The organism is Luethyella okanaganae (genome assembly GCF_042660285.1).
In the GTDB taxonomy this organism is placed as follows: Bacteria; Actinomycetota; Actinomycetes; order Actinomycetales; family Microbacteriaceae; genus Luethyella; species Luethyella okanaganae.
This window is the reverse complement of sequence record NZ_JBHSTP010000001.1, coordinates 986,668-1,043,493: the sequence shown is the minus strand read 5'-3', so window position 1 is coordinate 1,043,493 and position 56,826 is coordinate 986,668. Positions and strand designations below refer to the sequence as shown.

General features: G+C 65.6%; 54 protein-coding genes and 4 tRNA genes (1 of these 58 only partly in view). 19 read left to right on the top strand and 39 right to left on the bottom strand.

Features of this window, described 5'->3' with window-relative positions; translation table 11 throughout:
• The 15 genes from ACFQB0_RS04910 to ACFQB0_RS04840 all read right to left on the bottom strand — a co-directional run.
• Window positions 1-50 carry the beginning of an HNH endonuclease signature motif containing protein gene (locus tag ACFQB0_RS04910; RefSeq protein ID WP_386728286.1) on the bottom strand. 1,216 nt of this gene lie to the left of the window's left edge, so only the first 50 of its 1,266 coding nucleotides appear in the window; the start codon lies at window positions 48-50; its stop codon lies beyond the left edge, outside the window.
• Window positions 51-167: 117 nt separating this feature from the next.
• Window positions 168-587 (bottom strand): transcription antitermination factor NusB, encoded by a 420-nt coding sequence (gene nusB / locus ACFQB0_RS04905; protein WP_386728283.1) that lies wholly within the window; start codon window positions 585-587, stop codon window positions 168-170.
• 68 nt (window positions 588-655) lie between these two features.
• Window positions 656-1,219 (bottom strand): elongation factor P, encoded by a 564-nt coding sequence (gene efp / locus ACFQB0_RS04900; RefSeq protein ID WP_386728280.1) that lies wholly within the window; start codon window positions 1,217-1,219, stop codon window positions 656-658.
• A 111-nt stretch (window positions 1,220-1,330) separates the two neighbouring features.
• Complete coding sequence (locus ACFQB0_RS04895; RefSeq protein WP_386728277.1) at window positions 1,331-1,771, bottom strand: type II 3-dehydroquinate dehydratase; 441 nt, start codon at window positions 1,769-1,771, stop codon at window positions 1,331-1,333.
• 11 nt (window positions 1,772-1,782) lie between these two features.
• On the bottom strand, window positions 1,783-2,862 hold the full coding sequence (gene aroB, locus ACFQB0_RS04890; RefSeq protein ID WP_386728274.1) for a 3-dehydroquinate synthase: 1,080 nt from the start codon (window positions 2,860-2,862) through the stop codon (window positions 1,783-1,785).
• Complete coding sequence (locus ACFQB0_RS04885; RefSeq protein WP_386728271.1) at window positions 2,859-3,395, bottom strand: shikimate kinase; 537 nt, start codon at window positions 3,393-3,395, stop codon at window positions 2,859-2,861. The genes aroB and ACFQB0_RS04885 overlap by 4 nt, the downstream gene beginning before the upstream one ends.
• Entirely contained in the window at window positions 3,382-4,590 is a 1,209-nt protein-coding gene (aroC, locus tag ACFQB0_RS04880; protein WP_386728269.1) for a chorismate synthase, read from the bottom strand. The genes ACFQB0_RS04885 and aroC overlap by 14 nt, the downstream gene beginning before the upstream one ends.
• A 2-nt stretch (window positions 4,591-4,592) precedes the next feature.
• Window positions 4,593-5,492, bottom strand: a complete 900-nt coding sequence (locus tag ACFQB0_RS04875; protein ID WP_386728266.1) for a shikimate dehydrogenase — start codon at window positions 5,490-5,492, stop codon at window positions 4,593-4,595.
• Window positions 5,485-6,843: an endolytic transglycosylase MltG gene (gene mltG, locus ACFQB0_RS04870; RefSeq protein ID WP_386728263.1), complete on the bottom strand. Its 1,359-nt coding sequence runs from the start codon at window positions 6,841-6,843 to the stop codon at window positions 5,485-5,487. The genes ACFQB0_RS04875 and mltG overlap by 8 nt, the downstream gene beginning before the upstream one ends.
• Before the next feature lie 2 nt (window positions 6,844-6,845).
• On the bottom strand, window positions 6,846-7,319 hold the full coding sequence (gene ruvX, locus ACFQB0_RS04865; protein WP_386728259.1) for a Holliday junction resolvase RuvX: 474 nt from the start codon (window positions 7,317-7,319) through the stop codon (window positions 6,846-6,848).
• An 11-nt stretch (window positions 7,320-7,330) separates the two neighbouring features.
• Window positions 7,331-9,994 carry an alanine--tRNA ligase gene (gene alaS, locus ACFQB0_RS04860; RefSeq protein ID WP_386728257.1) on the bottom strand — a complete coding sequence of 888 codons (2,664 nt, stop codon included), beginning with the start codon at window positions 9,992-9,994 and terminating at the stop codon, window positions 7,331-7,333.
• Window positions 9,995-10,041: 47 nt separating this feature from the next.
• Entirely contained in the window at window positions 10,042-10,263 is a 222-nt protein-coding gene (locus ACFQB0_RS04855) for a hypothetical protein (RefSeq protein WP_386728254.1), read from the bottom strand.
• 87 nt (window positions 10,264-10,350) lie between these two features.
• Entirely contained in the window at window positions 10,351-10,728 is a 378-nt protein-coding gene (locus ACFQB0_RS04850; RefSeq protein ID WP_386728252.1) for a DUF948 domain-containing protein, read from the bottom strand.
• 112 nt (window positions 10,729-10,840) lie between these two features.
• The gene (gene rpsD, locus ACFQB0_RS04845; RefSeq protein ID WP_386728250.1) at window positions 10,841-11,470 is read right to left on the bottom strand and encodes a 30S ribosomal protein S4; all 630 of its coding nucleotides are present in this window, start codon (window positions 11,468-11,470) and stop codon (window positions 10,841-10,843) included.
• A 206-nt stretch (window positions 11,471-11,676) separates the two neighbouring features.
• The gene (locus ACFQB0_RS04840; protein ID WP_386728247.1) at window positions 11,677-13,005 is read right to left on the bottom strand and encodes a replication-associated recombination protein A; all 1,329 of its coding nucleotides are present in this window, start codon (window positions 13,003-13,005) and stop codon (window positions 11,677-11,679) included.
• 126 nt (window positions 13,006-13,131) lie between these two features.
• Here ACFQB0_RS04840 and ACFQB0_RS04835 point away from each other — a divergent pair, with 126 nt between their 5' ends.
• Together ACFQB0_RS04835 and ACFQB0_RS04830 are read left to right on the top strand one after the other, a co-directional pair.
• A complete protein-coding gene (locus ACFQB0_RS04835) occupies window positions 13,132-13,920 on the top strand; it encodes a peptidylprolyl isomerase (RefSeq protein WP_386728244.1) in 789 nt (262 codons plus the stop codon).
• Between the two features lie 113 nt (window positions 13,921-14,033).
• On the top strand, window positions 14,034-15,266 hold the full coding sequence (locus ACFQB0_RS04830; RefSeq protein WP_386728241.1) for a DUF349 domain-containing protein: 1,233 nt from the start codon (window positions 14,034-14,036) through the stop codon (window positions 15,264-15,266).
• 675 nt (window positions 15,267-15,941) lie between these two features.
• On the opposite strand, the gene ACFQB0_RS04825 is transcribed toward ACFQB0_RS04830, so the two are convergent.
• The 14 genes from ACFQB0_RS04825 to thrS form a co-directional block, all read right to left on the bottom strand.
• Window positions 15,942-18,194 carry a RelA/SpoT family protein gene (locus ACFQB0_RS04825; protein ID WP_386728239.1) on the bottom strand — a complete coding sequence of 751 codons (2,253 nt, stop codon included), beginning with the start codon at window positions 18,192-18,194 and terminating at the stop codon, window positions 15,942-15,944.
• A 22-nt stretch (window positions 18,195-18,216) separates the two neighbouring features.
• On the bottom strand, window positions 18,217-18,570 hold the full coding sequence (locus ACFQB0_RS04820; RefSeq protein ID WP_386728236.1) for a rhodanese-like domain-containing protein: 354 nt from the start codon (window positions 18,568-18,570) through the stop codon (window positions 18,217-18,219).
• A complete protein-coding gene (gene secF / locus ACFQB0_RS04815) occupies window positions 18,567-19,586 on the bottom strand; it encodes a protein translocase subunit SecF (protein ID WP_386728234.1) in 1,020 nt (339 codons plus the stop codon). The genes ACFQB0_RS04820 and secF overlap by 4 nt, the downstream gene beginning before the upstream one ends.
• Entirely contained in the window at window positions 19,586-21,325 is a 1,740-nt protein-coding gene (gene secD, locus ACFQB0_RS04810) for a protein translocase subunit SecD (protein ID WP_386728231.1), read from the bottom strand. The genes secF and secD overlap by 1 nt, the downstream gene beginning before the upstream one ends.
• Before the next feature lie 66 nt (window positions 21,326-21,391).
• Window positions 21,392-21,811, bottom strand: coding sequence for a preprotein translocase subunit YajC (gene yajC, locus ACFQB0_RS04805; protein WP_386728229.1), 420 nt, complete (start codon window positions 21,809-21,811; stop codon window positions 21,392-21,394).
• 76 nt (window positions 21,812-21,887) lie between these two features.
• Complete coding sequence (ruvB, locus tag ACFQB0_RS04800; RefSeq protein WP_386728226.1) at window positions 21,888-22,952, bottom strand: Holliday junction branch migration DNA helicase RuvB; 1,065 nt, start codon at window positions 22,950-22,952, stop codon at window positions 21,888-21,890.
• Window positions 22,949-23,575 (bottom strand): Holliday junction branch migration protein RuvA, encoded by a 627-nt coding sequence (ruvA, locus tag ACFQB0_RS04795; RefSeq protein WP_386728224.1) that lies wholly within the window; start codon window positions 23,573-23,575, stop codon window positions 22,949-22,951. Before ruvA ends, ruvB begins: the two co-directional genes overlap by 4 nt.
• On the bottom strand, window positions 23,572-24,174 hold the full coding sequence (ruvC, locus tag ACFQB0_RS04790; protein WP_386729654.1) for a crossover junction endodeoxyribonuclease RuvC: 603 nt from the start codon (window positions 24,172-24,174) through the stop codon (window positions 23,572-23,574). The genes ruvA and ruvC overlap by 4 nt, the downstream gene beginning before the upstream one ends.
• Window positions 24,175-24,186: 12 nt before the next feature.
• The gene (locus ACFQB0_RS04785) at window positions 24,187-24,945 is read right to left on the bottom strand and encodes a YebC/PmpR family DNA-binding transcriptional regulator (RefSeq protein ID WP_386728221.1); all 759 of its coding nucleotides are present in this window, start codon (window positions 24,943-24,945) and stop codon (window positions 24,187-24,189) included.
• A 91-nt stretch (window positions 24,946-25,036) separates the two neighbouring features.
• Complete coding sequence (locus ACFQB0_RS04780) at window positions 25,037-25,576, bottom strand: DUF1697 domain-containing protein (protein WP_386728218.1); 540 nt, start codon at window positions 25,574-25,576, stop codon at window positions 25,037-25,039.
• Window positions 25,577-25,621: 45 nt separating this feature from the next.
• The gene (pdxT, locus tag ACFQB0_RS04775) at window positions 25,622-26,239 is read right to left on the bottom strand and encodes a pyridoxal 5'-phosphate synthase glutaminase subunit PdxT (RefSeq protein ID WP_386728216.1); all 618 of its coding nucleotides are present in this window, start codon (window positions 26,237-26,239) and stop codon (window positions 25,622-25,624) included.
• Between the two features lie 13 nt (window positions 26,240-26,252).
• A complete protein-coding gene (pdxS, locus tag ACFQB0_RS04770; RefSeq protein ID WP_386728213.1) occupies window positions 26,253-27,155 on the bottom strand; it encodes a pyridoxal 5'-phosphate synthase lyase subunit PdxS in 903 nt (300 codons plus the stop codon).
• Between the two features lie 48 nt (window positions 27,156-27,203).
• Window positions 27,204-27,776 carry an HIT family protein gene (locus ACFQB0_RS04765; protein ID WP_386728210.1) on the bottom strand — a complete coding sequence of 191 codons (573 nt, stop codon included), beginning with the start codon at window positions 27,774-27,776 and terminating at the stop codon, window positions 27,204-27,206.
• A gap of 1 nt (window position 27,777) precedes the next feature.
• Window positions 27,778-29,721: a threonine--tRNA ligase gene (thrS, locus tag ACFQB0_RS04760; protein WP_386728208.1), complete on the bottom strand. Its 1,944-nt coding sequence runs from the start codon at window positions 29,719-29,721 to the stop codon at window positions 27,778-27,780.
• A 138-nt stretch (window positions 29,722-29,859) separates the two neighbouring features.
• Here thrS and ACFQB0_RS04755 point away from each other — a divergent pair, with 138 nt between their 5' ends.
• A complete protein-coding gene (locus tag ACFQB0_RS04755; RefSeq protein ID WP_386728206.1) occupies window positions 29,860-30,279 on the top strand; it encodes a hypothetical protein in 420 nt (139 codons plus the stop codon).
• Between the two features lie 156 nt (window positions 30,280-30,435).
• On the opposite strand, the gene ACFQB0_RS04750 is transcribed toward ACFQB0_RS04755, so the two are convergent.
• The 3 genes from ACFQB0_RS04750 to ACFQB0_RS04740 form a co-directional block, all read right to left on the bottom strand.
• Window positions 30,436-30,507, bottom strand: a tRNA-Val gene (locus ACFQB0_RS04750).
• A 24-nt stretch (window positions 30,508-30,531) separates the two neighbouring features.
• A tRNA-Cys gene (locus ACFQB0_RS04745) sits at window positions 30,532-30,605 on the bottom strand.
• A gap of 54 nt (window positions 30,606-30,659) precedes the next feature.
• Window positions 30,660-30,731: transfer RNA gene (locus ACFQB0_RS04740), tRNA-Gly, on the bottom strand.
• A 206-nt stretch (window positions 30,732-30,937) separates the two neighbouring features.
• On the opposite strand from ACFQB0_RS04740, the gene ACFQB0_RS04735 reads away from it, so the two are divergent.
• The 4 genes from ACFQB0_RS04735 to ACFQB0_RS04720 all read left to right on the top strand — a co-directional run bounded on the left by ACFQB0_RS04735 (window position 30,938) and on the right by ACFQB0_RS04720 (window position 32,955).
• Window positions 30,938-31,010 (top strand) — tRNA-Val (locus ACFQB0_RS04735).
• 139 nt (window positions 31,011-31,149) lie between these two features.
• The gene (locus tag ACFQB0_RS04730) at window positions 31,150-31,476 is read left to right on the top strand and encodes a DUF4190 domain-containing protein (protein WP_386728204.1); all 327 of its coding nucleotides are present in this window, start codon (window positions 31,150-31,152) and stop codon (window positions 31,474-31,476) included.
• Window positions 31,477-31,657: 181 nt separating this feature from the next.
• Entirely contained in the window at window positions 31,658-32,695 is a 1,038-nt protein-coding gene (locus ACFQB0_RS04725) for a DUF2599 domain-containing protein (RefSeq protein ID WP_386728201.1), read from the top strand.
• Window positions 32,692-32,955 carry a hypothetical protein gene (locus ACFQB0_RS04720; RefSeq protein ID WP_386728199.1) on the top strand — a complete coding sequence of 88 codons (264 nt, stop codon included), beginning with the start codon at window positions 32,692-32,694 and terminating at the stop codon, window positions 32,953-32,955. The genes ACFQB0_RS04725 and ACFQB0_RS04720 overlap by 4 nt, the downstream gene beginning before the upstream one ends.
• A gap of 117 nt (window positions 32,956-33,072) precedes the next feature.
• Here the strand turns inward: ACFQB0_RS04720 and ACFQB0_RS04715 are convergent, their stop codons facing one another.
• The 3 genes from ACFQB0_RS04715 to ACFQB0_RS04705 all read right to left on the bottom strand — a co-directional run bounded on the left by ACFQB0_RS04715 (window position 33,073) and on the right by ACFQB0_RS04705 (window position 38,092).
• Window positions 33,073-33,474: a hypothetical protein gene (locus ACFQB0_RS04715; RefSeq protein WP_386728197.1), complete on the bottom strand. Its 402-nt coding sequence runs from the start codon at window positions 33,472-33,474 to the stop codon at window positions 33,073-33,075.
• Window positions 33,475-33,906: 432 nt separating this feature from the next.
• Window positions 33,907-35,895: a hypothetical protein gene (locus ACFQB0_RS04710; protein WP_386728195.1), complete on the bottom strand. Its 1,989-nt coding sequence runs from the start codon at window positions 35,893-35,895 to the stop codon at window positions 33,907-33,909.
• A 118-nt stretch (window positions 35,896-36,013) separates the two neighbouring features.
• Window positions 36,014-38,092, bottom strand: coding sequence for a hypothetical protein (locus ACFQB0_RS04705; protein ID WP_386728192.1), 2,079 nt, complete (start codon window positions 38,090-38,092; stop codon window positions 36,014-36,016).
• Between the two features lie 514 nt (window positions 38,093-38,606).
• On the opposite strand from ACFQB0_RS04705, the gene ACFQB0_RS04700 reads away from it, so the two are divergent.
• Together ACFQB0_RS04700 and ACFQB0_RS04695 are read left to right on the top strand one after the other, a co-directional pair.
• The gene (locus ACFQB0_RS04700) at window positions 38,607-39,710 is read left to right on the top strand and encodes an ROK family protein (protein WP_386728189.1); all 1,104 of its coding nucleotides are present in this window, start codon (window positions 38,607-38,609) and stop codon (window positions 39,708-39,710) included.
• Window positions 39,711-39,812: 102 nt separating this feature from the next.
• Complete coding sequence (locus tag ACFQB0_RS04695) at window positions 39,813-41,084, top strand: alpha-L-fucosidase (protein ID WP_386728187.1); 1,272 nt, start codon at window positions 39,813-39,815, stop codon at window positions 41,082-41,084.
• A gap of 158 nt (window positions 41,085-41,242) precedes the next feature.
• On the opposite strand, the gene ACFQB0_RS04690 is transcribed toward ACFQB0_RS04695, so the two are convergent.
• Window positions 41,243-41,602, bottom strand: a complete 360-nt coding sequence (locus ACFQB0_RS04690; protein ID WP_386728185.1) for a luciferase domain-containing protein — start codon at window positions 41,600-41,602, stop codon at window positions 41,243-41,245.
• 272 nt (window positions 41,603-41,874) lie between these two features.
• Between ACFQB0_RS04690 and ACFQB0_RS04685 the strand changes: the two genes are divergently transcribed.
• Window positions 41,875-42,249: a winged helix-turn-helix transcriptional regulator gene (locus ACFQB0_RS04685; protein WP_386728182.1), complete on the top strand. Its 375-nt coding sequence runs from the start codon at window positions 41,875-41,877 to the stop codon at window positions 42,247-42,249.
• Window positions 42,250-42,588: 339 nt separating this feature from the next.
• Here ACFQB0_RS04685 and ACFQB0_RS04680 read toward each other — a convergent pair whose 3' ends face one another.
• The 3 genes from ACFQB0_RS04680 to ACFQB0_RS04670 form a co-directional block, all read right to left on the bottom strand.
• Window positions 42,589-43,602 (bottom strand): ATP-binding cassette domain-containing protein, encoded by a 1,014-nt coding sequence (locus ACFQB0_RS04680; RefSeq protein WP_386728179.1) that lies wholly within the window; start codon window positions 43,600-43,602, stop codon window positions 42,589-42,591.
• Window positions 43,506-44,555, bottom strand: a complete 1,050-nt coding sequence (locus tag ACFQB0_RS04675; protein ID WP_386728176.1) for an ABC transporter permease — start codon at window positions 44,553-44,555, stop codon at window positions 43,506-43,508. Before ACFQB0_RS04675 ends, ACFQB0_RS04680 begins: the two co-directional genes overlap by 97 nt.
• A 63-nt stretch (window positions 44,556-44,618) precedes the next feature.
• Window positions 44,619-45,614 (bottom strand): substrate-binding domain-containing protein, encoded by a 996-nt coding sequence (locus tag ACFQB0_RS04670; RefSeq protein WP_386728174.1) that lies wholly within the window; start codon window positions 45,612-45,614, stop codon window positions 44,619-44,621.
• Between the two features lie 304 nt (window positions 45,615-45,918).
• On the opposite strand from ACFQB0_RS04670, the gene ACFQB0_RS04665 reads away from it, so the two are divergent.
• The 9 genes from ACFQB0_RS04665 (at window position 45,919) to ACFQB0_RS04625 (ending at window position 56,815) form a co-directional block, all read left to right on the top strand.
• The gene (locus ACFQB0_RS04665; protein ID WP_386728172.1) at window positions 45,919-46,932 is read left to right on the top strand and encodes a LacI family DNA-binding transcriptional regulator; all 1,014 of its coding nucleotides are present in this window, start codon (window positions 45,919-45,921) and stop codon (window positions 46,930-46,932) included.
• A gap of 327 nt (window positions 46,933-47,259) precedes the next feature.
• The gene (locus ACFQB0_RS04660) at window positions 47,260-48,456 is read left to right on the top strand and encodes a Gfo/Idh/MocA family protein (protein WP_386728170.1); all 1,197 of its coding nucleotides are present in this window, start codon (window positions 47,260-47,262) and stop codon (window positions 48,454-48,456) included.
• Between the two features lie 51 nt (window positions 48,457-48,507).
• Window positions 48,508-49,395 (top strand): sugar phosphate isomerase/epimerase family protein, encoded by an 888-nt coding sequence (locus ACFQB0_RS04655; protein WP_386728168.1) that lies wholly within the window; start codon window positions 48,508-48,510, stop codon window positions 49,393-49,395.
• Entirely contained in the window at window positions 49,392-50,471 is a 1,080-nt protein-coding gene (locus ACFQB0_RS04650) for a Gfo/Idh/MocA family protein (RefSeq protein WP_386728165.1), read from the top strand. The genes ACFQB0_RS04655 and ACFQB0_RS04650 overlap by 4 nt, the downstream gene beginning before the upstream one ends.
• A gap of 59 nt (window positions 50,472-50,530) precedes the next feature.
• On the top strand, window positions 50,531-51,541 hold the full coding sequence (gene iolG, locus ACFQB0_RS04645; RefSeq protein WP_386728163.1) for an inositol 2-dehydrogenase: 1,011 nt from the start codon (window positions 50,531-50,533) through the stop codon (window positions 51,539-51,541).
• Entirely contained in the window at window positions 51,538-52,419 is an 882-nt protein-coding gene (locus tag ACFQB0_RS04640; RefSeq protein ID WP_386728161.1) for a sugar phosphate isomerase/epimerase family protein, read from the top strand. Before iolG ends, ACFQB0_RS04640 begins: the two co-directional genes overlap by 4 nt.
• A gap of 73 nt (window positions 52,420-52,492) precedes the next feature.
• Entirely contained in the window at window positions 52,493-53,335 is an 843-nt protein-coding gene (gene iolB, locus ACFQB0_RS04635) for a 5-deoxy-glucuronate isomerase (protein ID WP_386728158.1), read from the top strand.
• 31 nt (window positions 53,336-53,366) lie between these two features.
• A complete protein-coding gene (iolD, locus tag ACFQB0_RS04630; RefSeq protein WP_386728155.1) occupies window positions 53,367-55,247 on the top strand; it encodes a 3D-(3,5/4)-trihydroxycyclohexane-1,2-dione acylhydrolase (decyclizing) in 1,881 nt (626 codons plus the stop codon).
• Between the two features lie 98 nt (window positions 55,248-55,345).
• A complete protein-coding gene (locus tag ACFQB0_RS04625) occupies window positions 55,346-56,815 on the top strand; it encodes an NAD-dependent succinate-semialdehyde dehydrogenase (RefSeq protein WP_386728152.1) in 1,470 nt (489 codons plus the stop codon).
• Window positions 56,816-56,826: the final 11 nt, after the last annotated feature.

Genomic DNA, 56,826 nt, shown 5'->3' with positions numbered 1-56,826 from the left:
TCTGCACGCACCAACGCGGATCGGGGGTCGAGTGGGCGGATCTCCTCCATGCAGCTAGTCAAGCAGGGACCACCGACATCCCACGCGCCAGCCCATGCCCTCGTGTTTGGCCCGCTGTCATCGATGCGACCGTCCCGGTCGTGTAGGTCGCACAAGGCGTCCAGCGGTCACGCGCCGGGTTTGACCTGCGAGATCTTGGCCAGCAGTCCGTTGATGAAACCAGCGGAGTCGTCGGTCGATAGCACGGTCGCGGCCTCGACGGCCTCTGAGATGGCGACGCCATCCGGTACTTCGTCGTTGTGCAGGATCTCCCAGATGCCGATGCGCAGCAAGGCGCGGTCGACGGCGGGCATGCGGTGCAAGGTCCATCCCTGCGCGTAGGTCTCGATGAGCTCGTCGATCTCCGTCTGGTGGTCGACGACGCCATCGACGATTTCACGCGCGTAGAGCCACGAGGACTCACGCTGCGGCTCGTTGACGGCGCGCTCCGCCTCGGCCGCAAGCGACTCGGCGATGGTGATCCGACGGACATCCGCAGAGTACAGAACGTCGAGCGCGCGTTTGCGGGCCTTGGTGCGAGCGCTCAAAGGCCTGCTCTTCTCGGTCGGCTGATCGGCGCCCTGGGCGTCATGAGTCCTGATTTCACGAGCACGGGCTAGTCGTTGACTCGGCCCAGGTAGTCGCCCGTGCGCGTGTCGACCTTGACCTTGGTGCCGGCTTCCAGGAACAGCGGAACCTGGATCTCGTAACCGGTCTCGACCGTCGCGGGCTTCGTGCCGCCGGTCGAGCGGTCGCCCTGCAGACCGGGCTCTGTGTAGGTGATCTCGAGGACGACGGACGCCGGAAGCTCGACGTAGAGCGGGTTGCCGTTGTTGAGCGCGACCGTGACGGCCTGGTTCTCGAGCAGGAAGTTCGCCGCGTCGCCGACGATCGCCGCGGGGATGCTCACCTGGTCGTAGTCGGTGGCATCCATGAACACGAAGGAGTCGCCGTCGGCGTAGAGGTAGGTGAAGTCGCGGCGATCGACGTTCTCGGTCTCGATCTTGGCACCGGCGTTGTAGGTCTTGTCGACGACCTTGCCCGTCATGACGTTCTTCATCTTGGTCCGCACGAAGGCACCGCCCTTGCCCGGCTTGACATGCTGGAACTCGATCACGGTCCAGAGCTGTCCATCGATCTTGAGCACGACGCCGTTCTTGATGTCTGCGGTAGAAGCCATAGAGATGTGATCCGTTCGGTTGATGCGGTGCGAGTTGAGAACGCCGCCCGGCCATTCACGCTGCTTCTGCGCAGGCTCGAGCATATTGTGCGCGCTCAGGAAGTTTAGCGGTCAGGCCGCTGATCGCAGAATGTGGTCGACGGCCAAACGGTAGGAGTCGAAGCCGAGACCGGCGATGACACCCGTCGCCACCCCGCTGATGACGCTCGTGTGCCGGAACGTCTCACGGGCGTGCGGATTGGAGATGTGCACCTCGATGAGCTGCAGCCCGGCCTTGGTGACGAGAGCCGCCGCATCCCGCAGAGCGTAGCTGTAGTGTGTGAACGCGGCCGGGTTGAGCACCACAGAAGTGCGCGAGTCGACGGCCCCGTGCAGCCAGCGCACGAGCTCGGCCTCGTCGTCGGTCTGCCGCAGTTCTATCGCGACGTTGTCCGGCACGGATGCGGCGAGCATCGCGCGAAGATCGTCGAGGCTCGCGGAACCGTACACATCGGGCTCACGGGAGCCGAGCCGGCCGAGATTGGGGCCGTTCAGCACGAGAACAGTCGTCATAGGCATCGAGCCTAGCTTCCGATCTCCTGGTAGGCGGCGAACAGCAGCGACGTCTCCGGCCCGGCGAGGACGCTCGGGCGAGCGAGATCGTCCAGCACGATGAAGCGCAGCATGCTCCCGCGGGTCTTCTTGTCGCGCTGCATGGTGGCGAGGAGCGTGTTCCAACGTCCGACGGGGTAGCTCACCGGGAGGGAGAGCGACTCGAGGATGCGCCGGTGCCTGTCGACGATCTCGTCGGAGAGCGAACCCGTGAGGCGTCCGAGCTCCGCCGCGAACACCATGCCCACCGAGATCGCGGCGCCGTGGCGCCATTGATAGCGTTCCGTATGCTCGATCGCATGGCCCAGAGTGTGGCCGTAATTGAGGATCTCCCGCAGGCCCTGTTCGGTGAAGTCCTCGCCGACGACCCGCGCTTTCATGTCGATCGCCAACTCGACGACGCGGCGGAACTGCTGCTGCGTCGGATCGGTCGCCGCGTCGACATCCGCTTCGACGATGTCGAGGATCTCAGGGTAGTAGATGAAGCCTGCCTTCACGATCTCTGCGAAGCCCGCGAGGATCTCATTGCGGGGAAGCGTGTCGAGCGTGTCGAGGTCGCACAGCACCGCTGCCGGAGCATAGAACGCACCGACAAGGTTCTTGCCCTCGTTCGTGTTGATGCCGGTCTTGCCTCCGACGGCAGCATCGACCATCCCGAGCACGGAGGTCGGTGCCTGGATCAGCTTCACCCCGCGCAACCAGGTGGCCGCGACGAATCCCGCGAGGTCGGTGACCGCTCCGCCGCCGAAGCCGATCACGGCATCGCTGCGGGTGAAGTCGGCCTGGCCCATGATCTGCCAGCAGAACGCCGCGACCTCCACCCGTTTTCCGGTCTCGGCGTCGGGAACCTCTGCGAGCAGCACCTCATAGCGTCCGAGCAAGCTCTCGCGCATGGCTACGGCCTTCGCTCCGAGGGTGGCGGTGTGCACGATGAGCACCTTGGCGACTCCGGCGCCGAGATGTTCTGCGATGCTGTCGAGGAGGCCCCGCCCGACGAGGACGTCGTAGCCGGGCTCACCCACAACGCTGATGATCGTCGTGGCCTCGCTCACGATCTCCCCCTCACCCAGGCCACGATGTCGTCGGCGATGGCCGCGATCGGTCGCGACGAGGTGTCGAATCTGACATCGGCGAGCGACTCGTAGACCGGCATTCGCTCATCGAGGATGCGCTGCCACCGTTCCGTTGCCTCGGACCGCGATTCGGCGTCGAGCAACGGACGGCCAGAGCCGCTGAGACGGCGTTGAACGGCCTCGGCTGACACCGTCAGCAGGACGACGGACGCCTCGGCCAGATCGGCCTGCGTCCCCACGTGCAGTACCGCTCCCCCTCCAAGCGAGACGACGGCCTCCTCCGCGAGCGCCTCGACGACGGCCTCGCGCTCGAGCACCCGAAAGTAGTCCTCACCCTCCCGATCGAAGATCTCAGAGATCGGCCCGTTCTGCACGGCGATGCGTTTGTCGGTGTCGATGAACGGCAGTTCGAGCACCCGCGCCACCCGACGACCGATCTTCGTCTTGCCAGCGGCCATCGGGCCGATGATGACGAGCGGGAAGAGAGGCTCTGCCGCGTCAGCCGACGGCATGACCCGAACGACCGGTCTTGAGACTCCCTGGGATGTTCTCGAGGTACGACACGAGATTGCGCCTCGTCTCGGTCACGGAATCCCCGCCGAACTTCTCGAGCACCGCGTTGGCGAGGGTGAGCGCGACCATCGCCTCGGCGACGACGCCTGCGGCCGGAACGGCGCAGACATCCGAACGTTGATGGTGCGCGGGGGCGGCCTCGCTCGTCGCGACGTCCACGGTGCGCAGCGCGTGCGGGATCGTGGCGATGGGCTTCATTCCTGCTCGCACGCGCAGGACCGTGCCCGTGCTCATGCCGCCTTCTGTTCCGCCGGCTCTGTCGCTCGAGCGGGTGATCTCGTCGTCGGCCATGAAGAGCTCGTCGTGCGCTTCGGAACCGCGGCGGGTGGTCGTGAGAAAGCCGTCGCCGACCTCAACGCCCTTGATGGCCTGGATGCCCATGAGCGCTCCGGCGAGCTGGGAGTCGAGCCGACGATCCCAGTGCACATGCGAACCCAGGCCCGGCGGAAGCCCATAGGCCAGCACCTCGACGACACCGCCGAGCGTGTCGCCGTCCTTGTGGGCCGCGTCCACCTCTGCGACCATGAGGGCACTCGTCGCCTCGTCGAAGCACCGCAGGGGGTCGGCGTCCAGTCGCTCGACATCGTCCGGCAACGGAAGCGGGCTGCCTTCCGGAACGCGAACAGGGCCGATCGAGAGAGTATGACTGACAAGGCGGATGCCCAGTTCGGCCAGGAACGCCCGGGCGACGGCGCCGAGCGCTACTCTGGCGGCGGTCTCACGAGCGCTGGCTCGCTCGAGCACAGGTCGCGCCTCGTCAAAGCCGTACTTCTGCATGCCGACGAGGTCGGCGTGACCGGGGCGGGGGCGGGTGAGCGGAGCGCCGCGACCGCGCGACAGCGCCGTGGAGTCGACCGGGTCAGGGTTCATCACGTCGACCCACTTGGGCCATTCGGTGTTGCCGATGCGCAGGGCGACCGGGCTGCCGAGAGTGAGGCCATGCCGCACGCCACCGGAGATATCGAGCTCGTCCTGCTCGAACTTCATCCGCGCCCCACGACCGTAGCCGAGCTTGCGGCGAGCGAGATCGGCACGGATGCCGTCACGGGTGACCGGGGTTCCGGCGGGGAGACCCTCGAGCACGGCGATGAGTTCCGGACCGTGGGATTCTCCGGCAGTGAGCCAACGAAGCATGCTCACCATCCTTCCACAGCCTCGGCGGTCAGCGATTCGCGCATGGCGGCAAGCACGGCCACCTCGTTCGGCAACGCTTGGAAGGAGTCGCCCGACACGAAGATCCGCACCTGCAACAGGGCCTGATGCAGCAGCATCCCCAACCCGGACACCACAACACCCCCGGCATCCTGCCAGTCGCGGGCGAGCTCACTTGGCCAGGGCTCGTAGGCGACATCGAGCAGCACCGACGCGGCGCGCAGCTCGGCAGGGAAGACGACGCCCGTTTCCGTTCCGCCCGGCAGTGTGCTGATCACGAGCTGGGGAGCGAGGGGCGGCTCGCCCGCCGCCGCGAGGCTCCCGATGCTCACGATGAGCCCGAGCTCATGGCCGAGTCCCACCAGGGTGCCGGCCTTGCTCGGCGCGCGCATCGAGACCTGTACGCTCTCGGCCCCCAGCTCGGCCGCAGCGGCGAGTGCAGAGGCCGCCGTCGCGCCGCCGCCGAGAATCTGCACGTGATCGACCCGAGTCGTGCCGGTCTCGGCGAGCGAGCGCACGATTCCCGAGACGTCCGTGTTGAAACCATGGAGCGTTCGCGCCCGTCCCGTCCCCTGGAACAGCACGGTGTTGACGCCGCCCGTGAGTCGCGCCATGCGGTCCGTCTCGTGCAGCACGGGCAGCACGGCCTGCTTGAGCGGCATCGTCAGGGAGAGGCCACGCCAGTCGTCGTCGAGTCCGCCGATGAAGGCGGGAAGACGCTCGGACGAGACCTCGACCGCCGAGTACTCCCAAGGCAGCCCGAGCACGGCGTAGGCCGCCGCATGCAGTCGCGGCGATCGGGAGTGCGCGATCGGCGAGCCGAGCACCGCAAGGCGGTCACCGGTGATCGTCGCGCCGTCCTCGGTCGTGTCCTGGTCAACCATATTCAGGGTGCTGGCCCATCCACTCGAGCCACTTCGCCACCGCGGCGTCATGCTCCTCCGAGGTCGTCGAGAAGATCGTCTCACCCGTGTCGAGATTCCACGTCACGAAGAAGAGCCACGAACCGTCCGCCGGATGCAGCGCCGCGTCGATCGCGAGGTCGCCAGGGTTGGAGATCGGTCCGACCGGCAATCCCGTGTGCACGTAGGTGTTGTAGGCGTTTCCGGCATCGGCACGCTCCGCATCCGTCGTCTTGACGCGGTGCGCGTTCCCGGTGCCGTAAGCGACGGTCGCGTCCGATTGCAGCAGCCCGCTGTCCCACTGGCTCGGGTCGAGGCGGTTGAGGAAGACCCGGGAGACTTTGTAGTAGTCCTCTCGTATGCCTGCCTCCTTCTGAATGAGCGAGGCGAGCACGATCGTCTTCCACCGGTCTTCCGGTGCGACCCCGGCCTGGTCCAGCGCCTGGAACTGGCGATCGACGAGGGTCTTGATCGCGTCGTGGGCTGTCGTGCCTGGAAGGAAGATGTACGTCGCGGGGAAGAGGAATCCCTCGAGACTCGTGGCCTCGGCCGGGAGTCCGAATGATGCGACATCCGCTGCCACAGCTTGGACCTCTTCGAGCGGAAGCCCCGTTCCCTCCGCGAGACTCGCCAGTGCGTCGGCCGCGACCTCGCCCTCGCGGACCAGCACGGCGTTCTCGAGCTTGTTCGCGGGATCCCTCAGAGCGGCGAGCGCATCCCTGGCACTCATCTTTTCGGCGAGTCTATACACACCGGGGTGGAAGACGGGTGGTGTGGCCTGTTTCACCAGCAGATCGTAGAACGCTTCGAACGACTTCGTGACGCCGGCTTCGACGAGGGTCCTGGCGATGTCCTCACCGATCTCGCCCTCGGCGATTGTCACCTCGACCTGCCCCGTTCCGGCGCCCTCGTAGTCCTCGGGACCTAGGGCCGCGGTGAAGAGCCGCTGCAACGGTCCCTGTACGGCGAAGTACCCGCCGACCATGAGGCCGATGACGACCAGCAGGACGATGAGGCAGCCCCAGGGGCCCTTGCGCCTCTTCTCGCGCGGCGGGTAGGCGACCGCGGCATGGGCGCGTCGTTCCACGCGTGTCGCGGTCGGTCCCGTCGAGAATGTCGTCTGGCCGGTTCGCTGCGTCGCCGACTCTCCTGTGATCAGAGCGGAGATGGGATCGGCAGCCGGGCCGGTCGGCAGCGGCCCTTGCGCCGGCGCCGCGGCACGGCCCGCCCGTTCGGCCTCGCGTGCCGCACGCCGCGAGAGAGGCGCTCCCGGGATCGGGCCGGAACCGACGGCTGTCGGCTCGCCCTGCTCACGGGGCGAAAGATGCGACACTGTCAAGATCCTTCATTCGGGTTGACGGCTGAACCGGGTGGTTTGCCCGAAGCACGCTCGGTGTCGAGAGCATGCTGCAATATGATAACCGCCGCAACCTGGTCGATGACTGGGCGATGCGCCTTCGCCTTCTTTCCGGACGACCGCAGGGCCGACTGAGCGGTCACCGTCGACAATCTCTCATCGACGAGCCTCACAGGAACGGGAACGACACGCTGGAGGCTTTCGGCGAACCCGGTGGCATCCGCCGTCGAAGCCGTGTGCGAGCCGGAGAGGGCAAGCGGCAGGCCGACGATGATCTCGATCGCTTCGAGCTCTCGGCATACCGCGGCAATCCTGGTCACGTCGACCGCCGCGCCGCGCCGATCGCGCTGGACCGTCTCGACGGGCGTCGCCAGCATGCCGCGCGAGTCGCACCGGGCGAGTCCGATCCTGGCGGTGCCGACGTCGACACCCAGCCTCACCCCGTGACGCACGCCAAATACCGCTACGCCGCCGACCGCACGGCCGCGTTCACGGCCGCGAGGGCATTGGGGATGGCGGAGAGGTCGGAGCCGCCGCCCTGCGCGAGGTCGTCTTTGCCGCCGCCTCCGCCGCCGAGGATGCTCGCCATCGTGCGCGCGAGCTCGCCGGCTTTGATACCCGCGTCGCGAGCACCCTGATTCGTCGCGGTGATCGCGACGGGCTTGCCGCCGACCTCGGCCGCGAGCGCGATAACGGCAGGAGCCGAGCCGAGTCGCTCGCGCACGGTCGTGACGAGCATCCGCAGCTCGTCGGGCGAACCGAGGGAGCCGAGGGATTCAGCCACGAGCGTCACAGGCCCAGCATCGCTCGCCTTCCCGAGGAGCGTCGGCACACGGTCGGTCAGCGCGCGTGCCTCGTACGCCGCGATCTTCTTCTCTGCGGCCTTGAGGTTGAGCACGAGCTCGCCGACGCGGTCCGCGAGCTTCTCACGTGGCGTCTTGAGACTCGAGGTGAGCTGCGAGACGAGGGCGCGCTCGGCCGTGAGATCGCGGAACGCCTCGATACCGACGAGCGACTCGACGCGGCGATTGGTGGAACCGACGGACGACTCGCTCACGAGGTTGATCATGCCGATCTCGGCACTCGTCGAAACATGCGTGCCCGCACAGAGCTCGCGCGACCAGGGGCCCCCGATGTCGACGACCCGCACGATGTCTCCGTACTTTTCGCCGAAGAGCGCCATCGCGCCGAGAGAGCGTGCCTCGTCGAGAGGCATCTCCCTGGTCACGACCTCGAGGTTGTCGCGGATCGCATTGTTCGAGATCTCCTCGATCTCGCTGCGGGTCTCGGCCGACAGCCCCTGATTCCAGGAGAAGTCGAGTCGCAGATAGCCTGCTTTGTTGTAAGAGCCGGACTGGTGCGCGTTGGGGCCAAGCACCTGGCGAAGAGCCGCATGGATGATGTGGGTGCCGGAGTGCGCCTGGCGGGCACCGCGCCGCCAGTCCTCGTCGACGACACTCGTGGCGGCATCGCCTACTCCGACCTCGCCGAAGCGCACCTGTACGCGATGGCTGATGAGGCCCTTCACAGGCTTCTGGACATCCAGCACCTCGAGCTCATAGCCGGGTCCAACGATGAGACCGGAATCCGCCTCTTGACCACCGGCCTCAGCGTAGAGGGCGGTCTCCGCGAGGATGACCTCCGCGATCTCCCCCGCGACGGCGCTCACGACGGACTGCCCGTCGACGATGAGGCCGAGCACGGTCGACTCGGTCTGCAACAGCTCGTAGCCCGTGAACACGGTCTCGCCCCTGGCACGAAATGCGCTGTACACCGAGAGATCCGCGAGAGCCGTCTTCTTGGCCTTTGCGTCGGCCTTCGCCCGTGCCCGCTGCTCGGCCATGAGGGTGTCGAAAGCCGTCCGATCCACCGAGAGACCGGCCTCCTCGGCGACCTCGAGCGTAAGGTCGATCGGGAACCCATAGGTATCGTGCAGCAGGAACGCCGTGCCACCCGGGAGCTGTGCCCTGTCCTCCCGCTTGGTCTTGGCCACAGCCAGGTCGAGCACCGTGGTGCCGGCGGCGAGGGTTCGCAAGAACGCCTCCTCCTCTCCGTACGCACTCTGGCTGATGCGGTCGTAGTCGGACTTGACTTCGGGATAGGCCGAACTCATCGCGTCCCGCGACGCGGAGAAGAGCTCGGGGAAGGTCGCGGTGTCGACGCCCAGCAGACGCATGGCGCGCACGCTGCGACGCATGAGCCGACGCAGGATGTATCCGCGCCCTTCGTTCGATGGGGTGACCCCGTCGCCCAGCAGCATGAGCGAGGAACGCACGTGGTCTGCGATGACGCGCATGCGCACGTCATCGTCGTGATCGGCACCGTAGCGGCGGCCGGAGAGCTCGGCAGCACGGTCGAGCACAGGACGCACCTGGTCGATCTCGTACATGTTCTCGACGTCCTGCTTGAGGAACGCGACACGCTCGAGCCCCATGCCGGTGTCGATGTTCTTCTTCGGCAGTTCTCGCACGACGCGGAAATCGGTCTTGCTGCGCACCTCGTCGAGCAGGTACTGCATGAAGACGAGGTTCCAGATCTCGACGTAGCGGTCGTCGTCGGTCGCCGGACCGCCGTCGATGCCGTAGGCAGGACCGCGATCGAAGAAGATCTCCGAGCAAGGCCCGCCCGGACCGGCCTGGCCGGTATGCCAGTAGTTCGTGTCCTTGTCGAGGGCCTGGATGCGCTCGCTCGGAAGACCCGCGATCCGCTTCCACAGTTCGATGGCCTCGTCGTCCTCCTTGTAGACCGTGACCCACAGGTCCTTCTCGTCGAAGCCGTAGCCCCCTTCGGACTCGCTCGAAGTGAGGAGCTCCCATGCGTACGCGATCGCATGCTCTTTGAAGTAGTCGCCGAAGGAGAAATTGCCGTTCATCTGGAAGAAGGTGCCGTGGCGCGGCGTCTTGCCGACCTCGTCGATGTCATTGGTTCTGATGCACTTCTGCACGCTCGTCGCCCGCGGATACGGAGCGGGAACGAGACCGGTGAGATAGGGCACGAACGGCACCATGCCGGCAACGGTGAAGAGCAGGGTGGGGTCGTCGCTGACGAGAGAGGCGGATGGCACGACGGTATGGCCGCGCTCCGCGAAGAAGTCGAGCCAGCGCCGACGAATTTCAGCAGTCTGCATGGGTTCCGTACTACGAGTGATGGTGTCGCCGAGCGGACGACGAGTGGCTAGTTCTTGCCCAGGTCGTCGACGGCGTCCTCCGTATCGCCGATGGCGGAGCGAAGCTCGGCCTCACGTTTGTGGTAGCTGTCGGCGACGGCGGCCCCGAACTCTTTCGCCTTCGCGTCGAGGTTGCCGAAGAACTGTTTGCCTTGCTGGGTCTTGTCGACCCGGTGGGCAAGGACGAATCCGGCAGCGACGCCGACTATCAGCCAAAACACGCTCTTCATTACAGTGCTCCCTGAGGTTTCCGGTGGTTCAGTTCAACAGTATCGGTTCGACGGCGGGGTTCGACGGCGGGGTTCGGCGGGCACGGCTCAGCGACGGCGCGATCCGCGGGGTTTGCTCGGTTCCGCGGCACGGAATACGGCCTTCACCCCGGCGGTGAAGCCTGCGAGCTTGATGAGCGGACCACCGACGGTCGCCGCGAAGAGCGCGACGAGCGCCGATACATTGCCCGTCACATCCGCGACGTTGCTCGTGATGATGTCGACACGGGCGAGTTGCTTGTTCGTCTCCCGCACGGTGACGGTTGTCTCTTCGAGAAGAGGGGTGACGTTCTCGGCGGTCGCTCTGATGGCCGCGCGGGTCTCGTCGAGCACCCCACCGAGCTTGACGAGCGGGATGGCGAGCAGGCCGACGAGCACGGCGAACACGCCGGCCGCGATCAGACCCGCGATGTCTCCACCCGACATGAACAAACACCATCCATTCCGTGTACAGCATGCATTGATTGACTGCAAAGGGCGGACCATCCGAGGATGATCCGCCCTCCAGCGTAGTTCAGATGCTTACGCAGGCACAGATCTAGCGGGCCGCGTAGTACTCGACGACGAGCTGGACTTCACAGGTCACGGGGACCTCTGCACGCTTCGGGCGGCGCGCGAGTCGCGCCTGGAGCTTGTCGAGCTCGACCTCAAGGTAGCCGGGGGTCTTGGGCAGGACATCGACGTGTCCGCCTGCTGCGGCGACCTGGAAGGGCTCGGTGCTCTCGCTGCGAGCCTTGACGTGGATGAGCTGTCCCGGCTTCACGCGGAAAGATGGGCGGTCGACGAGCTGGCCGTCGACGAGAATGTGACGGTGCACGACCATCTGCCGGGCCTGCGCGGTGGTGCGGGCGAAACCGGCGCGGAGCACGAGGGCGTCGAGGCGCATCTCGAGGAGTTCGACCAGGTTCTCACCGGTCAGTCCCTGGGTGCGGCGGGCCTCCTCGAAGGCGATCTTCAACTGCTTCTCACGGATGCCGTACTGGGCGCGCAGACGCTGCTTCTCACGCAGACGAACGGCGTAGTCCGAATCGGCCTTGCGCTTGGTGCGACCGTGCTCACCGGGAGCGTATGGGCGCTTCTCGAGGTATTTGGCCGCCTTCGGGGTGAGAGCGATGCCAAGGGAACGCGAGAGACGGGTCTTGCTGCGGGTACGTGACTTCGTAGACACGGTTTCCTTTCGAAATGGAACTCAAACGATGCATGACCGGCACGCACGAATGCACGCCGGGAAAGTAAGAGGGGCTCGCCACGGGGATCGACCGGCTACAGGTCTGCCCCTTGTGCCGGAGATCCGCGCAGCCGCACGCAAAAATCAGGCTTTAGGCCGCTGAAAGCTTAGCACAGCCTCGCAACCGCTCGGAGGTGGGCGGCACGTCACTCGCCACGCACGATGCGGCGCAGCTTGGCCAGCCTTGCGGTCACCTCGCGCTCGTTGCCGTGCTCCGTCGGCTCGTAATAACGGGCATCCCGCAACTCGTTGGGCGGGTATTGCTGCCGCAGGACCCCGAGTTCGTCGTCGTGCGGGTACTGATAACCCTTGCCGTGACCGAGCCGCTTCGCCCCAGGATAGTGGCCGTCGCGCAGGTGTTTTGGCACCCGGCCGATCTTGCCAGATCGTACGTCGGCGATCGCCTTGTCGATCGCCAGATAGGAAGCGTTGGACTTGGGTGCCGTCGCGAGATGCACGACCGCCTGCGCGAGCGGGATGCGCCCTTCCGGCATGCCAATGAACTGCACGGCGTCCGCTGCAGCGACGGCGACCACGAGCGACTGCGGATCAGCCATGCCGATGTCCTCCGAGGCGAGCACGATGATGCGGCGTGCGATGAAACGCGGGTCCTCGCCCGCCTCGATCATGCGGGCGAGGTAGTGCAGCGAGGCGTCGACGTCTGAGCCTCGCACCGACTTGATGAACGCGCTGATGACGTCGTAGTGCTCGTCGCCGTTGCGGTCGTAACGCAGCAAGGCCCGATCGACGGCAAGAGCGACGAGTTCTGCGGTGATGACGGGCTCGACAGTGGGGAGCGTTCCCGCCGAGACGGATGCCGCCTCGAGAGCGGTGAGCGCACGCCTCGCATCGCCGGAGGCGAGCCTGATGATCGCGGCACGCGCTTCGGGATCGAGCACGAATCTTCCGGCCAGGCCACGCGGGTCGACCACCGCACGATCGACAACGGTGCCGAGATCGTCGTCGCTGAGCTGCTCGAGCGTGAGCAGGAGCGAACGCGAGAGCAGTGGCGAGATCACCGAGAACGAGGGGTTCTCGGTCGTCGCAGCGACGAGGATCACCCATCCGTTCTCGACACCGGGTAGCAGAGCATCCTGCTGCGCTTTCGAGAAACGGTGGATCTCGTCGAGGAACAGCACCGTCGACACCCCATAGAGGTCGCGGGTAGACATGGCCTCTTCCATCACCTGGCGCACATCGCGCACACCGGCCGACACAGCCGACAATTCGACGAATCGTCGCCCTGAGCTGTGAGCGATCGCCTGCGCGAGAGTGGTCTTGCCCGTGCCGGGAGGACCCCACAGGATCACCGAGACGGAGCCGCGCTCCCCCGTCTTGTCACTCGCGAGTGCGACGAGCGGAGAGCCAGGGGTGAGCAGGTGCCTCTGACCCGCAACCTCGTCGAGGCTCTTCGGCCGCATGCGCACGGCGAGCGGCGTGGCACCACCACGCAGTCCAGGCCCCGGATCCACCATGCCTTCAGCGTAGTTGCCGCAGCCGACAGGCTCGCATCCACGTCGATCGGGTGCCCTCGAAGACGCATTTGTCCGCCCAACGGATGGTTGCGTAGAGTTCAACGTGATCCGACCCCAGGGAGAAGCGTGGCATCGAACAACAAGCAGGACCGTGAGGCGCGTGCGCGTCTGCGCGCCTACCAGGCCCGGCAGTCCGTGCATCAGCACCGCACGAGGCGGCGCATCCGCGACAACGTGATCGCGAGCGTCGCGCTCGCTGCCGTGCTTGTGCTCGCGACAGGCGCGCAGTTGTTCTTCTTCAACGGCGGCCCTGGCACGCCCGAAGCCGTCCCCACGGACACCGCGACGCCGACCCCGACCCCCGGCGCCGGTGGTCAGAACACCGGCGACGTGCCGTCGAGCGATCTCGCCGCGAACCGCAGCTGGACGGGAACACTCACCCTCAACGATGTGCCGCTCGGCATCGAACTCGACGGTGCCGCGGCACCGCAAGGCGTCTCGTCGACGATCAGCCTCGCCCAGAACGGTTTCTACAACGGCGTCAGCTGCCACCGGCTCACCAACGGCGGCTTCTTCGTGCTGCAGTGCGGCGACCCGGTCGGCGATGGCACGGGCGGCCCGGGCTACAGCTACGGACCGATCGAGAACGCACCGGCGGACAATCTCTACCCTGCGGGAACGATCGCCATGGCTCGACAGGGCGGCAGCGCCTACAGCATGGGCAGCCAGTTCTTCGTCGTCTACGACGACACGACGATCCCATCCGACGCGGCCGGCGGCTACACGATCCTCGGCAAGGTCACGAGTGGTCTCGACCAGCTCAAAACGCAGATCACCGATGCCGGTGTGCAGGAAGGCGCGCGCGACGGCAAACCCGCCGTGCCGGTGACGATCACAGGCTTCACTCTGCAGTAACGGGTGGAGCGTAACGGTTGGATAGCAAGCGCAGGCTCCCCGCAGAGGGTGGAATAGGCTTATGCCGGTGTGGCCACCGACCGGTGGCCGATGGATACAGCAAGGTGAGGCTCTTGGCTCCAGCAGAACAGCAATCGTGGGGTCGCGTCGACGAGACGGGCACCGTGTTCGTGCGCGAGGCATCCGGCGAACGCGCGGTCGGCCAGTATCCCGACGGGACCGCCGAAGAGGCGCTCGCCTACTTCGAGCGCAAGTTCACCGAACTCGCCGGCCAGGTGACGCTCCTCGAGCAGCGCGCCAAGAGCGGTGCCCCGGCTGCGGACATCTCCAAGGCCGTCGCGAGTCTCAGTGCCACTCTCGAGACCGCGAACGCCGTCGGCGACCTCGCCGCGTTGAAGACACGGCTCGAGGCGCTCGGCGGAACCGTGACCGAGCTCACCGAGCAGCAGAGCGCCGAAGCGAGAGCCCTCGTCGACGCGGCCATCGCTGAACGCGTCGCGATCGTCGAGGAGGCCGAGAAGCTCGCCTCGGGCGATCCAGCCAAGACCCAGTGGAAGCAGGCGACCGCGACGCTCGACGAACTCTTCGTCCGCTGGCAGGCGCACCAGCACGACGGTCCGCGCCTGCCCAAAGGCGAGGCCAACGAGCTGTGGAAACGTTTCAGGGCAGCCCGCACGACGATCGAGCAGCACCGCAAGGTCTTCTTCGCCGAGCTCGACACCGCCCACAAGGACGTCCGTACGCGCAAGCAACGCCTGATCGACCAGGCCGAGGCCCTCGCTTCGCGTGGCGCGGACGGTGTGCCGAGCTATCGCACCCTACTCGACGAGTGGAAGCTCGCCGGCCGTGCGGGCAAGAAGCAGGACGACGCGCTCTGGGCGCGGTTCAAAGCCGCCGGCGACGTGCTCTATGCCGCCAAGTCGGAGATCGACGCGAAGGAGAACGAGGAATATTCGGCCAATCTCGCCGTCAAGCTCGCGCTGCTGTCCGAGGCCGAGACGATCCTCGGCGAGAATGACAGGACAAAGGCCCGTGCGACCCTGACCTCGATCCAGCGTCGCTGGGACGAGGCGGGCAAGATTCCGCGCGACCAGGTCAAGGCCGTCGAGGAGCGTCTGCGCAAGGTCGAAAGTCACGTGCGCCAACTCGACGACGAGCACTGGAAGCGTAACAATCCGGAGACCAAGGCACGCGCAGAGGGACTCGCCGGCCAGCTCGAGGACGCTATCTCCAAGCTCGAGAAGGAACTCGCCGATGCGCGGACCGTCGGCGACCAGGCTGCCATCGCTGCCGCCTCCGAGGCCCTCGAAGCCCGGAAGGCCTGGCTCAAGGCGATCGGACAGTAGTCGGTCCGGTCGCTCTCCACAGGCGTAGGCCGTCGGCGTTTGCACACAGTCCGGGTGGTGAAGCGGCGACGGCACCGTGCGCGGCGGCATCATTGCCGGATGCCGCAACGACTCCCCTTCGTTCTCGACGCCCGGGATCTCGCGATCGCCGAGCTGTGTGCCTCGCGGCTCGACGGCGAGGTCTATCGCCTCGGCGACGGCTTCTGCCCCGTCGACGTGCCCGACTCCTCCGAGGCCCGGGCTCGGGCGATCGGGCTCATCGCCCCGCACGGTACCTTCGTCGAGCATCTGAGCGCGGCCTGGGTGCACGGCGCTGCGGCATCCGCGCCTACTCGGCATCGTCTCGCGATCGACACGACGTTTCGGGTGCGGGTTCCGTTCTCGCCACGGTTCTCCGTGCGCGAACTCGTCGTCGCCCCCGGCGACATCGCATCGCTCGCAGGAATGGCGGTGACGACACCGCTGCGCACCGTGCTCGACCTCGCGCGGGATGCGACGCTCGACGAGCAGAGGGCGATCACCGCCGTCGCAGGGCTCCTGCGCGTCGCGAAGCTCCCTCCCGCGGCCTGCGAGGCCGCTGTACGTTTGCGAGGCAAGCTCCCTCATGCGACACTCGCCCTCGCCAGGATCGAGGTGGCGACTGCGCTCCTGGCCGATGGGCGCTCCGCGGAGCGCTCAACCGTCGCTGACGCGGTAGACGTCGTAGACGGCGTCGATACGGCGCACCGCGTTGAGCACGCGGTCCAGATGCCGCGTATCCCCCATCTCGAACACGAATCGGCTGAGCGCCAATCGTTCGTTTGATGTCGACACATTGGCGGAGAGGATGTTGACGTGGTGCTCCGACAGCACCCGGGTGACATCCGAGAGCAATCCGGCCCGGTCGAGGGCTTCGATCTGGATCTGCACCAGGAACAAGCTCTTTGACGTCGGAGCCCATTCGACCTCGATCATGCGCTCGGGTTCCTTGAGCAGCGACTGCACGTTGTGGCAGTCGGCCTGATGAACGGACACGCCGGAGCCCCGGGTGACGAAGCCGACGATCTTGTCGCCGGGCACAGGAGTGCAGCATCGCGCGAGCTTGACGAGGATGTCGGGTGCCCCACGCACGAGCACACCGGAGTCGCTCGCCCGCAACTGCAAGGTGCGCCCCTTCGAGGCGATCGCGATCTCGGGTCCGTCGCCCTCTTCGACCGTCTGCACAGAGGCGACGACCTTCTCGAGAACCGATTGGGTCGAGACATGGCCCTCCCCGACGGCCGCGTAGAGCGCCGAGACGTCGACGTACTTCATCTGTGCGGCGACCTCGGCGAAGGAGTCCTGGTTCATGAGCTTCTGCAGCGGAAGATTCTGCTTGCGCATGGCCCGCGCGATGGCGTCCCGCCCCTGCTCGATCGCCTCGTCGCGACGCTCCTTGGTGAACCACTGCCGGATCTTATTGCGGGCCCGAGGGCTCTTGACGAAGTTGAGCCAATCCTGGCTCGGTCCGGAGTCGGGGTTCTTCGAGGTGAACACCTCGACGACATCGCCGCTATTGAGCGTGCTCTCCAGAGGCACCAGCCGCCCGTTGACCTTTGCGCCCATGGTGCGGTGCCCGATCTCGGTGTGCACGGCATAGGCGAAGTCGACCGGTGTGGCCCCTGACGGAAGACCGATGACTCGGCCCTTGGGCGTGAAGACGTAAACCTCTTTCGCCCCGATCTCGTACCGGAGCGAGTCGAGAAACTCGCCGGGGTCGGCCGTCTCGGCCTGCCAGTCGGAGATGTGCGCGAGCCAGGCCATGTCGGTGTCGTTCTGGGCCACCGAACTCGACGTCTTTCCGCCGTTGACCTGCTCCTTGTACTTCCAGTGTGCCGCGACACCGAACTCGGCGCGCTGGTGCATCTCCTGGGTGCGGATCTGCAGCTCGACGGGGCGCCCGTGCGGCCCGAGCACGGTCGTGTGCAAGGACTGGTAGAGGTTGAACTTGGGTGTCGCGACGTAGTCTTTGAAGCGACCCGGTAGCGGCGTCCAACGCGCGTGGATCGCGCCGAGGACCGCATAGCAGTCGCGCACCGAGTTGACCAGCACCCGGATGCCGACGAGGTCGTAGATCTCGTCGAAGTCCCGTCCGCGCAACACCATCTTCTGGTAGATCGAATAGTACTGCTTTGGCCGTCCGACGACCTTGCCCCGGATCTTCGCGGCCTTGAGGTCTTCGTTGACCGCGTCGATGACCTGCTGCACGAACTCCTCGCGTTGCGGAGTGCGCTGCCTGACCAGGCTCTCGATCTCGGCATAGAGCTTGGGGTAGAGCACGGCGAACGAGAGGTCTTCGAGTTCCCACTTGATCGTCTGGATCCCGAGGCGATGCGCGAGCGGCGCGTAGATCTCAAGGGTCTCGGTCGCCTTGCGGGCGGCGGACTCCGCGGGCACGAAGCCCCAGGTGCGGGCGTTGTGCAAGCGGTCGGCGAGCTTGATGATGAGCACGCGGATGTCTTTGGACATCGCCACGATCATCTTGCGGACGGTCTCGGCCTGGGTGCTGTCGCCGTACTTGACCTTGTCGAGCTTGGTGACGCCGTCGACGAGCATGGCGATCTCATCGCCGAAATCGGCACGCACCTGGTCGAGGGTGTAGTCGGTGTCCTCCACTGTGTCGTGCAGGAGCGCGGCAGCGACCGTCTTGAATCCGATGCCGAGATCGGCGAGGATCTGGGCGACGGCGAGCGGATGCGTGATGTAGGGTTCTCCGCTGCGACGCAGTTGGCCGTCGTGCGCCCGCTCCGCGACGGAGTACGCACGCTCGATGACCGCGATGTCGGCCCTCGGATGATGCATCCGCACCGTGCGCACGAGCGTGTCGACGGCGCCGGCCGGTTGTGCTTTCGAGAAGATGCGCGGCACGAGGCGCCGCAGGGACGCGGTGGACGACGTGGTCTCTGTCATCTCTCCACCTCCCGTTCGATACTCAATTATCCTCGTCGAGGCTGAGAACCGGTCCATCGGCCGCATGCCAGGCGAGCATCCCACCCGCGACGTTGACGGCGGGGTACCCCGCGGCTAGCAGGGCGTCGGTGACGGAACGCGAGCGCCCTCCGACGTGGCAGATGACGTAGATCGTCTCATCGTCCGGCAGCTCGTCCTGGCGGGACAGGAGCTCGCTCATGGGAATGTGGTGGGCGTCCGGCGCGTGGGCGGAACGCCACTCGTGCGGTTCCCGCACATCGAGGAGCCAGCCGTCGCCGGCCGCGACCCGCCCGATCGCCTCCTCAACGGAGATCTCGCTCTCCGACGGCGAGCGACCGGGCAGGGCCTGGCTCACGCGGTGATCTCCTCCGCGGACCGGGCGATATCCGTCGCACGAGCACGAGCGGAGAGCACCTTCTTATCGTGCTTGCCGATCACAGCCTCGCCTTCACGCAGCTGCGAATAGAGCGGGGCGGCGAGGAACACGGTCGACCAGGTGCCGACGAGGATGCCGATGAGCAGGGCAAGCGAGATGTCGCGCAGAGTGTCCGCGCCGAGTACGAACGCTCCGATGAAGAGGATCGCAGCGACTGGAAGGGCTGCCACGACGCTGGTATTGATCGAGCGCACGAGCGTCTGATTCACGGCCAGATTCACCGACTCGGCGAAGGTGCGCTTGGATTCGGAGCCGTCCTCAGCCGTATTCTCACGGATCTTGTCGAAGACGACGACCGTGTCGTAGAGCGAGTATGCGAGGATCGTCAGGATGCCGATGATCGCGGCTGGAGTGATCTCGAAGCCGGTGGCCGCATAGACGCCCGAAGTGACGACGAGGTCGGCCATGAGCGCGATGATCGCGGCGAGCGACATCTTCCAGGTACGGAAGTACAGCGCCATGCCGATCGCGGCCAGCAGCAGGAAGACGACGAGGCCCTGGATCGTCTGGCGGGTGACGTCCGCACCCCACACCGGTCCGATGAACGAGGACGCGACCTCGGAGTCGGGCACCTGATAGGCGGTGCCGAGCGCCGCGGCGACCTCCCGGGTCTCGTCCTGCGTGAGCTGGTCGGTCTGCACCCGCACCCCGCTGTCGCCGACAGTGGTCACGCGGGCGACCGCGTCGGGTGCGACGGACGCGACGGCGGCCTCGGCAGGCCCCTGCTGGGCATTCGTGACATTCGTGATCTGAAACTGCGATCCACCGCGGAACTCGATGCCGAAGTTGAAGCCGCCCTTGAGCACGGGTACCAGGACCGCGGCGATGATGAGTACGCCGATGATCGTGTACCAGGTGCGACGCTTCCCGACGAAGTTGAACGAACGCTTTCCCGTATAGAGGTCGTTGCCGAAAGTGGTCAGCCTGCTGGCCATCAGGACTCCCCTCCGTTCTTCGAGATATCGTCGCCCGACGAGGTAACCCCGGCGAGCTCTGCCGCCTTACGTTCGGCGATCGTCTGACGCTTCGCCGCCTCCCGTGCACTCGACGCGGCTTTGCTCGCCGGAACGGAGGTCGGCTTACGGAACTCCGCGCGTCCGCGGTACACCGCGCCGAGCGCGGACGGGTCGAGTCCTGAGAGCGGATGTCCGCTGCCGAAGAACGTGGTCTGGGCGAGCAGTTGCAGCATCGGGTGGGTGAACAGGATGACGATGAGCACGTCGATGACGGTCGTGATCCCGAGCGTGAAGGCGAAGCCTCGCACATTGCCGACGGCGATGATGAACAGCACGACGGCTGCGAGGAGGTTCGTGGCCTTCGAGGCGTAGATCGTGCGCACCGCGCGCCTCCAGCCGGCTTCGACGGCCGAGGGGAGCCCCCGCCCGTCGCGCAGTTCGTCTCGGACACGTTCGAAGTACACGATGAACGAGTCCGCCGTGAATCCGATCGCGACGATCAAGCCGGCGACGCCTGCGAGCGAAAGACGGTAGCCCTCGCGCCATGACAGGATCGTGATGACGAGGTAGGTCAGAACGGCGGCGACCACGAGAGAGGCGATCGTCACGAGGCCGAGCAGCCGATACTGGAACAAGGTGTAGATCACGACGAGGATGAGTCCGATGAGACCCGCGATGAGACCACTCTGCAGCTGAGAGGAGCCGAGGGTCGCCGAGATCGTGTCGGAGCTCTGCACGGTGAAGCTGATCGGCAACGCGCCGAACTTGAGCTGGTCCGCCAGGGCCTTCGACGACTCCTGCGTGAACTGTCCGGAGATCGTCGGCTTTCCGTCGGTGATGACGCCGTTCATCTTCGGAGCGGAGAGGACTTGGCCGTCGAGGACGAACGCGAACTGGTCGAGCGGCGGCTGGGCCTTGAGTCCGTAGAGTCGCGTGCTCACCGCCGCGAAGTCCTTGGTGCCCTGGTCGTCGAAAGTGAGGTTGATGACCCAGCGGCCGGTCGTCGCGCCGGACTGCGTGGTCTCCTGACCGTTGCTCGCATTGGTGATGTTCTCACCGCGCACTTCGACCGGACCGAGGAGGTACTTGATGGTCCCCGTCACATCACAGGTGACGAGGGGCTTGTCCGACGGTGCGGCATTCGCAGTGGCGGCTTGCGTCGAAGCGCAGTTGAAGGTCCCGTACTGCGCCTGCAACGCAGGCGTCACCCAGTTGAGGTCGCTGCCGCTCGTGGGGCTGACCGATGGTGTGCTCGGCAGACTCGGGTCCACCGTCGGCGACGGGGTCGACGTGCTGCCTTCCCCGCCGACCGTCTGGTTCGTCGGCGCGCCCGCGACGAGCACGGGACGCAACTCGAGCTTCGCCGAAGACTCGATACGGTTGCGGGATTCGTCGTCGAGTTGCCCGGGGATCGCGACGACGATGTTCTGGCCGCCCTGGGTATTGATCTCCGCCTCGGAGACGCCGGAGGCATCGACACGCTGACGGATGATCGAAACCGCCTGATTGAGCTGCTCCTGCGAGACCGTCTGGCCACTCTCGAGCTTCGGGGCGAGGATGATCTGTGTGCCGCCCTCAAGGTCGAGCGCAAGCTTCGGCGTCCACGATCCACCGCCCCAGAGCACGCCAGCCGTGTTGACCGCGAACAGGGCTACGACGATGACGCCTAGCCAGGTGAGGGAACGCCAGGCCTTCTTGACCGAGGTCGACTTTGCCACCGCGGGGAACTCAGCTTTCTACGTTCGTGCCCGCGCCGTCACAGCACAGGCACGGAAGGGGGAATGTTAGTCTTCGGCCTTTTTGCCGTTGATGGTCGAGTCGCTGGAACCGCTGTCGGCGTCGTCGATCCGCTCGCCGAACTCGGGCTCGCCCAAAACCTTGGCGTCGCCCGCGCCGACCGTGTCAACGGTCGGCGACGTGTCATCGACATCGGACTCGGTCGCGGTGACGACCCGCGCGATCGTCTGACGGTGCACGGCGAGCACCGTTCCGGGAGTCGACTCGAGCAGCACCTCGTTGTCTTCCTCGTCGATCGAGAGGATGGTTCCGAAGACGCCGGAGTTGGTCATGACCTTCGCGCCGGCGACGACCTTCGACTGGAGCTCCTGGGCATCCTTCTGACGCTTGCGGCTGTTGCGGAACATGAAGAAGATCAGCAGGGCCAGAACGGCGAGCATGATCAGAGTCAACGGATCAAAAGGCATGAATCTATGGAACCTTCCGGTATGCGGCACGACAACCGCATCAGTCTAGTGCGGGATTCTGGTAAGCCAGCTTGAATTATAGGTCATCAAGCGTAAGGGCAGCCTCCGGGCCGGAAAGGCCGAAGTGACGCCAGGCCTGCGGGGTCGCGACGCGACCGCGGGGTGTGCGGGTGAGCAGCCCGATGCGCACGAGGAACGGCTCGACCACGGCCTCGATGGTCTCGGACTCCTCGCCGACCGACACCGCGAGCGTGTTGAGTCCGACCGGTCCGCCGCCGAAGCGGGTGAGGATGGTCTCCATGACCGCACGATCGAGTCGGTCAAGCCCGAGGGCGTCGACGTCGTAGAGCTCGAGCGCCGCCATTACCGAGTGCACGTCGGCGCCGCCCGCACCGCCGCCATGCACGAGCGCGTAGTCACGGACCCGCCGCAGGAGTCGGTTGGCTATTCGCGGCGTCCCGCGGCAGCGGCCGGCGATCTCGGCGAGTGCCTCGCGGTCGATCGTCAGCTCGAGCAGCTGCGCGGCCCTGGCCAGCACCTGTTCCAGTTCGGCCTCGTCGTAGAATTCCAGATGAGCGGTGAACCCGAACCGATCGCGCAGTGGATTCGGCAGCAGCCCCGAGCGCGTCGTCGCCCCGACGAGCGTGAACGGCGCCAGGTCGAGGGGCACGGAGGTCGCACCGGCGCCCTTGCCCACCATGATGTCGATGCGGAAGTCTTCCATGGCGAGGTACAGCATCTCCTCGGCGGAGCGGGCCATGCGGTGGATCTCGTCGATGAAGAGCACCTCACCGGGAACGAGCGAACTCAGCACGGCGGCCAGATCCCCCGCATGCTGGATGGCCGGACCGCTCGACATGCGCAATGGTCGGTCGCCCTCGTGCGCGACGATCATGGCGAGCGTCGTCTTGCCGAGGCCGGGCGGACCGGCGAGCAGGATGTGGTCAGGTGTCCGCTGCTGCATCGTCGCGGCGGTCAGCAGGAGCTGTAGCTGTCCTCGCACCTTGGATTGGCCGACGAACTCGCCGAGGGATCGAGGCCGCAGCGCGCCCTCGAAGGCGAGTTCAACATCCGACTCGAGGGCCGGATTCGTGAGTTCGACGATGTCACCGAGATCGATGCCGTTCTCCGAGGTGCTCATGCGTTCCTCTCTGCGGAGTGCTTCGCAGGCCCGAGCCGTGCGAGTGCGAGGCGAAGCACGACCGGAACGGAGATCCTGTCGGTGTCGGACGCCTCGGCCAGCGTCTCGTCGACGGCCTGCGCCGCCACCCGCTCCGACCAGCCGAGACCGATGAGGGCCGCGAGCACCTTGTCTGCGACCCCTGCGCCGGCAGCCGCCGACCTGGCCGTTGCCGGTGGAGCGGTGATCGCGAGCTTCCCTGCGAGCGACAGCACGATGAGCTTCGCGGTCTTCGGACCGATCCCGCTCACCTTGCGGAACGACGCATCATCGTCGTCGGCGACCGCACGCCCGACCTGAACAGGGCTGAGCACGGCGAGCACGCCGAGTGCAGACTTCGGGCCGACGCCCGTGACACCGGTGAGCAGCTCGAACACCGAGAGCTCGTCGACCGTGACGAATCCGAAGAGCGAGAGCGAGTCCTCGCGCACCACGAGGGAGGTGTGCAGTCTGGCTTGTTCTCCGATACGGAGGGCGAGGGCGCAGGCCGGGGTGACCTGGACGGAGAGTCCCACTCCCCCGACCTCGATGACGACGGTGCTGCCGAGTGCCGAGAGCACGGTGCCACGAACGGAAGAGATCACCGCTCAAGACTACGGCGGACCACCGACCCCCGGGCATTTCTCTCGGCGGCGCGCCACGCCTTCTGAGCGGGTGTGAGCTCCGCGTCGTCCACGGCGGCGCCTGCCGTCGGCAGGGTCCCACCGGAGACTCCTGTTCGCCAGGCGTGGCACAGGGCGAGGGCGAGGGCATCGGCGGCATCCGCCGGAGTCGGAGGCGCATCGAGACCGAGGATGCGCGCCACCATCGCCGCCACCTGCCTCTTGTCGGCCGATCCATAGCCGGTGATCGCGGCCTTGACCTCGCTCGGCGTATGGAGGCCGACAGCCAAGCCACGCTGCGCGGAGAGATGCAGGGCGACTCCGCTGATCTGGGCCGTGCCCATGACGGTGCGCAGATTGTGCTGCGCGAAAACTCGCTCGATCGCGACGGCCGCCGGCTTGTGCCGGTCGAGCAGCCCGGCGATGCCGTCACCGACCTCGAGCAGTCGTCGCTCGAGGGGGGCATCAGGCGAGGAGCGGATGACCGTCACCTCGACGAGCTTCGCGGTGCGGTCGGGTTCGACATCGACGATGCCGACCCCGCAGCGGGTGAGGCCTGGGTCGATGCCGAGCACCCGCACCGTCATCGGCTGCTACTCGGCCTCGAGCTCAGCCAGAACCTCGGGCGACAGATCGACGTTGCTGTAGACATTCTGCACGTCATCGGAGTCCTCGAGCGCTTCGACGAGACGCAGCACCTTGCGCGCTGTCTCCGCATCGACCTCGACCTTGAGCGAGGGCACGAACGCGACATCCGCGGAGTCGTAGTCGATGCCGGCCTTCTGGAGGGCGACGCGAGTCGCCACCATCTCGCTCGGCTCGGTGATGATCTCGAAGGCCTCGCCCTCGTCCGTAACCTCCTCGGCTCCCGCGTCGAGCACCGCGCCGAGCACATCGTCCTCGGTCAGACTTCCGTTCTGCGCGACCACGATGAGGCCCTTGCGGTTGAAATTGTAGGCGACGCTACCGGGATCGGCCATGGTTCCGCCGTTGCGGGTCATCGCAGTGCGCACCTCGGCGGCGGCTCGGTTCTTGTTGTCGGTCAGGCATTCGACGAGCAGGGCGACGCCGCTCGGAGCATAGCCCTCGTACATGATCGTGGTGTATTCGACGGATTCGCCGCTGAGTCCGGCTCCGCGTTTGATGGCGCGATCGATGTTGTCGTTGGGAACCGAGGTCTTCTTCGCCTTCTGTACGGCGTCGACCAGCGTCGGGTTGCCGCTCAAGTCGGCTCCGCCCATCTTGGCGGCGACCTCGATGTTCTTGATGAGCTTCGCGAACGACTTCGCGCGGCGTGCGTCAACGACCGCCTTCTTGTGCTTGGTCGTCGCCCACTTGGAATGCCCAGACATGCGTCTCCTGTTATCGGTGCTCGCAGATCGATGGCCACAATCTGCCTAGCCATTGTAGGACAGGGCTTTCCCCGTGCCGCCTCGCCCGGCCTCAGTCGAGCAGTTTGCACAGGGTGCGCAGATTGCGATTGGTCGTCGACGACCGGTACCTCGCCTTGCCGCTGAGCTTGCTGAACGCGCTGCCGACGCCGACAGCACGGCGGTTGTGCCAGTAGATCACGCCCTCGCCCTGTTCGATCACGTCATCGTCGTCAAGCATCGGCGCAGCCGCGAGCAGTTCCTCGAGCGGCTCGGAGGCAGAGGAGAACAAGACATAGGGATGCCACCCCTCGCGTTTCGCATCGAAGGGGAACCCCTCGACGATGGCGGCCAGCTGCTCCGAACTCACGAGCACGATCCAAGCCTCGTAACCGAAGCGTTCGCGCAAGGCGGACTCGATACGCCGCTTGAGCGCTGCGGTGTCCTCTGCGCCTGCCTCTGAGGGCAGAACGTCGAAGCGCACGTTGCCGCTCGCGAGCACGGTGCGGACGTCGTCGAAGCCGAGACCGCGGAAGAGCTCGGCGAGTTCGGCGGACGTGACGGTGATTCCGCCGACGTTCACGCCACGGAGCAACGCGATGAATCTCGTCATGGCGACATCCTAGACTCGCGATCGGCCGGAAGACCCCGAGACCGCTCAGCCGACCTTCGAGCCTCGAACATCCGGTGTGCGACCCCGAGCGCCCACCTTCGATAGGAAGTATTCGTGAAAGCGATAGTCCCCGGTGATCTCGGGATGGAACGAGGTGCCGAGCAGATTGCCCTGCTCGACGGCGACGACCCGGCCGTCCTGAAGGACGGCCAGCGTCGTGGCCGCCGGTCCGATCGACTCGACGACGGGCCCGCGGATGAAGACGGCGTGCACGGGCGTGTCCCCGATCGCCGGAACGTCGAGGTCGGTCTCGAAGGATTGGTTCTGAGAGCCGAAAGCGTTGCGCCGCACTGAGACGTCAAGGCCGCCGAGACTCTGCTGGCCCTCGATTGCGTCGAGTACGGTGTCAGCGAGCATGATGAGACCGGCGCAGGTTCCGTAGACCGGCAGGCCCTCGCGGATCGCCAGCCTGAGCGGCTCGGCGAGTCCGAAAGCGCGTGCGAGCTTGTCCATGACGCTGGACTCGCCACCCGGGATGACCAGACCGTCGACGACGGTCAGCTCTTCTGGACGGCGGATGAGAGAGACATCCACCCCCAGGGTGCGCAGCACATTCGCGTGCTCGCGGAAGTCACCCTGGAGGGCGAGGACGCCTACGATCATCGAGGTGCCGCGTCTACCAGCCGCGTTCGGCGAGGCGGTGCGGTGCCGCGAGGTCTGACACGTTGATGCCCACCATGGCCTCGCCGAGCCCGCGCGAGACCTCGGCGATGACCGAGGGGTCGTCATAGAAGGTCGTCGCCTTCACGACGGCCGCCGCACGCTGCGCGGGGTTGCCCGACTTGAAGATGCCGGATCCCACGAAGACGCCGTCGGCGCCGAGCTGCATCATCATCGCGGCATCCGCCGGGGTGGCCACGCCACCCGCAGTGAACAGCACCACTGGCAGCTTGCCCGTCTCGGCGACCTCGACGACGAGATCGTACGGCGCCTGCAGCTCTTTCGCTGCGACGTAGAGCTCATCCTTGCTCATCGACGACAGGGTCGCGATCTCGCCTTTGATCTTGCGGATGTGCTTGGTCGCCTCGGAGACGTCACCTGTGCCGGCCTCGCCCTTGGAGCGGATCATGGCTGCACCCTCGTTGATGCGGCGCAGCGCCTCGCCCAGGTTCGTCGCACCGCAGACGAAGGGCACGTTGAAGCCCCACTTGTCGATGTGGTTGACGTAGTCGGCCGGGCTCAGCACCTCGGACTCGTCGATGTAATCCACATCGAGAGCCTGCAGGACCTGCGCCTCGACGAAATGGCCGATGCGGGCCTTCGCCATGACAGGGATCGACACCTCGGCGATGATCGCCTCGATGAGGTCCGGATCGCTCATCCTGGCGACGCCGCCCTGCGAACGGATGTCGGCCGGCACGCGCTCGAGCGCCATGACGGCGACGGCACCGGCGTCCTCGGCGATGCGCGCCTGCTCTGCGGTGACGACGTCCATGATGACGCCGCCCTTGAGCATCTCGGCGAGTCCGCGCTTGACGCGGCTCGAGCCGAACTGCTCGCTTGAAGTGCTCTCAGTCATGCTCTCAATCCTATTCCTTGGGCACAGGGTGATCGTGCGCCGGTGCGTCTACCGTTCGTCCGGCTGGACGACACCCGGCCACACGCTCGCGATCTCTTCCCGCACCTCACCGAGGAGACGCGGGAGCGCCTTGGTCTTGGCGATGATGGGGAAGAAGTTGGCATCGAGCGCCCACCGCGGCACGATGTGCTGGTGCAGGTGCTCGGCGATGCCTGCGCCGGCGATCTGTCCCTGATTCATACCGATGTTGAAGCCGTCACAATGCGAAACCTCGGTGATAACGCGCATGGCGATCTGTGTGAACTCGCCGATCTCGGCGACCTCCTCTGGAGTCGCCTGGTCGTACGTCGCGATGTGGCGGTACGGACAGATCAGCAGGTGTCCGCTGTTGTAAGGGAACAGGTTCAGCAGGGCGTAGGCATACGTACCCCTCGCAACGATCAGCGCCCTCTCATCGTCCATCGCCGGGGCGAGGCAGAACGGGCAGTTGTCCTTGTGCGGCTGTTGGCCATCCTGGATATAGACGAGCCTGTGGGGCGTCCAGAGCCTCTGGAACGCGTCGGGAATGCCGGCGAGATCGCCGCTGTTCTCGACGTCGACGCCTTCGAACTCGTCGCCCACCTCAGATCTGGCCCTTGGTCGTGACCTGAGCACGCGTGTCGATGGCCTCCTGGATTCGGCGGATGGCGTCCGCTACCGGTACGCCGTTCTCCTGGCTGCCGTCACGGAAACGGAAGCTGACGGCACCGTTGGCCCGATCCTCGTCGCCTGCGATGAGCTGGAACGGCACCTTGGCCTTCGTATGCGTGCGGATCTTCTTCTGCATGCGGTCGTCGGAGGCGTCGAGCTGGGCACGAACACCCGTCTCCTTCAATTGCAGGATCACCTCGCCGAGGTACTCCGCGTAGTCCTCCGCGACGGGGATGCCGACGACCTGCACGGGCGAGAGCCAGACCGGGAAGGCCCCGGCGTAGTGCTCGGTGAGCACGCCGAAGAACCGTTCGATCGAGCCGAACTTCGCCGAGTGGATCATCACCGGCCGCTGGTGAGTGCCGTCGGCCGCCGTATATTCGAGACCGAAGCCCTCTGGCTGGTTGAAGTCGTACTGGATGGTCGACATCTGCCAGGTGCGGCCGATCGCATCGCGCGCCTGCACCGAGATCTTCGGGCCATAGAAGGCGGCGCCGCCCGGGTCGGGCACGAGTTCGAGACCCGATGCCTCGGCGACCTCGCGCAGCACGTTCGTGGCCACGTCCCACTGCTCGTCGCTGCCCTTGAACTTCTCCGAGTTCGCGTCGCGCGTCGAGAGCTCGAGGTAGAAGTCGTCGAGGCCGAAGTCACGCAGGAGACCGAGCACGAAGTCGAGCAAGTGCTGGATCTCACCCGGCGCCTGCTCGGGCGTGACGTAGCTGTGCGAGTCGTCTTGGGTGAGGCCGCGAACGCGGGTCAGGCCCTGCACGACGCCCGACTTCTCGTAGCGATAAACGGTGCCGAACTCGAAGAACCGCAGGGGCAGCTCACGGTAGCTGCGCCCCCGCGAGCGGTAGATGAGGTTCTGCATCGGGCAGTTCATCGCCTTGAGGTAGTACTCGCTGTTCTCGAGCTCCATCGGCGGGAACATCGTGTCCTTGTAGTACGGCAGATGCCCAGAGAGCTCGAAGACGTGCGCCTTCGTGATGTGGGGGGTCGAGACATACTGGAAGCCCTCTTCGATATGACGGCGGCGGACGTAGTCCTCCATCTCGCGCTTGATGACGCCGCCTTTGGGGTGGAAGACGGGCAGGCCAGAACCGATCTCCTCTGGGAACGAAAAGAGGTCGAGCTCGGCGCCGAGCTTGCGGTGGTCACGGCGCGCGGCTTCCTCAAGGCGATGCTGGTACGCGCGCAGCTCGTCTTTCGTCGGCCAGGCAGTGCCGTAGATGCGCTGCAGCTGCGGGTTCTTCTCGGAACCGCGCCAATACGCCGCGGCGACACGTGAGAGCGCCCAACCGTTGCCGATCATGCGGGTGCTCGGCACGTGCGGGCCCCGGCAGAGGTCTTTCCAGACAGGCTCGCCGGTTTTCGGGTCGACGTTGTCGTAGATCGTGAGCTCACCGCCTCCGACCTCGACGGACTCGTTGTCGTCGCCGACCGACGCCCCACCCTTCAGCTCGATGAGTTCGAGCTTGTAGGGCTCACCCGCGAGCTCTGCGCGCGCCTGGTCATCGGTCACGACGCGGCGCATGAATCGCTGGCCGCTCCGGATGATGCGGGCCATCTCTTTGTCGAGGGCCTTGAGGTCTTCGGGGGTGAACGGCTCGGCTACGTCGAAGTCGTAGTAGAAGCCATCGGCGATGGGCGGGCCGATGCCGAGCTTGGCCTCGGGGTTGATCGTCTGCACGGCCTGCGCGAGCACGTGCGCGGTCGAGTGCCGGAGGATCGAGAGACCGTCGGGCGAGTCGATCGTGACCGGCTCGACCACATCGGTGGTCGTGGTCTGGGTGGCGAGGTCCTTCAGCTCACCGTTGACGCGCATCGCGACAACGGACCGGTCGGTGAAAAGCTCGAAGCCGTCAGCCACCTTCATCCACTCCCTGTTGTTGGTTGCCGCTGAGTCACGGACCCTGTCAACTTTAGTGCCGCCACTATGGACAGCCGTGCGGTCGCACGGGGCGGATGTTCCCGACCGCAAGTAAACTCGGAAGCTATGCAACAGCAGGGAACAATGAGCATCGAGTTTCGCCAACTGAGGTGGGCCGCCTGGCTGCAACTTGTCCAGGGCGCACTGATGGAGGGGCTGCCGTTTATCGGCCTCGGAGTGCTGATTGCCTTCAACGTCGATGCCACGATCGTGGCACATGGCTTCTCGTTCATCGTGCCGTTCTTCAACGAAAACCTCTACTTGATGATGGTGATGAGCGGCATTTTCGGTGCGCTTCGCATTGTCGGCTCTGTGGGACTGCTGAAGAACCGTATGTGGGGGTTCGCTCTCTCGGCTATCAACTGCGTCGTCACGCTGGTGCTGATGATCTTCATGCTTCCCGCCGGGATCGCGGACGGCCTGCTCTCAGGTGCCGCGCTGCTTCTTCTGCTGATCGCCCGATACGGTAAGACCCCAATCTCCACCCGTTCGTTGTCAAGCTAGCTGTGACAGGTTCCCTGAGGTGTTCGAGTAGTTGAAGCCTGGTGGGCGATACGGGGATCGAACCAGCGCGACGGCGGCGCATGCCGTCGCGAGGTCACAGGATCGATGCCGAAGAACGCGAAAGCACCCCGAACCCAAAAGTTCGAAGTGCTCCGGTGGGCGATACTGGGATCGAACCAGTGACCTCTTCCGTGTCAGGGAAGCGCGCTACCGCTGCGCCAATCGCCCAAGGCTGCGACCAGTGTCGCGGCTTGGAGGTGGATACGGGATTCGAACCCGTGTATACGGCTTTGCAGGCCGCTGCCTCGCCTCTCGGCCAATCCACCGTGTTGGGTTCACCACCAAATGAAGAGAACCAGCCCTTCGGCCGATCCTATTCGAGCGGATGACGAGATTCGAACTCGCGACCCTCACCTTGGCAAGGTGATGCGCTACCACTGCGCCACATCCGCGTCACCCGCATTTCTGCGTGCTCAGAAACTCTAACCGATAGCCGCAACGATAGCCAAACCGATGGAGCCCTGGCGTGTTCCTCCGCGCTTCACCGAGTGCGCGCGGAGGAAACACAACCGGAACCGCTCCACGACGCGCCGACGTGCGTTGCCGCACCCCTGTCGGCTAGTATCGGTATTCGCGGTCACGGTGACGTGCCTCGCCAGGGCGATTGGCGCAGTTGGTAGCGCGCTTCCTTCACACGGAAGAGGTCATCGGTTCGAGTCCGGTATCGCCCACACCGAGAAACCCCCGGTCATCCGGGGTTTTTTTGTTTCTACGGCGAGGGGCAGCCGCCGCGCGAGGGGCACGGCTAGGGGCAACCCGCCGCGAGGGGCATCGCCACACGACCGCGCGGGGTTCTGGCAAACTCGTGCCATGACCTACGAGCAGACGCCGCCGGCTCAGCCCGCGCCCGGCATGTACCCGCACCCCGCCTACGTCGTGGCTGCTCCCCCGAAGAACGGCTACGCGACCACAGCCCTTGTGCTCGGCATCTGCGGGTTCGTGCTCATGGGCATCCCGTTCTTCATCGGCTGGGTGCTCGGCGGAGTCCCCGACACCCTCGCCGTCATCTTCGGCATCATCGGCATCAACCGAGCTGCGACTCTCGGCGGTGTCGGCAAGGGCGAGGCGATTGCCGGTCTCGTCCTTGCCTGCGTGAGCCTCCTCAGTGTGCTTATTGGCGCGGGAAGTATCTGGTAGCGCACAGCCGAGAAGAGCGCCCCGCGCCTCACCTGGAAAGTGAGGCGCGGGGCGTTTGCAGTGGCGCTTCGAAACCGACGTCGGAGGCCTGTCGAAATGTGACATACCTATCGCAGACATATCAGTGTGCACTACGTTCATGACCAGTCGGTGATCTTAAGCTCTGTCGATCGACAGTTCAGTGCCGGAGTTTGCTGGCTGTTTTCAACGTTCAGGACGAAAAGAATGGGGAAGTGCGTACTTGCGTACGAAACTGAAATACATGGCCGGGATCGCGGCTGTCGCGGTGATGACGGCGGGGCTGGCGGCACCTGCGAGTGCGACTGAATCTGAGTTGGACGTGTTGGCCGCGATTCAGGAGGCTGCGCCGGAGGTGCTTGAGGCGGTCGCGGACGTGCCGACCGATGCTGCCGGCGACGTTGCTGTCGAGGTCGAAGCAACCGGCACCACGACGCCGGTTGAGATACCGGTCGACCCGTCAGAGGGAATCGCCCTCGGCGAGGGTGACGAGGTGATCCAGATTGGGCTGCCGAACGCAGACGACGCTGACAATGCGGTCGTGGAGGCTCCCGGTGTGGTGTCCTACGACAATGGCGACGGCTCAACCACCGTCCCTGTTGTGAAGGACGATGGCTCGGTGCAGATCACGACCGTGATCGTCAGTGCGGACGCACCGACTCGCTATGAGTATCCGCTCCACACTCCTGAGGGTGCGACGGTCACCCTTGACGATGCCACGGGTGCGATTTCCTTCACTGCCGCGGAGGGGACGTGGATCGGTGGAATCGCGCCCGCTTGGGCCAAGGACGCCAATGGGATCGATGTTCCGAGCCGCTACGAACTCGACGGAAACACGCTAACGCAGGTCGTCGAGCACGACAACGAAAGCGCCTATCCGGTTGTTGCCGACCCGTGGGCAGGCCAGCAGCTGATCAGTCAGGCGTGGGTCAGCAGTCACAGTCGCGGATGGGTCGTCAACGTGAACCCGACCTGGTGGGGACGGTTCTACAGCGGCGGGGTTCATCTCACCGCGCACTGGCAGGAACTTCAGAACCGCTTGCAGACGAACGTCTGGCGGCTGACCTCCACGATTCGTGAGCAGTTCTACTGCCACGTGATCGGCAACCTTGCCGAACCTGGCACGTACAATATGGAATCGTGGCGGCCGTACAAGAGCTGGAGCTCGCAACTCAACCTCTGGGATCGTTGCAACCCGTGATGAAGTTCACCTTTATCGGGGCTGCGAAGGCGTGCCTGTGGGCACTAGCGGCCTGCGGGTTAGTCCTTGCGGCGCTGTTCCTGTATCTGGTCATTGGTGGCTGGTTTCTCGGGCTTGAGGTTTCGGGCCTTGACGAGGACGGCCCCCGCTGGCCACTGGACCTCGTCGGGGTCACCCTCATCGCGGCCGCGGTGTTCGTGACCGGTGCGATCATCTTCGGATTGGGCGCTTTAGTGTCCGCGAGTAGGTCTCGCGAGTAGGCGTCTGCGGTAGAACGCTTCGCGTTTCTTGACACCCTCCGGGTGCGGAACCAGCGGCGTCGGCCGGTCCCTGTAACGGGGGTCGGCCGACGCCGTTCTACGTGAGGCGGGGTCCTGTTACGCCATGTGGCGCGGTTGGTAGACGGGGTTCCGTGCGATGCCGAGGAGCCAGCCGATCCACGGGAGCTTCCGTTCGAGTTCAATCGAAACGCCGAGATCGTACCCGTCGCGATTGTTCCGGATAGTGAGCACGGGCTCGGTCAGGGTGAGAATCTGCCCGAACTCGACGACCGGCAACTCAGCCAAGGGTGTACTGACTCGGACAGAGCCGACCGTTCCTCCCAATAGCTCACAGTTGACGGTTGCCTCGAACCCGTGAAGAGGCTCGCCCTTCGCGTTCGTCTTGGGCATATCGGTACGCGCTCCGTTGACGTAGGCGCTCATCGGTCGGGGTGCGGTGACCTGCTGGAATCGCACAGCGATTGTCGGTGGAACGAGGATCGTGACGGCGTTGGACATGTTGCGCTCCGTGTCTTCTCTCGTAGTTCGGCATCGTGATGCCTACGGTGTTGGTTACGGGGAAAACGTACAGGAGGATTGTTAAAATCAACTCTGACCAGGGATTTATTTCTTGCAAGTTGCACGCAGATTGCTTGCATCTTGACGGACCGCTTCGTACGCTCTCTTTGCCCTGTTCGAGCCCAATCGTGCGGATCCGCGTCCTACCTTCCGCCCGTCGACGGAACGCCTGATTCGCGATCCACCGCGGTGAATCGTCGATGCTCATGCAGAGCTCGTGGCAGTCACCGCCGACGAAAGCCGGCTCGGTCGGGGTGAGCGTGCCCTGCCGATCACTGCTCCTGACTCGTGCCTTGGCCGCCTCGGCGGGGGCCAGCAGGGCGTCCGCACGTGGTGCGGGCGCGCCGGTGACCCCCGGCAGGGCCGGTCGGGCTAGATAACGGACATCTGGTAGAGCCGCACCCCGAGTCCTTCGATGTCGTCGGTGTACGCGCCCTGAGCCTTGTTCAGGCTGCGGTGTTCGTAGAGCACCTGCACGGGGTCATTCCCCGGGGCGGCGAACGAGACGGAGCGGGCCTCCTTGGACAGGTTGACCACGAACAGGTAGTCGCGATTATCGAGGCGTCGGGTGGTCCAACGCAGCTCATTGTCGTGAGCGACACGGATCGTCGGCACTCGTTCGGTGGAGAGGATGACCGGTGACAGCTCCCGAACCTGGGTCACGACCGTTTTCGCGTCGTCCAGCAGCGTGCGGTACGGGATACCGCTGACGTCGGTCTCGATGTCGAAACGGGAGTAGTACAGCAGGCCGGTCGCGCCGGCGACGATGGCCTGCCACGACATGCTTCGGACCTCGATCAGGTTCGGAGGACGCACCCCGAAATGGTTGTAGTTGCCGAGGTTATGCAGCTGGATGACGGGCCAGATCGCGGTGTTGGGCAACTCTCGGACGGTTGCCTCGGTGTGGGTGAAGACGCGGCGAGGGATGTCGGTCGGCTTGCCGAAGATCGGATACGGGTCCGTGCCGAAGGCGTCGGTGACGTGTTGGGCGTCGTCACCGGCCCAGACGCGGTAGTCGACCGAGTAGGTCGGGTGGTTGGGATCGTTGTCGGTGACCGAGGTGTATCGCGGACGGAGACGGTCGGCCTCGCTGTCGGCGGGGTTCTCATCGTTGATGTACCAGCCTAGGAGCGAGGGGTGGTGCTTGTAGTCGTTGACCTGGTTGGCGTCGGCATTCTGATGGATGAACAGGGTCGTGAGCCCGCGCGCCTGGGTCTCGTCGAGGATCTGCGGGGAGGGCACGTGGTAGGACAGGACCGTCGTGAACCCGGCGTACCTGAGATCGTCGAGGTTCTGCACGGTGGTCGGCCCGTTGTACGCCCCGATCGGGAAGTAGAGCTCGCCGTCGTGCCGGACCCTTCCGTGCGAGTCGAGATAGGTCGTTGGCACCTCGTTCGCGCGGAGTTTGCGAAGGGGGAACGTCTTCTCCTGCGCGATGACACCGTCGCTGGTGCTGGCGCTCACTCGAAGCTGGTAGGACCCGTACCGCAGCCGTGAGACCGGGCTCGTGTATCTCAGCTGCGAATTGGCGCCGAAGGACTTGGCGTCGACGCGCCTGCCGGCGGCGTCGCTCAGTTCGACCTGCACTCGGTAGTCGGCGGCACGAGTGCCGGCCGGCGGGAAGAGCCCGATCCGCAGGTCGATCTCGCTGTGTTCGCCGGGGATGAGCAGGCCCCGATAGGTCGGGGCGGCCAGCGTGGCCCGCAGGAGTTTCGGGGTGTACTTGGTGATGATGAGGTCGTCATACCAGGCCGACCCGGTGGCGCCGCGGCTCAGGAAGAAGATGGCCTTCATATAGGCGGCCTCGGCCGGTGCTGCCTGTGGCGGGACGGTCAGCTGGACCCACTCGGAGGATTGGGTCGTGCCGGTGTAGCCGCCGGTGAGGAAGGTTCCGTCCTCGGCATACCATTCCACGCAGACTGAAGCCCCGCCGTTTTGCATGTCGGCGGTCTTCACCCACACGGAGACCGAGATAGGAACGTAGGCGTCGGTGGTCCCTGAGATCTTCCTGCCGGCGAAGACATAGGTGGAGCTGTCTGTCCGGGTGTACCGCAGCGATGCAGCACCGGTGCGGTACTGTGTCGAGTCGTAGGCGGTGTAGTCCGACACCCACTCGGCGTCTGAGAAGTCTTCGAACGAGGTCTGGTAGACGACCTCCGGTGTCGTGTCAAGCAGAGCCGCGGCGGGCACCGGTGCACTGGCCTGCTGGCTTGCGTGAGCGGGGTTGGAAAGCAAGGCCGGGCCGACGAGCCCGATTATGGCGCTCGCGGTGCCGCCGAGCACCAGCGTTCGCCGGGAAACTCCAAGTTCCCGGTCCTCGCCGTCCCGGGTCAAATCGGGGGTGTGGCCTGAGTTCTTCATGATCAATTTCTCCTCTACGGTCGAGTGGCGCGGTTCTGGGCGGGGCGATCGGCACTGGCAGGTCGCTCGAGATCGGCTGGGGGCTGGCGCCGTGCTCGATGTGCTCGCCCCTGTGCATTCAGCTTCCGGTGGTCCTGAGCTCGTAGATCAGCACCGCCAGAGGGGACAGTGCCGTGGTGAACGACCCACGCATGGCCTGCCAGGTACTCGCCCCCACCGGACGGATCGCCCGGAGGCCGCGAATCGTGAAGGTAGCATCGCCCTTGTCGCTGTTCGTAGGATTCACGGCGATCAGGTAGGACGTGCCGCCGTGTACACGGGTGGTCCACAGCAGTCCCGAACCGCCCGCGACGCTCACGCCGGGAAGTCTCCGGGTGGACAGGATCACGTCGGTCAATCCGGCGATCTCGTTGACCACGCTCTTGGCGTTGTCCAGTAGCGTCTGGTACGGGACTCCAGAGGCGTCCCTTTCGAGGTCGAACCGCGAGTAATACAGCAGGCCGGTCGCGCCGACGGTGATCGCCTGCCACGACATGTTGCGCACCTCGGCGAGCGTCGGCGGGCGGGTGCCCGGTTGTCCGTAATTGCCCAGGTTGTGCAACTGGATCACGGACCACTGGCCGCGGTTGGGGTAGATCTCGACCTCCTGGCCCACGAGCCTCCCCACCGAATCGATGGCGTCACCCGGTTCTCCACGGACCGGGTAATCGTCCATCCCGATGACATCGGCGGTCCGCAGCTGCAGGTCCGCGGGCCGCACAATGTAGTCGACCGCGTACGCCGGATGGTGCGGGTCGTTGGCAACCACCGCGTTGTAGTGGGCAACCAGCTGTCGACCGTACTGTTCGACCGGCAATTCGTCGTTGACGTACCAAGCCAGCAGAGCCGGGTGGTTCCGGAACTGCTTCACGGTCTGCTCGATGTAGGGGATCTCATCCGCTTCGGCACGGATGGCGTCCGGTTTCTCCGGTTGGACGGAGTTGTAGAAGAAGTCCTTGATCGAGTAGATGTACGAGATCCCGAGATCGTGGGCCAGGTCGAGCGTCTGCCGGGTGGGCGGGTTGTAATCCATGACCGTATTGAACGACCCGCGGATGTCGTCCAGGTTCTGGATGACCTTCTCCGGGCTCGACCCGCGGGTGCCGTCGTAGATGCCGAGCGGAAAAAACGGGCGGCCGTCACGGACCAAGCGGCCGTGACCGTCAAAATAGGACAGGGGCACGTCCTGCCGTCGAGCCTTCGCGATCCGGAACAGTCGCTCCTGCTCGACGTTGCTCGTGCCCGCGGCGACCGCCCGTACCCGAAGCCGATAGTCGCCGTAGGGAAGTCGGGTGGCGTCGTACGTGTACCCCATCGTCGGCGCTCCGGGGTAGGCGTGGGAGTCAACCACCCCGCCGTCGGCGTCGAACAGGTCGACGTGGATGTCGTGGCGCGAGGTGTCTCCATCGACCGGTTGCAAGGCCACCTGGATCTGGATCTGCTGGTCCTCGCCAGTGAGGGGAAGCAGCGTGCCGCGGTAAGGCGGGCGGGCGACCACCGCCTGCAGGAGCCGCGGCGGCATCCGCAGAACCGATAGGTCGTCGAACCAGGCGGTCCCGGTGGTGCCGCGCGCCATGTAGAGCAGCACGGCGACCTTGGCGGCGTCCTTCGGGACCTCGTAGGCGTCCAGCTGCAGTTTGGTCCAGTCAGCGGCCTGGATGCCGTTGATGTACCGGCCCCCCAGCCAGCCGCCGGTGCTCGAGTAGGCCTCCAGCGCCAGGGTCGCACCACCTGTGCCGACCAGGCCCGCCGTCTTGATGTAGACCGATGCAGTGATCTTCTGTGCCGGCGACGCCGCAACCAGCGCGGACGGAATCACGTACGATGTGGGGTCGGTGCGGGCGTAGCGCAGCGATGCGGCCCCGGTGTGCTGGGCGCTGGTGTCGTAGCCCGTCGAGCCGCTGATCCAGGTCTTGTCGGTTGAGTCCTCGAAGGACGTTGAGTAGATCTCGGTGGGTTCGAGGTCATCCACCTGATCCGCCAGGGAACCATCCGTCGTCGCGGGCGTGGCGGCCGCGGCGGCGGGCGGACCGAACGAGACGGTCATCAGCAACCCCGCCGTGCCCGCGGCGCCCGCGATGACGAACCGGCGACGACTGAGCCCGTTGGCGGTGTGCCCGGCGATTGGTTCAGCCGGCTCTTGCGATTCTGTAACCATGAAGCCTTCCTTGGGTGTCGTGCTTTTGCAGTGACAGGGCCCGAACAGGTGGTTGAAGAGTCCGTGTCTCATGGCACCGAATGGGTGCGTGCTCATCGCTCGTATTCCGTTCGGCTGACATGGTTCACCGACCGATCCGGGTTGGCCAGCCTCTTGACCTCCCTTCTTTTAGTTCACACAATAGTCGAACTAATTGCCCAGACTTTAGTGGACTCCGGTCCCCTTGGCAAGAGGCCGACCAACCCGAACAAGCGGAAAGCCCATGCCATCCCTGACGACATCTCGACGCGCTACCGCCGCCGCGGCGGGTGGGAGTAAGTTCGACTAGTATTCTTATTTTCTCAACGTCTGAAGGGGGAAGGTCTTGGTTGGGCAGCACCGCGACAGGCGCCCGTCGATGATGCCTGTGGCGACCGATCGATCAGGAATCCGGCGCAACAACCTTGGCCTCGTCCTTCGGCTTCTTCGTGATCACGGTGCCCGGTCGCGGCCTAGGATCGGCCAGGACACTGGGTTGCCCAAAGCAACGATTTCGACCCTTGTGGCGGAGTTGGAAGCCCGGGGCCTGGTGCGCGACGGTCACGTCGAACGCGACGGCGCGATCGGTCGACCTGCGCAGGTGGTGGAACTCGACGGCCGCACGATTTGCGCCCTTGGTGCCGAGGTGAGTCCGACGGGTATTGGAGTGATCGCGGAGGATCTCCAAGGCGAGGTGCTGTTCCGGCGCAACGTCGCGATTGACGTTCCCGCACTGACACCGGCACAGACGCTCGATCAGCTCGCCCGGGTCCTGCGCCAAGCATTCAGACGGATGCGCAACCGGGATGTCGATGTCGTCGGAGCCTGCGTCGCAGTCCCGGGAATGGTCGACGTCAATGCCGGCATGTTGGTGTTCTCCGCGAACATCGGCTGGAGGGACGTTGACGTCATCGGACAGTTGCAGAAGCACCTCGGCGAGCACGTGCCGCCGCTCCAACTGGAGAACAACGTTCGCGTCGGAGCGGTGGCCGAGCACGCTCGGGTTGCCGGGCAGGGCGAGCAGGACCTCGTCTACCTGATCGGTGAAGTCGGCATCGGTGCTGGGATCATCGTCAAGGGCCAACTGCTGCGAGGACACGCCGGGCATGCGGGCGAGGTCGGCCACATGGCTCTCGGCCCGCCGACGTCCCGCTGCCCCTGCGGGCGACGGGGCTGTTGGGAGCTCACCATCGGGCTGCGCGCCTTTCTCGAACTCGCGGCCGACCCTGACGATCCGGTCCGGGATCCCAGTCGACACATCGAGGAGCGCCTGGGCGAACTGCGAACTCGGGCGGAGGACGGCGATCAGCGCGTCGTCGAGGCGTTTGGCCGCACGGCCAAGAGCCTCGCCGACGGGATTGCGATCATCACGGACTTGCTCGACCCAAGCCTCATCGTGCTTGGCGGCTATTTCGCCTTCTTCGGCGACCACTACCTGGGCCTCGTGCAGGCAGGCCTGGACGCACGAGCGATGACCCCCACCCCGCCGAGCAACCGGGTAGTCGCCTCCACCTTTGGCTACAGCTCCGCGCTGCGCGGTGCGGCAGCGCAAGCCCTCAGGATCGTCTACCAGGACCCGACACTCGTGCCGATGCCCTAGACGTGCTCGCAGACCCCGCTTGTTCAACAGCAGAGACGTGAACGCGGCGCACTTTGCCGCGACGGTCCGTAACCGGTGTACACGAAAGGAGCTGAGCCTACGATGGCGATGCAGCAATGGTTCCCGGCGGCAAAGCTGGGCATATTCATCCACTGGGGCGTCTACTCGGTCGACGGCACCGGCGAATCCTGGCCGATCTTCCTCGGCACCATCCCATACGACACCTACATGGCGCAGGCCGAGCGCTTCACCGCCGAGTCGTACGACCCGCGCCAGTGGGCAGAACTCTTCGAGGCGGCAGGAGCCCGTTACGCCGTATTGACCGCGCGCCACCACGACGGCGTCGCCCTCTTCGACAGCGCGGTCAGTGACCTCACCACGGTGAGGGGAACACCCGCAGGCCGTGATCTGATCGCCCCCTATGTCGAGGCGATGCGCGAGCGAGGGCTGCGGGTGGGCCTGTACTTCTCCCTGTCCAACTGGTCGCACCCCGACTACGCGTCCGTGCGTCCGGACACCATCAAGCACCCCGAGCACGCAGGCAACCGCATGGCCTACGCACCTGCCGACCAGCAGGATCCCTGGGCATGGCAGCGGTTCCTGAAGTTCAACCAGGCCCAGCTCGACGAACTCTGCACACGCTATGGCCCGCTCGACCTTCTGTGGTTCGACGGCGAATGGGAACGCGACCCCGAGCAGTGGCAGCTGACCCGTCTGAGCGCCCAGCTCGAGCGGACGCAGCCCGTTGCCGTGCTCAACGGCAGACTGTCCGAGCATGGCGACTACGCCACCCCGGAACAAGGCATCCCCATTGTTCCGCCGACGGGCCCGTGGGAGCTGTGTGTCACCATGAACGACTCGTGGGGATGGCAGCCGCAGGACGACAACCACAAGTCGGTGCGGCAGCTGGTGCGCCTATTCGCCGAGGTGATCGGCTTAGGCGGCAACCTGCTGCTGGCCATTGGACCCCGCGAGGATGGCACCTTCACGCCGGAACAGAGCGAGCGCCTCCGAGCGCTCGGATCGTGGATACGCCGCCATGAGGAGGCCATCTTCCCCACCGGCGCGGGACTGCCGCCCGGACATTTCCACGGTGCCTCGACGCTCAGCATCGACCGGCACACGCTCTACCTGTTTGCCTTCGACCCGCCGGTGGACTTTCTCGAAGTGCGCGGCGTTCGAGGGGTGCCACGTCGAGTCACCATGCTCGGCACCGACCGCCAGATGAGGTTTCGCGCGACCCCCGGCATTGAGGACGTGCCCGGGATGCTTTACGTCGATGTGCCCGCCGGCTGCAGCGACACGTTGACGACCGTGTTCAAGCTCGAGTACGACCAGCCCGTCGACCTCTACCGAGGCGCGGGGCGAGAGTGAAAGCGTGGAGGCATCACCGTTCACTGTGGTCCTCCAACCAGTCATTCTCTGTGGACCGCCCCACCGTTCCTAATGTTTGCCGACGCCAGCGCATGCCCATGGTGGCGGTGGCGAGCAGCGTGGCGATGGCGAAGGTGTTGACGCGAGGACATCCCGCCTCATCGTGCAGCGGACCCATCGCCTCGTGCGAACACGTAGCTCGCATGCACAAGTCCCCAGACGACGTCGAGTTCTGCCCGGTCTCTCGGGCCGAACAGCATGACCCAGTTCGGTGGTCCGCCCAGTTTCACCACGGGATGCTGCTCACCCCAACCTGCGGTGAAAACCTCTTCAACCAGGTTCAGCGGCAGCGACAGGTGCAGACTCCCGCTTCCGTCGCCATGCAGGTGGGCGAATTCCGTTCCGACAAAGAACGCATTGCTCGGCCCGGTGGCGAGATCCCGCCGAAGATAGAGCGCCAGGGACGAGGGCGCAGACACCCCGCTTTTCCCCTCTCGGACGCCCTCGAGCGCGATCATGCGACTCCATAGCTCTGCCTGCAACTCGGCTGGCGCATACTGATCCAACTGGATATGCGGAGTCCGAGGGGTGGTTGTCGGCCGTGGCTTCTGACGCATCGGGAGCGCCGGGGTTTCCGTGTGCATGGGTTGTGCCCTCCTTGGGCTGTGATACTCGGTGACGCGGCCTCGACCATCTGCGACCGGAGCCAGAGGCGCCTCCACGGACGGTGGACAGCACCCCACAAACCACGATACTATCCTCAAGATAGTAGTTACCAAGGAGAAAGCACATGGAGATCGACATGGTCGACGAAGATCACTTAGCGGGTGATCCCTGTCCGTTCGAGCCGGTGGTCGACCTGGTTTTCGCACGCTGGACGTCCCACGTGCTGTGGCTCCTGTCCCAGCATCAGCACATGCGATTCGGCGAGCTACAATCACACATTCCGGCGGTGACGCCGAAGGTGCTGACCGAACGCCTCCGGCGGCTGGAACGCGACGGGCTGGTGGAACGCACCTACCACCGCGAGATACCGCCACGTGTCGAGTACTCGATAACACCGCTCGCCAGCACGCTCACGCCGATCTTCCGAACCCTCACCGCATGGTCAGAGGACCATCTTCATGCAGTGCTGGACGCACGCGACCGCTTTGACCAGAAGTAGCGGAGCCCGCGCGAGGATCGGGTCGTGGAGACCCTCGGCGTCGTTCGAGTTGCGCTTGAGGCTCTTCACCTCGATGCCTACGATCTTCAGGCAGCAGCACCGGCACGTGGAATGGCCCGGGCGTCGCGATCACGACGGCATCGATCAGACCGCGTTCGATCGCCTCCTGGATGGAATCGATGGCGACAGATCCGGGGGCGAGCGATGCGGCGGCATTCGCCCGTTCCTCGAACGGCTCCACGATCGCGGTGACGGTAGCGGTGCTCCGGCATCATCCCCGCCGAAGGAACCGCCAGTCGGGCTCCGCACGGTAACGCGGAAGTGATGCAGACGAGACCATTAGGCCTTCGGTACGACCACTTCGGCTTCGCGGATCTCTTCGATGAGTCGGGTGTCGCCGCCGATCTGCTCGAGTTCGTGGGCGAGTTCCTCGAGTTCAGCGCCGCCGGCCATCTGGGCGGTCAGCTCGTTCAGGGTGATGTCCTTCTTCTCGTAGTAGCCGATGGACTTGCCGCGCTTGAGCAGCAGGAACCGATCACCAACGGGGAAAGCGTGGTGCGGGTTGTGCGTGATGAAGATCACGCCGAGACCGCGATCACGGGCGCGGAGGATGTAGCGCAGCACGACACCGGACTGCTTCACGCCCAGCGCGGCGGTCGGTTCGTCGAGGATGAGGGCTTTCGCGCCGAAGTAGACGGCGCGGGCGATCGCGACGCACTGGCGCTCGCCACCGGAGAGCTGTCCGATGGGTTGATCGACGTTGCGCAGATCGATGCCCATCTCAAGCACTTCCTTCTTTGTGATCCGCTTCATCTCCTCGACGTTCAACGATGTGAATGGACCCCAGCCTGTGGTCAGTTCGGAGCCGAGGAAGAAGTTGCGCCAGATCGGCATCAACGGCACCACCGCAAGATCTTGGTAGACCGCGGCGATACCGCGATCCAGCGCCTCGCGAGGGGACTTCAGACGGATGCTCTCACCATTGATCTCGAACTCGCCGTCGGTGTGCTCGTGTCGGCCCGCGATGATCTTGATCAGCGTGGACTTGCCGGCACCGTTGTCTCCGAGCACGCAGGTGACGCGTCCGGAATCGACGTCCATGTCGACTCCGGAGAGGGCGATGATGTTGCCGTAGCTCTTCCCCGCGCCCTTCAGCGATAGCAGGTGCGGGCCACCGATAAGGCTGGTCTCCGCGAGGTCGGTGGAGATGCTGCCGGTCTTAACATCATCAAACCGGGTTTTGCTGTTCTTGGCCATTACTTCTGCTCCGCTCGCTTCTTCACGATCAAGTTGACGATGGTGGCCAGCAGCAGCATCAGGCCGAGGAAGAACTTGAACCAGTCCGGGTTCCACTGCGCGTACACGATGCCCTTGTTGGCCATACCGAAGATCAGAGCACCGATCGCGCCGCCGATCGCGGATCCGTAGCCACCGGTCAGCAGGCAGCCGCCGATGACCGCGGCGATGATGTAGAGAAACTCGTTGCCGACGCCCTCGCCGGACTGAACCACGTTGAACGCGAACAGATTGTGCATCCCCGCGATCCAGGCGCAGAATCCCACACCCATGAACAGGCCGATCTTCGTCTTCGCGACCGGCACACCCACTGCAGAGGCTGCGTTCTCGTCGCCGCCGACTGCGAAGATCCAGTTACCGATCTTCGTGCGCATCAGGACGAACGTGGCCACTAGGACCAAGGCCAGCCAGATGAAGACGGTGATCTTCACGTTGATGCCGAAGATCGGGATGTCGGAGGCGAACACGGCCTTGGCCGAGTCGAAACCATCGAGGTCAGCGATGGATGGCGAGGCGACGCCGCCGCCGATCAGGCGGGTAACACCGAGGTTGATGCCGGTGAGCATCAGGAACGTGGCCAGGGTGACGATGAAGGACGGCAGCTTGGTCTTGATCAGCAACCAACCGTTGACGAAGCCGATCAGGACCGAGAACAGCAGACCGACGACGATGCCGACCCAGACATTCGTCGAGAAGTACCACGAGAACATCGCCGAGGTCAGGGCAGAGGAGATGACCGCGACACCGGTCGACAGGTCGAACTCGCCACCGATCATCAGTAGCGAGACGCCAACGGCCATGATGCCGATGGTGGACGAGCCGTAGAGGACGGTCGCGACCGAGTTGGGCTGCGTGAACGTCGGAGCGACGATCGCGAAGAAGACGAAAACGACGATGGCACCAACGACGGCACCCATCTCGGGACGACCCAGAAGTGTGGAGATCAGCGAGCGTCGACCGACGCGTTCGTCGACGATGCCCGCGGAAGCGGTGGTTGTGATGTTGATCATGAGAGTTAGTCCTTACGTTCAGGAACCGGGCGGATCACTCCGTCCGGTCCCGAAGTGCCTCGGTTAGCGGATGCCCTGCTTGGCGCCCGAGAGGACAGCCGCGGCGGTGTCCGGGGTGATGATGGTCGGGCCGGTCGCGACCGCACCACCACCACCGAGGGCGAAGCCGCCATTGTGTTTCAGCCATAGCGCGTCGACGGACTCATAGCCCTGCAGGTAGGGCTGCTGGTCAACCGTGAAGATGACCTTGCCGTCGACGATCGCCTGCGCGAGGTCCGCGTTCATGTCGAACGAGCCGACCTTAGACTTCGATCCGGTCTGAGCGACCACGTCAACCGCAGCGAGTGTGAACGGTGCACCGAGGCCCATCACGACATCGGCGCTGGTGTCGGCCTGCAGCTTCGCCGTCAGCGTCGATGACACTTGCGACATGTCCGTGCCGGTCACGTATAGGATCTCGGTCTCGGCGATCTGCTCCTTGATACCGGCGCAGCGCGCCTCGAGGCCCACGTGGCCCTGCTCCTGGATCATGCAGATCGGGCGCGTGAAGCCCTCGGCGACGAGTTGCTTGCCAGCCTCGACGCCTGCCGCCTTGTCGTCCTGGCCAATGTAAGTGAGGGCGCCCGCCGCGAGAGCCTCTTCCTGGCCGCCATTGAAGCCGACGACAGGGATGCCCGCATCGATCGCCTTCTGCACCACGTCCTTCATCGCATCCGCCTTCGCGAACGTGACGGCGATTCCGTCGACCTTCTGGTCGATGGCCTGCTGTACGAGCTGCGCCTGGCGGCCGCCGTCGGCGTCGCCCGAGTAGACGAGGTTGACATTGTCCTTAGCGGCGGCGGCCTCGGCGCCCTTGCGAACGATGTCCCAGAAAGTGTCTCCAGCTGCGGCGTGGGTGATCATCGCGATCGTGATCTTGGGGGTGTCGGCAGTGGTCCCGACGCTCGTGCCGTCGGAACCGGTGTCCGCGCGGCCTCCGCTGCTGGAGCAACCGGCGAGTACGAGAGCAGGAACCAATGTCAGTGCGGCCAAGCCTGCCGTCATGCGGAACTTCTTCACGATAATCTCCTTCGTTTGCCATGAATGGGTGCTCGGGTCGGTGAGCGACCATGGGCCAACGAAGGATCGACTGAACCGGGTGAATACCCTGCAGGGTGCGCAGTCGGGAGATCGTCTTTGACTCTGAACAACTCGGTCGCTCGACCGGTGCTGTCAGGACTATAGTTTATTCTTGCTTTGCAGACAAGTTGTCCATTCTATGACATCAGGGTTCCGGTCTATTCAGCCGCCTGAGCCGGCGATCGCTCAGTATCGACCCTGGAACGGTCCAGAACACCATCGCTTCAGTCACAATGGGCACATCATGAATGCCACGAACCCCGGCAGGCGACCGACGATCCGCGATGTCGCGAGCGCGGCCGGCGTCTCCAAATCACTGGTCTCACTCGTCTACGCGAACCCCTCGAGCGTCAGCTCCGAGCGCACCCGGCGCGTGCTCGACGCGGCCGCCGAACTCGGCTTCCGGCCGAACGCCGTCGCGCGATCGCTCGCCGGGAACGACGGAAACTTCATCGGAATCCTCGTCGCCGATCTGCACAATCCGGTCTTCTCCGAAATCGTCGACGCAGCGCGGCGCGAACTCGCCCGGGTTGGGGAGGTCAGCCTCATGACGAGTGCGACGCTGCCCGGCGACACGAGCCAACACGTCCTCGATGATCGCCTGCTCGCACTGTTTCGCGATCTTCGACCGCGCGGAATCCTGATCGTGGGATCGGTTCCCGACATGGCCGCCGTAGCCTCCTTTGCGGCGAGTTCGAGAATCGTCGTCGCGAGCGCGATCGCCGATCAGCTCCCAACGGCGCACACCGTGCGCGGAGACGACGTCGCCGGAATGCGCCTCGTAGTGGACCACCTCGTCGGCCTCGGCCATCGTGACATCGCACATATCGGCGGCCAAGGCGGACTCGTCGCGCAGGCCCGCGCGCACGCCTACGAAGCAGCCATGGCGGCACACGGCCTAGTGGACTTCGTCCGGGTCGCACCTGCCGACTACTCGGAGAGCTCCGGGCACGCCGCTGCGGAGATGCTGCTGACGTCTGGCACAGCACCCACGGCGATCACCGCCGTGAACGACCTCGCGGCCGTGGGCGCCCTCGCCGCGGCCGGTGAGCACGATCTCCAGATCTCCGTCACCGGATACGACGACACGTACCTCGCCGCTCTGCGCCAGATCTCGCTCACCACGGTCGATCCCGGGAACGAGGCCATCGGTACCCGCGCTGCCGAAGTCCTCTCCGGCAACACGGCGCCGCCGGAAAACGAGCTGCTGATTCCGCCGATGCTACGTATTCGGAACTCGACCACACGCATTCCGTGAACACGTGGCATATGCCGAAGCACCTCGCTTGACACCGAACCGCTCAACCCTTATCTTTGGACCGGTCCAGAATTTCGGACCGGTCCAAAGTCCTAGGCAGTGTGCCATCCGGGAGAAGCGGAGCGCCAAGATGCGCGAACGACGTGGCGGTCATGGGCGATCGCCGGCAACGGCGAACGAAACCTCGCCGCCGTCGCGCAGCTCCCGCCCGCACGGCAATCCAGGCATCGCGAGCGATGCCGGCGCCCCGCGTCACCTTCGTCACGCGAGCCCGACGTCCCGCGGTGCCCGCTCTTTCAAGCCTCCCCGCATCCGATAGGAGCCCTCATGTCGACAACCCCTCCCCCGGGCACCATCGGTGTCGGCCTCATCAGCGTCGGCTGGATGGGCCGGCTGCACAGCCGCGCCTACAACGCACTGCCGCTGATCTATCCGGAACTCGGCATCACACCGCGTCTCGTCCAGGCCGCGGACACGGCCCAGGCGGGACGGGACTACGCCGAGAACGTCCTCGGCTACAAGAGCACGACCGCCGACTACCACGAGGTCCTGGCGAACCCCGAGGTCGACGTCGTGTCGATCTGCGCCCCGAACTTCCTGCACGCCGAGGTCGGCATCGCTGCGGCGAAGGCCGGCAAGCCCTTCTGGATCGAGAAGCCCGTAGGCCGTAGCGGAACCGAGACCGCCGTCGTCGAGGCCGCCGCCGTCGAGGCCGGCGTCGCGACCTGCATCGGCTTCAACTACCGCCACGTGCCCGCGGTCGAACTCGCGAAGAAGTTGATCCTCGACGGCCAGCTCGGTCGTATCACAAACGTGCGTGGACGGTTCTTCGGCGGCTTTTCTTCCAACCCGGAAGACCCACTGGCCTGGCGTTTCGTGCGCTCCTTGTCGGGCAGCGGCGTGCTCGGGGACCTGATGGGCCACCTGGTAGACCTCATGCACTACGTGCTCGGCCCCATCTCGGCCGTGACCGCCTCCACCGGCACCTACCTCACCGAACGACCGGCTCTGCCCGGCTCTGCCACGACAGGCCTGGCCCCTGTCGAGAACGAGGACTACGCGAACATGCTGATCCGCTTCCACGACTCCGCCGTCGCTGCCGGAGCGCTGGGAAGCCTGGAGGCGTCCCGGATCGCTGTCGGGGCTTCTTCGGACTACGGTTTCGAGATCAACGGCACCGAGGGGTCCGTGCGCTGGAACTTCGCTCGGATGAACGAGCTGCACGTCGCTCTCACCCGTACCGGCCCGTTCGTCGGTTTCACCACCGTCCTCGCCAACAGTGCCTTCCCCGAGTTCGCGCGCTTCCAGCCCAGCTCCGGCACCGGCATGGGCTATGACGACCTCAAAACGATCGAGGCGAAAAAGTTCCTCCTCGCCGTCACAGGGGGCCCGGCGGAATCCTCGAACATCCACGACGCGGTCGCGTCCGCGAATGTGCTCGACGCCGCCGAGGAGTCGGCCACGTCCGGCGCCTGGGTTTCCTTGCCCGTCGTCGCCGGCAGCACCGCGGCCTTCGCGAAGTAACCCTCCACCCGAGAACGATCCGCGCCACGTGGTGCGAGTTAAGGAGCTTCCATGAGTGCGAAGATCGCCACCGCCCCGATCTCCTGGGGAATCAGCGAGGTGCCCGGCTGGGGCATTCAGCTCACGCCAGAGCGTGTACTGAGCGAGATGGCGGAGCTCGGCTTCACGGCTACAGAAATCGGAGCGGCCGGATTCCTGCCCGAGGCTCCGGCCGACAAGGCCACGGCGCTGCGCGAACACGGTCTTGCAGCAATCGGCAGCTTCGTCCCGGTCGTGATGCACAAGGCCGATGTCGACCCACTACCGCGTTTGGAGCGCGAGCTTGAGGATTACGCGGCAGCGGGTGGCGACGTCCTCGTCGTCTGCGCCGTCACAGGACTGCGCGGCTACGACGTCACCCGGGAGCCACTCACCGACGCCGAGTGGGCGACGTTGTTCGGCAACCTCGATCGCATCACCGAGGTGGCCGCGACCCAAGGAGTCCGGGCGGCATTGCACCCACACGTTGGCACCGTCATCGAGACCGCGGACGACGTGACCCGAGTGCTGGAAGGGTCGACGATCCCATTCTGCTTCGACACCGGACATCTGATGATCGGCGGCACCGATCCGGTGGCGTTCGCGGCAGCGTACGCCGACCGTATCGCCCACACCCACTTGAAGGACGTCTCCCTCGAGTGGGTGCGGAAGGTGAAGAACGGCGAGATCAGCTACTACGACGCCTGCATCGAAGGGCTGTACACCCCCGTTGGCCAGGGCGATGTTGATGTGCGCGCCATCGTGACCAGCCTCGTCGAGAGCGGCTACGACGGCTGGATCGTGCTCGAGCAGGACAAGATCGTGCAGGATGAGCCGGCGCCGGGCGAAGGCCCCATCACGGATGCCCGCGCAAGCGTGATGTTCCTGCGCGATGTTCTCGCCGAACTCGCCGGCTCGTGAACGGGCTGCACGTCGGCGTCCTCGGCTTAGGGCGGGCCGGACTCATGCACGCTCGCAATCTGGCCCAGAATCCCGACGTCGATCGGGTCACGCTGCTCGGACGAGACGAGAACCGCCTTTCAAATGCCGCCCATCGTCTGCTTGAAAGCATCGCGCCGCGGGCCTCCACCATCATCGCAGGCGAACACGCCCCCACATCATCCGAGGTCGATCTGGCATGGTCGACGAGTTCCGTCGCCGCCGTCGCCGCCGACATCGACGGCTTGGTGATCGCGTCGCCGACGGCGTCGCATCCCGATCTGACCCGGCAGGCCGCCCGAGCCGGCGTGCCCGTACTGGTGGAGAAGCCGCTTTCGATCGACCTGGAACAGCTCGAGGCGCTCTCCGACGAACTCGATGAGTACCCGTCGCAGGTCATGGTCGCGTTTCACCGCAGGTATGATCCCGCCCACCAGGCGTTAAGAGGTCGGATCCTCGGCGGCGACGCCGGTCGCCTCCGCCTCGTGCGCGCGACCGGTCACGACCATCTCCCTCTGAGCCTGGACTACATCCCGAAGTCGGGCGGGATGTGGCTGGACATGCTCATCCACGATTTCGACGCGATCCCGTGGGTCACGGGCGAGCACGTGGTGTGCGTGCAGGCGGTGGGCTCCGTTCTCGACGAGCCGCTCTACCGCGACTACGGCGATACCGACACCGCCGCCGCAATCCTCACGCTCGAGTCGGGCGCACTGGCGCTGGTTAGCGGTATGCGCCACAACGGCGCGGGCCAGGACGTGCGCCTGGAGGTGTTCGGTTCTGAGAACACCTTCTCCGCCGGCCTCGAACCACGCGCACCCGTCACCTCGACCGAGCCCGGCGTTCCGGGGCCTGCTCAACCGTACGACCAGTTCATCGACCGTTTCGAGATCGCCTTCCGGAGCGAGATCGCGCACTTCGTCCGCGTCATCCGCGGCGAGGATGCGAACCTCACGCCACCCCGATCTGGGATCCACGCGGTGGAGATCGCCGAGGCCGCCGCACGTTCGCGGCTGACCGACGCCCCCGTCGATCTGCAGTCGTCCGCTACTCGATAGTCCGCGTCCCCCGAGCCAGTCCCCTCTCCCCCTCCCCCAACGATGTCAAGGACCCCACAATGACGACGCCTCTGCGGTTCGGCCTCTTCGGCACCGGTCGGATCGGCCAGGTCCATGCCGCCAGCATCTCCGCCTCCCCCCGCGCTACCCTGCAGTGGGTGTGCGATCCGTTCGTCGACGGAGCCAGGTCGACGGCAGCGAACTACGGCGGTCGCGCGACGGCCGAGCCCGCCGACCTCTTCGCGGCGGACGACATCGACGCTCTCGTCATCGCGTCGCCGACACCGACCCACGTCGATCTGATCGACCGCGCACTCGATGCCCAGATCCCGGCGCTCTGCGAGAAGCCGATCGACCTCGACATCGCACGCGTCGACGCGCTGCGTGCAAAGGCCGCAGCGTCGACGCAGCCCGTCGTCCTCGGCTTCAACCGACGTTTCGACCCGCACTTCGCCGAGCTGCAGCGCCGCGTCGCCGAAGGCGAGATCGGCACGCTCGAACAGCTCTCGATCATCAGCCGCGACCCGGCCGAGCCGCCGGCCGCCTACGTTGCCGTCTCCGGCGGAATCTTCCGCGACATGACGATCCACGACTTCGACATGGCCCGGTTCTTCCTCCCGGACATCGTGCGAGTCACCGCACGCGGCGCCAACCAGTTCAGCTCCGCCATCGCCGATGCGGGTGACTTCGACGCGGTCGTCGTCACGTTGGAGGCCGCGGGTGGCGAGCTGGTGACGATCGCGAACTCCCGCCACAGCGCGTATGGCTACGACCAACGCTTCGAGGCCTTCGGCTCCGGGGGCATGTTGCAGATCGGAAACATCGGTCCAAGCGTCATCACCGCGCACACCGCGTCTCTCGTCGAGGCACGAGTGCCGTATCACTCCTTCTTCCTGGAGCGGTACGGTGACGCCTACCGCCTCGAACTCGAGGCATTCATCGACACGATCGCTGGCGAACCCTCGCGCAGCCCGGGGTTTGAGGACGGGCGGGCCGCATTGATCCTCGCCGACGCTGCAGAGCAATCCGCACGCACGGGTCGAACCGTCGACGTGGACCTGAACCTATGAGCGAGCCCCGCCTAGTCGCGACCTGCTGGACGAGCGCGGGCGATGTCGGGCCGCTGGACCCGTCGGAGGTGAGCCCGCACCCGCCGCTGGAACGCATTCGCGCGATCGCAGCCGCGGGCTGGGACGGATTCGGATTCGCCCACGAGGATCTCGCCGTGGTGCGCGACACGATCGGATTCACAGCATTGCGCGCCGAGATCGATGCGGCCTGCTTCAAGCACGTCGAGGTCGAACTCGCCACCGGCTGGTGGCAGGCGGACGAGCGGACGTGGCGTCCGCGCTGGGACATGCTGCTCGAAGCCGCCGACACTCTCGGCGCCACGTTCATCAAGGTCGGGCCGGCAGTCGGCGGACCGACCCCGGAGCTCGACTCGTACGTGAAGCCGCTGTGGCGCCTCGCGGAGGAGGCCGCACAGATCGGCTGTCGCGTCGCGCTGGAGCCGCTGCCGTTCTCGGTGATCGAATCGCTGCCACGCGGTGCCGAGCTCATCCGGGCGGTCGATCACCCCGCCGCCGGCCTCATCGTCGACTTCTGGCATGTGTTCCGCGCCGGCACATCGCTCGAGGAGTTCGCCGCCTCCGTACCGATCGAGACCATTTTCGGGGTCGAGCTCAGTGATGCGCCGGAGAACGTCGTCGGCACCCTCTTCGAGGACACGCGGAACCGGCGAACGCTCGTCGGCCGCGGGGCGCAGGACGTCGTCGGCTTCATCCGCACGCTGCGCACGATGGGATACGCCGGGCCGTGGGGTGTCGAGGTCATCTCGGACGAGCACCGCGCCCGACCGCTCGAGACCGCACTCGATCTTGCCCGAAGCACCGCTCTCGAGACCTTCGCCCTCGCCGACGCCCCAACTGAGCAATCTGTTATCGTATAATGGACAATATGTCCGTATAACGATATTATTCGAGAGTCAGCGCGGACGCGTCGGCCGCAGAAAGGACTGCACCATGACTGATCCCCAGATCCTGGAACGGGGCGCGTGGAAGAAGATCACGCCCGAGATCGCCGGGTGGGAGTTCGTCTCGTTCGAAGTCACCGTCTTCGACGGCCAGACTCTCTCCTTCGAGGCAGACGGTGACGAACGTGCGCTGGTGCCACTGTCCGGAACCGTGACGGCGAACGTCGATGGCACCGAGCACGTCTTCGGCGGCCGGGCCAGTGTCTTCGAGGGGCTCGGTCACTGCCTCTACATCCCTCGGGACACTGCGGTCACCGTCACGGCGAGCTCAGGCGCCGAGCTCGCGATCGCATCGGCGCCGGCGACGACGAAGCACGAGGTCGTCCTCGTGACGCCCGATGACCTGCCTGTCGAGTCCCGCGGTGCAGGCAACGCCTCCCGCCAGGTCTCCACCCTGATTCCGCCGGCCTTCCCGGCCGACCGCCTCCTCGTCATCGAGGTCTGGACGCCCGGTGGGAACTGGTCCAGCTACCCGCCGCACAAGCACGAGCACGAGCACGACGGTGAGGCCCAGCTCGAGGAGACCTACTACTACCGTCTGCGCGACCCCGAAAAGGGCTGGGCGATTCAGCGCGCATACAGCCCCGAGCGCGGCTTCGAGCTGGCCGAAACGGTGCGCGACGGCGACATCTGCCTGCTTCCGTGGGCCTATCACACCACGGTCGCGGCTCACGGGCACGATCTCTACTACCTCAACGTGATGGCCGGCCCGGCTCCTCAGCGCACGCTGCAGGCCGCGCAGGATCCCGAGCTCGCCGAGCTGGTCTCGGCCTGGGCCGAGATGGATGTCGACCCGCGGATCCCACTCATCCCCCGATACCCGCAGGCCTAGCCGCGAACCCGACACGAAAAGGACGAATGCGATGACGCACACGACCGCCGTTCCCACCACTCGCCTCACCGTCGGTCAGGCGGTGATCCAGTTCCTCAAAGCGCAATACGTCGAGCGCGACGGCGTGACCGAGCAGTTCTTCGGTGGCGCCTTCGGCATCTTCGGTCACGGCAACGTGGCCGGCATCGGCCAGGCGATGCTGCAGCACCAGGATGAGTTCCGCTACTACCAGGGCCGCAACGTGCAGGGCATGGTGCACATCGGCATCGGCTACGCGAAGATGAAGAACCGCCTCGGCGCCCTCGCGGTCAGCACCTCTATCGGGCCGGGCGCGACCAACATGATCACCGGCGCGGCGACCGCGACAGTGAACCACATCCCGGTGTTGCTGCTTCCCAGCGACGTCTTCGCGACGCGGTCGACGGGCGCGGTCCTGCAGCAGCAGGAGCTGCCGTACGCGGCCGACATCACCGCGAACGACGCCTTCCGGTCGGTCTCGCGCTACTTCGACCGGATCTGGCGACCCGAGCAGCTGGCCCCGGCTCTGCTCGAGGCGATGCGAGTGCTGACCAGCCCAGCCGATACCGGCGCCGTCACCATCGCCCTGCCTCAGGATGTGCAGGCCGAAGCGTACGACTTCCCGACCGCACTGTTCGAACGCCGCGTCTGGAACGTCGCCCGCAACCGCGCCGACAGGGCCGCGATCGCTCGCGCGGCGCGGATGATCGCATCGGCCACCAACCCGGTGATCATCGCCGGCGGCGGCGTCATCTATTCGTGCGCGAGCGAGCAGCTCGTTGCCTTCGCTGAGGCTACCGGCATTGGCGTCGGCGTCACCCAGGCCGGTAAGGCGTCCATGCCGCACGATCATGAGCTGGCTCTCGGCGCCCTCGGCGCCAGCGGCTCGGCGTTCGCCAACGCCATCGCAGGCGACGCCGACATAGTAATCGGCATCGGCACGCGTTACACGGACTTCACCACGGCGTCGAACACGATGTTCAAGAACCCGAGCGTCCGCTTCATCAACATCAACGTCGCCGAGATCGACGCGCTGAAGGAATCTGCGACGCCGCTCGTCGGCGACGCACGCGAGACGCTCACCGAATTGCTCAAGGCGCTCGACGGCTGGTCAGTCCCGGCCGCCACGCGAGCCGAGACCGTCACCGCCGCAAGCAGCTGGCGCGCCGAGATCGACCGGATCATCGAACTCGATGACAGCCGGACGCTATCGCAGGCGCAGATGATGGGTATCCTGAACGCCGCGGCAAACGAGCGCGACGTGATAGTCAACGCCGCCGGTTCGATGCCGGGCGACCTGCACCGCCTCTGGCGAGCGGGATCGGTCAAAGGTTACGACATCGAGTACGGCAACTCCTGCATGGGCTATGAGATCCCGGGCGCCATCGGCAACGCTATCGCCGACCCGAGCCGGCATGTCTTCGGCCTCATCGGCGACGGCACCTACCTGATGCTCTCGCAAGAGGTCATGACCGCGGTGCAGGAGAGGCTGAAGATGACGATCGTGATCGTGGACAACTACGGCTACGGCTCCATCGCAGCGCTCTCCGAGAGCCGCGGATCGCAGGGCTTCGCCTGCCGCTTCAACGAGCGTGGCAAGGGCGAGCGTCACGATGGCGCCCGCATCGAGGTCGACTTCGCAGCGAACGCGGCAAGCTACGGAGCCACTGTGTGGCGCGCCGACAACGCGGAGTCCTTCCGCGCCGCGCTCAGTGAGGCGACTGCTTTCGAAGGCACCAGCGTCGTCTACGTCCAGGTCGACGCTCAGGCTCGCTTCGGCGGGTCGGGCGCCTGGTGGGACGTACCCGTCGCCGAGGTGTCGACCCTCGAGTCGAGCACGCTGGCCCGCCAGGAGTACGAGCGCGAGCGCGAAGCGCAGCACCTGTTCCTCTGATCCCTGCCACGAACGAGGGGGCGGATGTCTGCGCGGGTCGACCCGCCCCGTTTCGGTCTTTGCCCTTGATCCGAACCCGTACGAGAGTGAGTTCGCGCATGACCACCACCCTGTCTCCCATCGACGAGATCATCGCCGGTGTTCCGACCGGCCTGATGATCGGCGGTGCCGTCCGGCCCGCCTCCGACGGCTCGGAGTTCGACGTGCTCGACCCGGCGACCGGCCGCGCTCTCGCACGGATCGCGAGCGGCACAGTCGAGGATGCGCTCGCGGCCGTCGACGCCGCTGAGGCCGTAGCGGCCTCGTGGGCCGCGACGCCGCCACGACGGCGATCAGTGATACTCACGAAGGCGTTCGAGCTGATGACCGAGGCCGCCGACGATCTGGCCCGGCTGATCGTCGCCGAGAACGGCAAGATCTTCGCGGACGCCCGCGGCGAGGTCGTCTACGCCGCCGAGTTCCTGCGCTGGTACGCCGAGGAGGCCGTGCGGATCCCCGGCGCGATCCAGACCGCTCCGGCCGGCAGCAACAGGATCCTGGTCACCCACCACCCCGTCGGCATCGCCGTACTCGTCACGCCGTGGAACTTCCCCGCGGCGATGGCCACCCGCAAGATCGGACCCGCCCTCGCGGCCGGCTGCACCGTCATCCTCAAGCCCGCGAGCGAGACACCGCTCACCGCCCTCGCCATCGCGAAGATCTTCGAGCGGGCGGGGGTGCCTGCCGGGGTCGTCAACGTCCTGCCGAGCAAACGCTCCGGCGCCGTCGTCGAGGCGATGGTGAACGACGACCGAGTCCGCAAGCTCTCCTTCACCGGCTCGACCGAGGTTGGCGTCACGCTCATGCAGCTCGCCGCGAAGACCGTCGTGAACACCTCGATGGAGCTCGGCGGCAACGCCCCTTTCATCGTCTTCGACGACGCAGACCTCGACGAAGCGATCGCCGGTGCAATGATCGCTAAGATGCGCAACGGCGGCGAAGCGTGCACCGCGGCGAACCGATTCTACGTGCAAGAGGGCGTCGCCGCCGAGTTCGGCCGGCGCCTCGCCGCACGGATGAGTGCGCTCGTCGTCGGCGCGGGTGCTGACAGCGACTCTCAGCTCGGCCCGGTCATCAACAGCGGTGCCCGTGACGACATCCACGCTCTCGTGCGTGGCGCCATAGACGAGGGCGCGAGCATCCTCACCGGAGGCGAGACCCCGAGCGGCGAGGGTTACTTCTACCCAGCCACCGTCCTCGCGGACGTCCCTGCCACAGCGTCCATCCTCAACCACGAGATCTTCGGCCCGGTCGCTCCGATCGTCACGTTCCGCACCGAGGAGGACGCCGTCCGTCTCGCCAACGGCACTCCGTTCGGACTGGTGTCCTACGTGTACACCACCGATCTAGCCCGCGGTCTTCGCGTCAGCGAGCAGCTCGAGTCCGGCATGGTCGGCCTTAACCGGGGCATCGTCTCCGACCCCGCGGCGCCCTTCGGCGGCATGAAGCAGAGCGGCATCGGCCGTGAAGGCGGCGCCGAAGGTCTCCTGGAATACTTAGAGAGCCAATACATCGCCGTTTCCTGGTGACCTCGCCGCCC

What these genes read in the sequence shown, in the direction of transcription:
- efp (WP_386728280.1), bottom strand. Translation starts at nt 1,219, where the DNA reads ATGGCTTCTACCGCAGACATCAAGAACGGCGTCGTGCTCAAGATCGAT.
- ACFQB0_RS04895 (WP_386728277.1), bottom strand. Translation starts at nt 1,771, where the DNA reads ATGACGACTGTTCTCGTGCTGAACGGCCCCAATCTCGGCCGGCTCGGC.
- ACFQB0_RS04885 (WP_386728271.1), bottom strand. Translation starts at nt 3,395, where the DNA reads ATGCCGTCGGCTGACGCGGCAGAGCCTCTCTTCCCGCTCGTCATCATC.
- aroC (WP_386728269.1), bottom strand. Translation starts at nt 4,590, where the DNA reads ATGCTTCGTTGGCTCACTGCCGGAGAATCCCACGGTCCGGAACTCATC.
- ACFQB0_RS04875 (WP_386728266.1), bottom strand. Translation starts at nt 5,492, where the DNA reads ATGGTTGACCAGGACACGACCGAGGACGGCGCGACGATCACCGGTGAC.
- alaS (WP_386728257.1), bottom strand. Translation starts at nt 9,994, where the DNA reads ATGCAGACTGCTGAAATTCGTCGGCGCTGGCTCGACTTCTTCGCGGAG.
- ACFQB0_RS04855 (WP_386728254.1), bottom strand. Translation starts at nt 10,263, where the DNA reads ATGAAGAGCGTGTTTTGGCTGATAGTCGGCGTCGCTGCCGGATTCGTC.
- ACFQB0_RS04850 (WP_386728252.1), bottom strand. Translation starts at nt 10,728, where the DNA reads ATGTCGGGTGGAGACATCGCGGGTCTGATCGCGGCCGGCGTGTTCGCC.
- ACFQB0_RS04840 (WP_386728247.1), bottom strand. Translation starts at nt 13,005, where the DNA reads ATGGTGGATCCGGGGCCTGGACTGCGTGGTGGTGCCACGCCGCTCGCC.
- ACFQB0_RS04825 (WP_386728239.1), bottom strand. Translation starts at nt 18,194, where the DNA reads ATGACAGAGACCACGTCGTCCACCGCGTCCCTGCGGCGCCTCGTGCCG.
- secF (WP_386728234.1), bottom strand. Translation starts at nt 19,586, where the DNA reads ATGGCCAGCAGGCTGACCACTTTCGGCAACGACCTCTATACGGGAAAG.
- yajC (WP_386728229.1), bottom strand. Translation starts at nt 21,811, where the DNA reads ATGCCTTTTGATCCGTTGACTCTGATCATGCTCGCCGTTCTGGCCCTG.
- ruvB (WP_386728226.1), bottom strand. Translation starts at nt 22,952, where the DNA reads ATGAGCACCTCGGAGAACGGCATCGATCTCGGTGACATCGTCGAACTC.
- ACFQB0_RS04785 (WP_386728221.1), bottom strand. Translation starts at nt 24,945, where the DNA reads ATGTCTGGGCATTCCAAGTGGGCGACGACCAAGCACAAGAAGGCGGTC.
- ACFQB0_RS04780 (WP_386728218.1), bottom strand. Translation starts at nt 25,576, where the DNA reads ATGACGAGATTCATCGCGTTGCTCCGTGGCGTGAACGTCGGCGGAATC.
- pdxT (WP_386728216.1), bottom strand. Translation starts at nt 26,239, where the DNA reads ATGATCGTAGGCGTCCTCGCCCTCCAGGGTGACTTCCGCGAGCACGCG.
- pdxS (WP_386728213.1), bottom strand. Translation starts at nt 27,155, where the DNA reads ATGACTGAGAGCACTTCAAGCGAGCAGTTCGGCTCGAGCCGCGTCAAG.
- thrS (WP_386728208.1), bottom strand. Translation starts at nt 29,721, where the DNA reads ATGAAGGTGGCTGACGGCTTCGAGCTTTTCACCGACCGGTCCGTTGTC.
- ACFQB0_RS04755 (WP_386728206.1), top strand. Translation starts at nt 29,860, where the DNA reads ATGAGCATCGAGTTTCGCCAACTGAGGTGGGCCGCCTGGCTGCAACTT.
- ACFQB0_RS04730 (WP_386728204.1), top strand. Translation starts at nt 31,150, where the DNA reads ATGACCTACGAGCAGACGCCGCCGGCTCAGCCCGCGCCCGGCATGTAC.
- ACFQB0_RS04715 (WP_386728197.1), bottom strand. Translation starts at nt 33,474, where the DNA reads ATGTCCAACGCCGTCACGATCCTCGTTCCACCGACAATCGCTGTGCGA.
- ACFQB0_RS04710 (WP_386728195.1), bottom strand. Translation starts at nt 35,895, where the DNA reads ATGAAGAACTCAGGCCACACCCCCGATTTGACCCGGGACGGCGAGGAC.
- ACFQB0_RS04705 (WP_386728192.1), bottom strand. Translation starts at nt 38,092, where the DNA reads ATGGTTACAGAATCGCAAGAGCCGGCTGAACCAATCGCCGGGCACACC.
- ACFQB0_RS04695 (WP_386728187.1), top strand. Translation starts at nt 39,813, where the DNA reads ATGGCGATGCAGCAATGGTTCCCGGCGGCAAAGCTGGGCATATTCATC.
- ACFQB0_RS04690 (WP_386728185.1), bottom strand. Translation starts at nt 41,602, where the DNA reads ATGATCGCGCTCGAGGGCGTCCGAGAGGGGAAAAGCGGGGTGTCTGCG.
- ACFQB0_RS04685 (WP_386728182.1), top strand. Translation starts at nt 41,875, where the DNA reads ATGGAGATCGACATGGTCGACGAAGATCACTTAGCGGGTGATCCCTGT.
- ACFQB0_RS04675 (WP_386728176.1), bottom strand. Translation starts at nt 44,555, where the DNA reads ATGATCAACATCACAACCACCGCTTCCGCGGGCATCGTCGACGAACGC.
- ACFQB0_RS04665 (WP_386728172.1), top strand. Translation starts at nt 45,919, where the DNA reads ATGAATGCCACGAACCCCGGCAGGCGACCGACGATCCGCGATGTCGCG.
- ACFQB0_RS04660 (WP_386728170.1), top strand. Translation starts at nt 47,260, where the DNA reads ATGTCGACAACCCCTCCCCCGGGCACCATCGGTGTCGGCCTCATCAGC.
- ACFQB0_RS04655 (WP_386728168.1), top strand. Translation starts at nt 48,508, where the DNA reads ATGAGTGCGAAGATCGCCACCGCCCCGATCTCCTGGGGAATCAGCGAG.
- iolG (WP_386728163.1), top strand. Translation starts at nt 50,531, where the DNA reads ATGACGACGCCTCTGCGGTTCGGCCTCTTCGGCACCGGTCGGATCGGC.
- ACFQB0_RS04640 (WP_386728161.1), top strand. Translation starts at nt 51,538, where the DNA reads ATGAGCGAGCCCCGCCTAGTCGCGACCTGCTGGACGAGCGCGGGCGAT.
- iolB (WP_386728158.1), top strand. Translation starts at nt 52,493, where the DNA reads ATGACTGATCCCCAGATCCTGGAACGGGGCGCGTGGAAGAAGATCACG.
- iolD (WP_386728155.1), top strand. Translation starts at nt 53,367, where the DNA reads ATGACGCACACGACCGCCGTTCCCACCACTCGCCTCACCGTCGGTCAG.
- ACFQB0_RS04625 (WP_386728152.1), top strand. Translation starts at nt 55,346, where the DNA reads ATGACCACCACCCTGTCTCCCATCGACGAGATCATCGCCGGTGTTCCG.